Raw genomic sequence first — 55746 nt, 5'->3', positions numbered from 1 at the left:
TTGTTAAGTCTAGTGTACGTGGTATGCTACCTCTGTTTCAAGACTTGACAAGCACTTTTCGAAGTAAATTTCACCACATTATGAGCTATTTATCAAACTGGTTGTGTTTTTATACATTTATACATAGCTCAAAAGTATATGTTGGTACAATTATTTTTTGAAAACTATCTTGTTTGATTTTTTTGGTGTCTTATCATCTCCGGTGTTTGCAAAAGTAATCCAAGATAGCTTTGCTGATCACGAATGGAATAATCTATATAGATTGCTAGACGATCTAGATTTGGGCAACTTAACAGAAGCGGGCTTGGTAAAGATGCTTTCCGAAAGGAGCGGACGTTCGATGGAGGAACTATGGATTGAAGTACGAAAAGCGCCGATAATAAATGTTGAGCTTCTCGAGTTTATTAACGAAAATTTAAATGAGTTTAAGGTTGGCCTGCTAACAAATGCGCCCAGAAGCTTAGTTGAGAGAGTTATCCCCGAACAAATTCATAAATTTAACATTGTTATGATTTCTTCAGATTTAGGGCTAGTGAAACCCGATAAAAAATATTTGAATTAGCGATAGAAAAGTCTAGAAGTAGCCCAGAAGAAATTGTTTTTGTAGATGATAGTGAGAAAAATATCGAGGCAGCGAAAAGCTTAGGTATAAACGGTATTGTGTATACGGATTTCGATGACTTTAAGAGCGAAATTTCAAAATATATTTAGAGTGAAACCTTTTTTGGCGGAAGTCTTGCAGGTGCTTTCGAATCCACCGCACGTCTTCGGCCGACTGAAGAAGCTGGGAGACCTGCCTACTTCTCCTTCGAGACGCCCTTGAACGGCTTGCCGTCGGACTTGACGTCCAGGAAGCGACCGGTCTTGGTGTCACGCTTCACGAAGCCACTGGAACCCTTGGTCTGCGACCGCGACTTCACTGCGCCGAGCCGGAAGCCCTTGCCTGTGTTCTTTGCCATGTTTCTCACCTCCCCCGGACGCGGGTAAGGACCTGAACCGACCTGTGGTGGACGAACCTCTTGCGGGCTCGTCCACCAAACGAGCAGCTACGGGTACGCGTTCGTAGGCATCTCACCAACCAACGCACCGATGCAGTCGCCATGCGCGTTTTGGACACGAGCGCGGTGAGGTATCGGACGGGCTGCGTCGAGTTCTCTTCAAACGAACAAGCCCAGGACCTTGGCGGTCCTGGGCCGATTCGTCTGTGCCGGGTTTGAAAGCGACACGTTTGGCGGAGGGAGAGGGATTTGAACCCTCGATCGGATTGCTCCGAAACTCGCTTTCCAAGCGAGCGCCATAGACCACTAGGCGACCCCTCCAGCTTAAAATATTATACTAGGTTTAGTTTTCGGGCAGACGTTTAAATTAGCTATAACTACAAAGTTTACATTAAAATTAGTTTGTGAAGAGGCTTAGGCTAGTACTGTGGATGCTCAAAGAGCAAATGTCCGTTTCCAGGTTCTTTGTTACTTGGAAAGTATTTTACGCATTTTACGATGCTTTCTCGTCGATAGCTTACGTCTACATTTCGGCGCAGTTAATTAACGCTATTACAAAAGTTGCCCTACAGGGTGCCAGCCCTAGTGGTGTCTACCGCTGGCTACTGGTGTGGCTTGCGTTAGAGATTTTCATTAAATTTATAAGCCTAATCGAAAAACTCATAGAAGAAAAACATAATGCGCTTATGGAGCTACACTTTAATAGCAAACTTATCAGAAAAATGTACGAGCTAAGCCAAGAACAGTTTGAAGATGAAGAGTTTTTGACTAAAATTAGCCGCGCGACTGATGGCTTGTCGAGTGCGCAACGAACTTTATCGGAACTAACTTGGATCGGGTCATCGATTATACGCCTTGTCAGTTCATTTTCTGCCGTTGCGCTAGTTTCCCCAATAGTGGCTGTTGGCATAGTACTTATGAGCTTACCAGGGGTAATCATAAGACTCAAGATGAACAAATACTCCGAAAAGATATATAGAGACACTGCACCAGTAGAGCGTATTACTTATCGCACGCGCTGGGTGCTGGTAGACCCGCAAACTATGCCAGAAATCCGCCTAGCCAATGGGTTTTCTAAGCTGGTTGCGACCTGGAAACAACACAAGCAAAAAATGGACAAAACGTACTTTACTATGAGCAGAAAAAAGGCCCTTTACAGTTTGGGGGCAGACATACTGGACCCTGCCACAGAAATTGGCGCGACTTACGCCTTTTTTAGAGCGCTTGTTGATGGACGAATAGGCTTAGACAGGTTTCTGTTCGTGCGCGGTTTACTGCAACAAATGACCAATGCTGCTTTTTCTATCTCTTATTCAATAGAGAGCCTAGATGCACGGTTTATCGAATTAGAAAATTTCAAAAAAGTCCTTGATGCAAATTCGAAAATAGTAAACGGCAATATAGAAGTTGCACGGCCACTAAGCATCGAATTCAAGAACGTGTCATTCCGCTATCCCAACACCGAAGTTGATACCCTGAAGAACATCTCGTTTATTATTGTGCCCGGAAGCAAGCTTGCTTTGGTAGGAGAAAACGGTGCTGGTAAATCAACCTTACTAAAACTGCTGCTGAGGCTTTACTTGCCAACCGAAGGAGAAATATTAATAAATGGAGTAAATATCGCTGATATTGAAATTGAGAGCTACTATCGAGCAATCAGTAATTTGAGTCAAGATTTTATCATCCTTAGCCATCTGAGCGTCGAGGAAAATGTTGCTCTTGGCATTGAACATTACACAAATGAGCAGTTAAATCACGCTTTACAGTTAGCAGGTGCCGATGAATTCATAAGCAAACTTAAGCACGGGCTAGAAACCAAAATGGATTCTTCATTTAAAGATGGCAAGAACTTCTCTGGAGGACAAACTCAGAGGTTAGCCGTTGCTAGATCGTTACTAAGAAATGGTGACCTCCTAGTGCTTGACGAGCCCACCAGTGCCATAGACGCCAAGGCTGAATACAAAATCTTTAATAATATTTATGCCGAGCACACTGGCAAAACAACACTAATTGTTAGTCACCGGTTTAGCACTGTGCGCAAAGCTGATAAAATCATGGTCATGGAACAGGGCAGGATTACAGAGTATGGCTCTCACGAAGAACTACTTGAATACGGTAAACTATATAAGGAGATGTTTGAAACACAGGCGGAGGGATACCGATGAAGCTTACAAAATATGAACATTCTTGCGTGGTTTTGGAAGAGGACGATCAAAGACTAGTTATTGATCCCGGCGTACTCAGTAAGCTACCAGCTATAGACAAGGTAGTTGCAGTGTTTGTTACTCATACTCACGTCGACCACCTGAGTCCCGAAAATATCGCCAGAATTCATAACCAGAACCCTGATCTAGTAATTCTTGGTAGTGAAGAAGTTTTGAGTGAGCTTAATGAAAGTGGGGCAAAGAAACAGGTAGTAAGAGCTGGCGACAAGTATGACATCGCTGGCTTTAACATAAAAGTTTTTGGTCAGGATCACGCTGTTATTTACCAAAAAGTACCGTGTGCAAACACTGGTCTGATGGTTAATGATAAGTTTTACTATCCAGGTGATTCTCTTGTGCCGCCTGAGGCGAGTGTAGAAGTTCTTGGTGTGCCGACACATGCACCATGGCTCAAAACTGCCGAGGCTATGGAGTTTATTAAGGCTGTTAAAGCAAAAACCGTCGTGCCAATGCACAACGGTCTTTTGAATGATTGGGGTCTTGATTTCACCTATGGCTGGTTAAAGGTAGCTTGCGAAGAAGTCAGCAGCGAAATGGCGGCACTAGCACCAGGCGAAACAGCAGAGTTTTAAAGCGCAGCTAAAACTGCTGAAACTTGTGAGTTTGCTTCATCGCTGGCGGCTGAACCGTCTACATTGAGGTTTTGCATGAAAATTAACTCTGCCTCTGGGGTAACAACCTCAGATTTAATTTGAGCAAAAACGTCGTGTAGGTGCTTGCGTGAAAACGGAGCGCCGCCCCAACCGTAACCAACAAATCCGACTTTTTTGCCTTCCCACTGCTTGTAAACCCAGTCGATCATGTTCTTTAAGGCTGCTGGAGTGCCGTGGTTGTACTCGGGAGTTAGGACTAAAACAGCATCAGCACTGCCAACTTCGCTAGTTAGCTTAACTACTCCTTCGTGCGTTGGTGCGAACTCTGGTTGGCTAGGGCTGAATCCCTCATCAAAAATTGGTAGTTGAAGCTCTTTCTGGTCGGCTACCGATATATCGTGACCCAATTTTACAGCTTCGTTTTTCACAATCTCTAAAACTTTATCGGCCGCTCGCATTTGACGTGCGCTGCCTACTAAGACTAATATTTTGCTCATTTTATCTCCTTGATTTTATTCACGTTAATTCCTATAGAATCCAAAAGTTGGTGGTTTAGCTCGTAAAATTTTTCAATACCCGATTTTTTTTCGAGCAAAATTCCGGCGTCAACGAGCTTTTTGAAGTGATGGCTCATCGCTGGCTGGCTAAGAGAAGAGCAGCTACTAATCGAGCCACAACTGCTAGCGCAGGATTGCTCGGCGATTTTACGAACGATGTCTAGCCTAGTTTCATCGCTGAGTGCTTTGAAAATCTTGATTAAATCCTGGTCGGCCATAAACAGATTATACATTTATATATTTAAATGCGTCAATATAATGCAGAAAGCGTTACAATAATAGAATGAAGGTAGAGAGTTTACTAGATGAGTGACAAGCACGTGATCTTTGATTTTGATGGCACGCTTGCTGACACGATTGGTGTCGCGCTTGATATTTACAATAACGATTTAGCTCCTCGATTCAAAACCAAACCGTTGGACAAAAATGAGATCCCTAGTCTAAGAAAACTTGGCTACAAAAAAGTCATGAAATTTAAAGGCGTATCTGTTTTTACCCTAGCTAGGATGCTGCCGGCTATGCCTAAACTGCTTAAACAGCGTATGGGAGAGGTAGAGCCGTATGATTCTGTCATAGAGTCTTTACTGAGTCTCAAGTCTGAAGGCTACGGCTTGGGAGTGCTAACTTCCAACGACCAGAATCTTGTTACTGCTTTTTTGGAGAGTCACGGTTTTCCTGAATTTGACTTTATAGTCCACGAACGAGCAATATTTGGCAAAGATCGGGCCCTGAACAAGATTGTTAAAAGACACCACCTAGATAAGGCGCAGACAGTTTATGTTGGCGATGAGCCGAGAGACATACAGGCTGCACACAAAGCCGGATTAAAATCCATCGGCGTCAGCTGGGGGGTTGGGGGTAGGGAGAGCTTAGAGCCGGCTGCTCCAACAATTTTGATCGACGACGCCAAAGATTTACTACCAGTAGTTCGTGAAATTCTACCGCAGTAATTTTCATCGCTAGGCTAACAAGGGGCAAAATGCGTCCTATCAATCAGGCATGGCTCTTTAAGCATGGTGATAAGGGTGGCCAGTGCTGATGGCTTGTGCACGGTAGAGCTGCTCAATTAGTACAAGTAAGGCTAGTTGGTGCGGCATTACCAAATCACTTAAGCGTAAAACGTAAGTTGCATTATCGATCAAATTTTTGGACACTCCGTAACTACCTCCGATAACGAAGTTTGTAGTTTTGGGGAGTTTAAATATTAGTTTTGCAAACTCGATCGAGCTAAGACCTAGACCATTTTCGTCTAACACAACCACAGTTTGATCTGGCGGGAGGCGTTTGATAACTTCTTGGGACTCCCTAGTGCGGGCTTCTGGTTCCGGCAACTGTTGTTGGGGTTTGAGTCGAACTAGCTCCAAGCTGTTTTTAAGCCGTTTGGTGTAATTTAGGATTAAATCTTCATATGATTTGTCCAATTTGTTTGAAGTGTAAAATATTTTCATCTGTTATCAGCATAGCAAATGTGATCAGTCTAACAATCATGTCAGTAAGCTAGAGTATAATATGAATACAAGGAGGAGTATATGAGCAGGATCGCAAGGCACATTCAAGACCTTATCGAACAGGTCACTGAGTATCGAGATCAGGGTCAGTGGCAGAAGTTAGAGCAATACTTCACTGAGAAAACTTTTATCGACGATGAAGCACTGACACACGAAGCTCCAAGCATGCGTAGTATTGAGAATATGATGAGCGGCTGGCGAAGGCTGATCCGTGATTTGTACTATGGCGCCAAACATCAATTAGGCGCTATACGCGTTGAGAGAAGTGGCCGCAAAGAAGTCATTGCCGAAAGTGACATGAGTGCGCGCTATTACACAGCCCGCGGCGGCAAACGCTACGTCTTACAGATGAAGGGGGTTTACCACTATACCTTCAAAAAAGTTGCCGGACGTTGGAAAATCGCTCAGATGAAACTGATTGTCAGTTCGCAGAACCTCCAACCACTCGGCGCCTAAGTAAGAGAGCCTATTAACAGTAGTCACTAAGCTGTATACTGTTAGATATGTTTGAGAATTTGAGAAGTAAAGTTGGGGAGTTGGTGTCGGCCCAGTTCGGCTTCGACTTGGAGGTGGTTTTGACGAGGCCAGAGGCTAAGTTTGGTGATTTCTCAACAAACGTTGCTTTGCAGCTAGCTGGCAAATTAGAAAACCCGCCTGCAGGCGGCCCTAGAGCCATCGCTGAGTCAATTTGCGAGCAGCTTGTTGGCGGTGACATTCTAAGCGCCGAAGTAGCGGGGCCAGGATTTATCAATATCAAACTTACCGACGCGGCACTTATCGAACTTACAAAAGCTTCGGCAGTAAAAACCTATAGTGGCCAAAAAGTTCTGGTTGAGTACTCTGACCCCAACCCGTTTAAACCGCTGCATGCCGGGCATCTGTACACAACTTTGGTTGGCGACGTTATTGCCAGAATGGTTGAGTACGCTGGAGCCGAAGTAGTTCGGCTTAACTTCGGTGGTGATGTAGGACTGCACGCAGCCAAGAGTATGTGGGCGATAATGCGGTGGCTTGACGGCCAACCAGCCAAACTTGACGAAGTTGATGGGTCTGAAAGACCAAAATGGCTAGGTGAGCGCTATGTTGAAGGCAACAATGCTTATGAGGACGATGAATCGGCTCGAGTAGCAATCGTCGAAGCCAATAAGGCTATCTACTCAGTTCACGAAACGGGTGATCATGAATCCGATTTCGCTAAGGTCTATTGGCTTTGTCGCGAATGGAGCTACGAGTATTTCAAGGAACTTTACAAGCAGCTAGAAGTTTCAGCATTTGATAGATTTATACCTGAAAGCGAAGTAACTCCGCTCGGGCTAACTACGGTCAAAGAGCAGCTGGCAAAGGGTGTTTATGCGCAAAGTGGCGGTGCGGTGATATTTGAAGGAGAAAAGTTTGGCCTTCACAACCGAGTTTTCATCAACTCAGAAGGTTTGCCAACCTATGAGGCCAAAGACGTTGGTCTAAGCCTGACAAAGTGGCAGGATTACCACTTCGATAAATCGATCATCATAACTGCTAATGAACAAGCACAGTACATGCAGGTTGTCATAAAAAGCATAGAGCAGTTTGCCCCAGAACCGGCCAGCAGAACCCTGCATCTGACTCACGGTGTTGTGAAGCTACAGGGTGGTGTAAAAATGAGTTCAAGAAAAGGCAATATTGTCGGTGCCATCGACATACTTCAGTCGGCTCGACAAGCGAGCCCCGAAGCAGATGAGTCGACAGTCTTGGCGGCCGTTAAGTATGCTTTTTCAAAGAGCCGAATCGGCGGCGATATTGTTTATGACCCGCTAGAGTCGGTGGCGACAGAGGGTAACTCTGGCCCTTATCTCCAATATGCTCACGCTCGGGCGCGCAGCATCCTAAGCAAATCAACTATCAACTATCAACTATCAACTATCAACTCTAAGCTTCAGCCGGGCGAAAGACTATTAGTCAGAAAAATCGGCGAATTTTCTGAGGTAGTTGAGCTGTCAACTCGCGAGCTTATGCCTCATTATATCTGTACTTACCTTTACGAATTAGCGCAAGAATTTAACCGTTTTTACGAGCAAAACCGAGTTATTGGCTCAGATGATCGAGAGGAACTCAGGCTTTGGCTAGTCGGCAGATATGCTGACACCCTAAAAGCTGGGCTAGACCTTTTAGGTATTCACGCTCCCGAAAAAATGTGACACAATTACTACAGAAAGAAGGGTGGTATTAATGAGCAAGGTGCTTTTGATTTATCCGCATCAGTTGTTTGCGGCCGAATATTTACCGAACGACGTCGATAAGGTGCTTTTGATCGAAGATCCATTATTTTTTGGCAATGATGAGCAGTACAAAACCTATTTTCATAAACAAAAATTGATCTTACATCGTGCGAGCATGCGCCGTTATGCTCAGGAAGTTCTGTGGCCGGCAGGGTATCAGGTCGAGTATGTTGAGTGCGGTGGGCTATTACGTAGCGAAGGAGCGCTGGAGCGAGCCGAAGAAGCTGATACCTTGATGGTTTTTGATGTGGTCGACGACGCACTAAGGCGACGAATTAATGCGGGTGCAAACGAGAGGCGCAAAAAAGTTGATTGGCTTCAAACACCTATGTTTTATTTAAGCCTAAGTGAGGTTCAGGCCAAATTTCAGGCAGGTGAAGCCCCGGAGTTTGCTGAATTTTACCAATGGCAACGCGAGCGCTTCAATGTGCTGATGACTAAGGCCTACAAACCAGTTGGCGGCAAATTGATGCACGAGTTCGAAGGCGGCAAGCGTCTACCTGATAATCTTAGTTTGCCAACTTTTTCGGTTTACGGCGACAATGACTACGTGCGGGAGGCGGTTAGTTATGTTAATGATCATTTTGACCGACATTACGGTTCTACCGCAGACTTTGCATGGCCAACAAACCACGAAGAGGCTAGGGGCTGGCTCAAAAGTTTTATTGAAGGCAGACTTGAAGATTATGGCCGCTATGACGAAGCTTTGGAGCCAGAGGCTCCTTGGCTGTTTCATGCTGCACTTTCACCAATGTTAAACGTTGGGCTTTTGACTCCTAATGAGGTTATTAAGGCCGCTATCGATCGTCACGAACAGTCTACGCTACCGCTAGCTAGCTTAGAATTATTTATCCGAGAGATTCTGGGGTGGCGCGAGTACCAGCGTGGTTTGTATGAATCGATGCATACGACTTTGAGGACTAGCAATGTTTTCGAAAATAACCGTGACTTAACTAATGATTGGTATGCGGCTACAACCGGTTTAGCACCCATAGACGATCTAATCAGAAAACTCTATAACAGAGCTTACATTCATGCTGCTGAGCGTCGCGATCTTGCAGGTGTAGCGATGTTAGTAAGCGAAATTGATCCAAGGCGTGTCTATCAGTGGTTTAGTGAAATGCTGATTGACAGCTACGATTGGACGACAGTGCCGACAGTCTATGGTTTTAGCCAGTGTGTCGACGGTGGTCGGCTGGCCAAGCTAATCCCGCTAGTTAGTAGCCCTCAGATTCTGGCGCGCAGTCATTTCGAAGCCGGCGATTGGTGCGACATTTGGGATGGCCTGATCTCAAGATTTATCGACAAACACCAAGAGCAACTGATGCAAAACCCCAATATGCGGGTAGTGGTGCGAGCCAATGAGCGCATGAGCCAGGATAAAAAACGAATAATTGGCTATCGTGCCGATGATTTTCTAGCGTCTAAAACACAACAGTCTGAGCCCAACTAAAGTCGTACAATAACAGCAGAATTAAACGGAGAAATTTGCATGCTGCTTTCCACTCAAAAAATGATTCGTACTGTTGGAGCCAAACTTAGTCTGGCAGAAGAAAAAGTCAATGAGCTACTGGCAGTTTCAAAGGTTCATGAGTTCGAAGTAGGCACCAAAAGCGGCAAAAAGTTTAAGGCCTATAGGGTTCAGCACAATAACAAGCGCGGCCCCTTCAAGGGCGGCATACGTTTTCATCCAGAGGTAAACAAAGAAGAAGTTCAGGCATTAGCAACTTTGATGAGTTTTAAGACAGCAGCCATCGGGCTACCGCTAGGAGGCGGTAAGGGCGGGGTTAGTGTAAACCCGCGAGAATTGAGCGACGAAGAGCTTGAGGATGTTGCCCGAGACTATGCTCGTAAACTCGCACCACACATAGGTCCAGAGGTCGATGTTCCGGCTCCTGACGTCAATACTAACCCAAAAATCATCGATTGGATGGCCGACGAGTATGCGGCGATAACTGGCGACACCTCAAATGCTACATTTACTGGCAAGAGTTTAGCCAAAGGCGGTAGTGAGGGCCGTGATGCAGCAACAGGACGCGGCGGGGTAATAGTTATGGCGGAACTACTTCGGTTGGCTGGTGAGGCGGGCAAACCGCTTACTTTCGCGGTGCAGGGTTTTGGCAATGTTGGCTCGTTTTTTGCCCTTGTTGCTGCGACAGATCACCCTGAATGGAAAATAGTTTCAGCAAGTGATTCTAGTGCTACCTTGAGCGATCCCGATGGCTTAGCAGTAAGTGATTTAGTTGCTTTCAAGCAGGAACGGGGCAGCTTCAGAGATTACTCAATGGCAGAAGTCAGTGACGTAGAAGATGTAATATCGGCTGAAGTCGATGTGCTGGTACTGGCAGCACTGGGTGATGCAGTCGATGAGCATAACTATTCAACGGTTAAAGCAAAGTACATTTTAGAACTTGCTAATGCGCCGGTGAGTGAGGGGGCTTATGAGCTTCTGACCAAGAAAGGTGTAGTTGTTGTTCCGGATATTTTAGCTAACGCTGGTGGCGTAACAGTGAGTTATCTTGAATGGCTACAGAACCTAAGGAGCCAAAAATGGGCCGAGCCCAAAGTCAATAAACAGCTAAAAGACTATATGATAAACGCTACTCAAGAGATTTTTGCCGAAAGCCAATCTCAAAAAGCCTCGCTCAAAGAGGCGGCTTTGATGATCGCTGCCAAAAGACTACTTGCATAATAATTTTTCTAACCATATAATTTTGAGCATAAACATAAGGGAGGTTAGTATATGAGTATGGTAAAAAATTTTGTGCACTTTGTGCGGGAGCAGGGAGTAGTAGGCTTAGCAGTTGGTTTGGCAATCGGTGCTTCAGCTGGCGACGCTGTAAAGTCAATCGTTGACAACTTCATTAGTCCGCTGGTGGGTCTAATCCTAGGCGGAACTGACCTATCAGGCATCTCATCAACCATTACTAGGAGCGGTAAAGAGTTAGTTTTTGGCTGGGGTAACATCTTGAACGCTGTTATTACGCTTTTGGCAACTGCTTTTGTTGTCTACTTTATTGTCGACAAAGCTGGTCTAACCAAAGCCGACAAAAAGTCTGATAAGTAAATTACCGTTACTCTTAAAATCCGTTGCACGGTGAGCCCGTCAGCGGATTTTTAATTTACCAGTTAAGCAGTTTAGAATTAGAGTATGGCAGATCAAATTAATCCGAACTTAAGCGATCATCAGAAGAGAGTATTGTTTGAAGCTGAGACTGAGGCACCCTTCAGCGGTGAGTGGTTAAACAACAAATCATCCGGACAATACACATGTGCGAATTGTGGCAACAAGCTGTTTGATTCGAGTGCAAAATTTGATTCTGGCTGTGGCTGGCCAAGTTTTTATCAGCCACTCGACCCCAAGGCCCTGGGTTTGTCGGAAGATTTAAGTCACGGCATGCAGCGAGTTGAGGTGAAGTGTGGTCGCTGTGGTGCGCATCAAGGCCATGTTTTTAATGATGCACCAGATCAGCCGACCGGCCTAAGGTTTTGTATTAATTCGGCCGGTATCGATTTTGTAAAAAAGGGGAGGGCGGGCTAAGATGTATTTTAATACAACAAATCAAGTACTAACATTGGTGCTTGAAGGGCGTGAGCAAATCGCTGCGTTAAAGGCCAAGGTAGTTGTTCCGAAAAAATCCATCAAAACTGTCGAATTTGTTGAGGAATTTTCGGATTGGCGTAAATGGGAAGTGCGTATGCCTGGTACTTATGCGCCTAGGCTGTTGATGGCTGGCTCATATTGGACAGAACAAGGTTGGGATTTTATCTATGCTAAGAAGCCGCATGGTTTTATTAAGCCGCGCCTAGAGAAAGTCTTGGTTATTGAAACTAGCCTTACTAAGTACAACCGTCTGATAGTCGGTATAAGCAAGAAACAAGCTCAAGCAATCATCGACTGGAAAAGTAATTAATGCCTCAAATTCTATATTGCAAAAAATAACAGATGTCAGGGTCTGACCCTGAATATCTGACTGAATATCAATCAAAAAAATTCGTTGGGTCCAGACCCTGAGCATTAATCGTGAACGTTGAGTTTCTTTTTTTAACTCGTGCTTGAACTATCGTAGACTAGCGCGCCGACTTGAAAAATGACGACATAAAAACCACGATCGTGGTAAACATGTCGTCTTTTTGTGATTTTATAGGAGTGAAAACGGTGGGGTCTTAAGGCGTAAATGGTAATTTGGGAAGTTGCTTACATGTTGGGGGCGCAGTTGAGAACAGAAGTAATGTATAATTCGTACTAATGAGCAAAAAATCTTTTGAACCGACTAAGCTGCTGTGGTTGGATTTGGAAATGACGGGTCTTGATACCGAGCAAGACGTGATTTTGGAAATAGCGGCTGAAGTAACTGACATGAAGCTACAAACCCTAGCTAGTTACGAAGCGATTATCAGACAACCAAAAGCTAAGGTGCTGGATCGGATGAACAAAAACACTTGGTGGCAGGACTACCCCGATAACAGAGACGATTTTATCAAGAATCTAGCCAAAGGCAAGCCTCTTGAGATGGCCGAGCATGAGTTGATTGAGCTGATCGAACACCATTTTGGCAAAGAGCCGGCAGTTCTGGCTGGCAACTCTATCCATAATGATCGAAACTTCATTAAAGTTGGCATGCCAAACTTGGAGCTTAAACTACATTACCGTATGGTTGATGTGAGCAGCTTCAAGATTATGATGCAGAGCCGCTACCGCGTGTACTTTGAGAAACCAGAAGTACACCGCGCTTTTGAAGATGTTCAGGCTTCAATCGCTGAGCTGCAGCACTATATGGACATTATCGACCGCAAGAACGCCTAAGCGGCAATGGCCGCAGGTTCGCCATTTTCTTGGGGCAAGAAGTGTAGTATGACAGCGTCAGCTAGCACGTTTGCGGGAGGAGGAGGTACTTGTTTAGCAAGCACCTTTATTATTCCTTCAACTTCGTTAATTTGTTTGGCTGCCGCAAGACGTATCGGTAGCCCAGAAGTCGTTACCTGACCAGAATGTTTGACGGCTTTAGTAGCAATGACGTCTGCTTTATCAGTTAAAGAACTTGCCATGTCTATAACGAAGCCCGTTGCAATATCATCTTTACCTTGATGGGTAGTTGGGTTTTCTGGATCGCTTGGATTAACCTCGAATCCCAAATACTCTAGTGTATATCTTGCTAGAAAGGCTGCTAAACCCTGTCCATTCAGCCTATTGTAGTTGATGCCTGTCTCTGCAGATGGTTCTAGTGTTGTTGTCATGGTTCCTATTTATTTAGAGTGGAATAGGTTCTATCGTAACAGCAGGGTAAACCAACATTCAACTTTTTTGGCAACAATTTTTTGACACTTTTGTATTATGAAACTATTCAGATGTCATGTTTTTGTCTAAAGCTACTTTTGGCAAAATGCCACTATCGAACTGTAATCGTAGTCGGCTTGTGTTTTCGTACATATCCCGGCCATTTGTTAAATCGTCGTATCTTTCTTCTAGCATCCTTTCGTATTCCTGGATCGGGTCCTTTTCCATCAACGTTACTTTCATTTAAGTTTTGCGAGTAGCATTAAATCAGAATAATATTTACTAAACAATGCTCTATGGCAACAAATGATTGACAAAATTATAGCTAAAGAGTAGGCTATTTATCATGTATCATGACAAAATGAAAACACTAGATTTACTTATCCAAGTTGGTTTGAGCGAACGCGAAGCCACTATATATGAGGCCCTGCTTGATATGGAGTCGGTTTCAATTCGCAAAGTTGCAGACAAAACTGGCATTAACCGCGGCACAACTTATGAGGCGATAAAGTCACTGCAAAGCATCGGTTTGGTGCATGTTCGTAGATCTGGTGAGCGTGAGTATTTTAGCGCCGAGACGCCAGAAAAAATATTGGATATCTTGCGCGACCGTCGTAAGGAACTGCTGCGTACGCAACAGTTAGCTAGTGAATTAATTCCTGAACTTTTGGCCGAAAAAGCCAGGCCAACAGGCCGACCTCTAGTACGATACTTCGAGGATGATGAAGGCGTTGTGGCAATTCTCAAAGACGTGCTTAGCACCTGCTCAAAAATGAAGACACCACTTTACAGAGTTTACTCATCAAAAAACATGCGCAGCTACATCTACCGCAAGTTCCCAAATTTCACCGACCGACGAGTAGAAGAGGGGATTGTTGTTAAAGTCATCGCCATTGGCGAAGGTGGCGATAAAGCACCAGCCAGTGAAAGAAAGTGGTTGCCAGAAGAAGGTACTTCTATCTCCAGCTACACTATAGTCTACGATAATAAAATTGCTCAAATCTCTATCGCCAAAGACTTTACGCCTTACGGTGTTGTAATTGAGGACGAAGGTACTGCAAACATGCAGCGGCAATTATTTGATCAATTATGGTCAAAAATTTAAGCTGTTTTTATCTGGATAACTACAGACTAAATATGTATTCTTAATACAATGGATTACAAAACTGTCGATGAATATCTGTTGAGCTTTGCTGGCGCTCGGCGTGACTACCCCTTTGGCGAAGAGGTGGCAGTTTACAAGGTGCCTGCTCGCGGTAGTAGTGAAGAAAAAATGTTTGCATTAATCCCTGAAGGTAAATCGCCGATTTCTATTAGCCTGAAGTGCGACCCCAAGTTAGCCGAAGTTCTGCGTGAAAAATATGAATCTGTCATGCCGGGCTACCACCTCAACAAAAAACACTGGAATACGATTGTCTTGTCGGGGCAGCTCAGCTGGGATGAAGTCAAAGATTTGATTTTGCATAGTTACCAGTTGGTTATCGCTAAGTAGCTGTACCGGATTAGGTTAGAGGTTAGAGCGGTTAGGGACTAGGGACGAGTTGATAGTTGATAGTTTATGGTTAAAATACAAGAGACAAGAGCTAGGATTAGGTTAGAGGTTAGAGGTTAGAGTGGTTAGGCTCTAGGTGCGAGTTCATACTTGATACAAGATACGTAATACTTGATACTATTTAGAATTTAGAATTTCATGTTTACTACTTAGTACCCCGTACTTCGTACCGCGTACCTCCTACGGACCAGGGTCTAGGGGCTAAGGGCCAGCGACTGGGAACTGGCTTAGAATTTTATCCCCATCTTTCGCCGCTTCTCGTATTTGGCTAAAGTGTAATCACCAATTATCGTCCCTCTATGACCTCGATGTGGTTTAAAGAGTTGTTAATTAGCTTGAGTTTGGTAGTGCTGGGCGAATCACCCCTGGACAACCTAAGCTCTTTCATATAGTCCGTTACGAAGCTATTTACTAGCTCCAGATATCCATTGTCGAAATTGTTGTCGCTAATGGCTTTTTTGAGTTTGGAATCAATATCTTTGTCGGTAGTAGGAACATTTTTTAGGAAATCATTGGGGGCGTTCTTTTTTAAGTAACTTATTAACGCTGCATTATCGTTGATCACAGAAGCTGAAAGAGTTGCCGCTAAGGTACGAGTGTCTAACGAGTCACTAGTACGTGAAGCTGTTTCGCTTGCCTGAATAATCTTATTCTGTAGCTGTACAATTTTAGCGTCGTGGTTAAACTTTTCTTTACCAGCGTTTCGCAAAATTGTCAGCGCTATCATCGCCAGCACCAAAAAAACTCCGCCGATCAATACACTCAAAATTATTCTTTTTTTGGTCGAATCGCCGCCAAAAGTTTTTTTCTTTTTATTTTCCGAATTGAGGATGAAGTCGTACTGATTATTGTTGGGCTGATTTTCCTGCATACTAATAGTATTAACTATCGTTACTCATCTATCAACTGCAAAATGCTTGTGCTGTCGAAGGGGCTGCAATTACTGTAAGCTATAAATATGGCAGATGCACTGGAAGAAGTGAAGGCGCGGCTAAACATTGAGGATATTGTCGGTGAGTATGTTCAGCTCAAGCGGTCCGGGAGGAACTACAAAGGTCTCAGTCCCTTCACTAATGAAAAAACACCAAGTTTTATAGTTAGTCCCGAAAAGCAAATTTGGCACGATTTTAGCTCGGGGCGCGGCGGCAGCATGTTTGACTTTGTGATGGAGCTTGAGGGCTTAGATTTTAAAGGTGCGTTGGAGCTTTTGGCCCGAAAGGCAGGGGTTGAGTTGGAGGATAATAAGCGTAAGGCTGGCGAGTCCGGGCTAAAGAAACGCCTGCTAGATGCTCATGCTTTGGCGGCTAATTTTTATACCCGTGAGCTAACCAAAAACGACGCAGCACTTAATTATGTTCGCGTTGAACGTGGATTCAGCAAGGAAACAATCCTAGAGTTTAAACTGGGTTATAGCCCGACAGATGACAGTCTTACAAGGTACTTACTTAAAAAGGGCTTTAGCGAAAGTGAGCTTAGCCGCGGCGGATTGTCAACGCGCCGAAGTGCTGGACTAACAGACATGTTCCGCGGCCGCATTATGGTTCCACTGATGGATGGGCAGGGGCAGGTAATTGGTTTTACGGCAAGGCAGTTTGGCGGTGATAATATGGGGCCAAAGTATCTTAACACCCCAGCGACACCGCTTTATGATAAAAGTCGCCATGTTTACGGTTTGAGTCAGGCCAAACAGGCAATTCGAAACTGTGGCTATGTCGTGGTAGCAGAAGGTAATTTAGATGTAATCAGCAGCCATCAGGCAGGCGTAAAACAGGTAGTAGCAACCGCAGGAACTGCTATGACTAGTCAGCATTTTTTGCAACTAAAACGCTTTACAGGAGATGTGCGCCTAGCTTTCGATGCCGACAAAGCTGGCCTAGCAGCTACCGAAAGGGCGATACCGCTAGCTCAGGCGGCCGACGTAACTCTTAGTATTATTACAATTGCTGAGGGCAAAGACCCTGATGAGTTAGTGCGAAAAGATGTTAAGCTGTGGCAAAAAGCCATTGACGAAAAAAGCTATGCCATCGACTGGTTGATTGATCATTACCGCGCAAGCCTCGACATTACATCCGCAGTTGGTAAACGAAGATTAACAGACATAGTGCTTGCCACGGTGCGCAAGCTCAACGACCAGGTTGAACAAGAGCACTATGTTAGCATGCTTGCTAGCATAATTGGTGCCAGCGCCGAAGCACTAAAAGGCAAGCTCCAAAACGACAAAGCTGGTGCAAGAGCTCGTAAATCTAACCACCGGCCTGTCAACAAAGGCAGCCTGCCGGAGAATGAAAAGCGTGTGCAACATTTTTTGAGCATTATGCTGCTTTATCCGAGTATGCGTGAGCTGATCTATGATTTACCCAATGACTTGTTTCAAGATGATCAAGCAGCAAAACTATTTAACTATTTGCAAACAGACGAACCAGTGGAGGATTCAAACCTTACCACAGCTGAAAATCGTGCTATCGAAGAAGATAGCGGTGCTGCTAGCTCTGCTAGTAGGCAGGCTATCTGGCATGCGAGTCAGGTTCCTGAAGGGCATGGTTCGGATGAGAGTACGATTCTTAAGCGAGGAACGGAACGAGCTGTACAAGTGTACAGCGAAGCGAGTACCACAGCTGAAAATCGTGCTATCACCGAAGAAGATAGCGGTGCTGCTAGCTCTGCTAGTAGGCAGGCTATCTGGCATGCTCTTCAGGATTATGTTAAAATGTTAGCATTACTAGGTGAAGAAACCTACGGCCGAGCCGAAAAAAGCGAACTGCAAGCCCAGGCAAAAATGCTTCAGTCCAGACTCGTAGCCGATTACGTCAGAACTCAAAAACAAATTTTGGTTGAGCGCCTCAATCAAAATCCTACTGAAGAACTGTTGCACCAAGCAAAAGCGCTAGATGAACTAGTCAAAAGATTCTCATAAATCGCCAATTAACCCACCCCACCAAAGGAGTATAAATGCCTGAAGAAGACAATGCTGCCAAGCTAAATGCCAAAAAAGATGAACTTGTAGCCAAGGCCAAAAAAGACGGTAAGATTGACCAAAAAGACATCTTTGCCGCTATCCCCGACGATCCAGAAAATATTGATCTGCTAGACGCGTTGTACGGTGAACTAAGTGAGGCTAACATAGTCGTTACCGGTGCTGAAGAGCCAACCCCTGAAACTATGAGCACGGAGTGGGTTGCCGAGGATGGTGAAGAAATCTTAATCGACGAAGCTACCTACCTCGATGACATTGCCGATGATTCGGTTCGACTTTACCTCAGGGAGATTGGTAAGATCCCACTGCTCAATGGTGAGCAGGAGCTTGAGTTGGCGCGCAAAGTCGTAGCTGGCGACAAACGCGCCAAAGACAAGATGGCCGAGGCAAACATGCGTCTAGTTGTTTCGATCGCTAAGCGTTATGTCGGACGAGGACTTGATCTGCTTGATTTAATCCAAGAAGGCAATACGGGTCTGCTGCGTGCTGTTGAAAAATTCGATCCAGATAAAGGTTTTAAATTCTCTACTTATGCTACATGGTGGATCCGCCAGGCCATTACACGCGCAATCGCCGATCAGGCAAGGACAATTCGTATCCCAGTACACATGGTAGAAACAATAAATAAGTTGCTCAGAACTCAACGTAGATTGACGCAGGAGCTTAACCGCGAGCCTACCAACGAAGAAATAGCCCGCGAAATGGAGCTAGACGTCGACAAAGTTGAACACATCATGAAGATTAAGCAAGATATTTCTAGCCTCGATGCCAGTGTGCGTGACGACGAAGAGGATTCAGTGCTAGGCGACTTTATCGAAGACGAAGACACCATTACTCCTGAAGAATCTGCTACTAATCAGCTACTCAAAGAACACGTCAAGGATCTGCTGAGCGGTCTAACTGATCGTGAACAAAAAATTATTCGCCTACGCTTCGGTCTTGACGATGGCAAAAGCCACACGCTCGAAGAAGTAGGGCAAGAGTTCGCCGTTACCCGCGAGCGCATCCGTCAGATTGAAGCAAAAGCCCTAGCCAAACTACGCAAACACCGTGACGCCCGCAAGCTGCTGGACTACTTGAAGTAGTTACTTATATGTACGGGACAGATTTTATTAATGCCTCGAGTAAGCCTTGAGTTCTGAGGAGGTCTTCATTTGTCTCAGGGAAGAACCTAGTCGTAGGTTTGCCATCGACCTTTTTGGTTATTGTACCGTTGATCGTAACCTGTCGGGTGCCGTTCTCTACTTGTTTAAGCGTTGTGCCATTAATTACCTCACCTTCTCCTGTAATTGGGTCTTCAGACATCTCTGCTACAGAATCAGGAAAAGCGATAATTATTGATCTCAGCCCCGTTCTACCAACTGTTACACGGGCCTTGCCTAGAATCGTAGGATAGTCATGCATTACGTACCGGTCAACAGTCTCGTACAAGCTATTGAAAACATTGTAAACTTCTGCTTTGTTGCCTTGGAGTAAGTCACTCATACCTAAATAATACTATTAATTTACAAAAAAGCAATAGGCTATTACAATAGTTTACGAAGTTTAGATAAGCCGTAGAGTTAAGCATCTAAACAAATGAATAAAATGATAATGCAGCAAATAGATAAACCAAGCGTTCATACATACGAAACAGCTACTTCAGCTGCCGTTGAATATGTTAATAGGATAAAAAAAGCACAGGGATTTGACAGTGTTGCTACTGCTTTTGGAGTTCAGTTGACTGATAGAGGTGAATGTCTAGAAGACCTACAAAAATTCACCAGTGATTTTTTGGACTTTCGTAAAGGCAGGGAACGCCAAGAAGTTGCACCAGTAAAGTTGACTGAACAGCAAACTGAGGCAATTATGACTTTAGCCCACGAACTAGGCATGGATCGTGCTACAGAACCTACGCGAAACTCCTACGAGTTTGCAACAGTACTTGGCGGTGCGGACCAGTCAAATCTACTGAGAGTTCAGTATTTGAAGGAACAGATTGAAAAACATGAACTCGATATTCCCCATGTAGTTCTTTTGGGCTCAGCAAGAGACTTGTCTGATGCAGAAAAAGCAAACACTACTAACTATGCACCTGGAGCAAAAACGGAGTTTGATTTACTCAATGGAGCTATGGAAACTATATTTGGTGTAGTAGGCCATGCAGAAAGATGGATGGACTTCTCAAATAGAAATACCAATGATCCAAAAAATTTATGGAAGGTAAGGGTTTATTCTCTTAGTGATGACACCCAAGTCTTATCTGTCAGCGCTCCGCAAATTGAAGGAGCAAAAAGAGTTAACACTGCAGATACCTACCACTTCATGAACGAAGTAATTGGCCCCGAATATTTAAATGGAAGCCACGTACTCAATGTAACAACTGATTTGTACGTGCCTTTTCAACATCCCGATGCGCTTCGACTTCTTGGTTTACCGTCTGGTGCGGTGGTTGAAACTATAGGTTTTGGTGGCGTAGATAAGCCAGCATCTATTTATGCACAAGAAATAAATTCTGCCATAAAACAGACTGCACTGCTCAGTAAAGCGATAAAATACTTCGTAAAAACCTAGTTCATTATCTATAATCTAAATATATGATTTTATATGGAGTAGCGGGGACTAACGGCAGCGGCAAAGACACTTTGTGCCAGCTACTGGCCGAACGTAATGAGTTTTTGTTTGTGTCGGTTACCGATATGCTCAGAAATGAAGCAGCCAAGCGCGGTTTGCCGATTGAACGTGAAGTTTTACGTACAATTAGCGCAGAATGGCGGCGGGAGCAAGGCCTAGGAGTTCTCGTAGACAAATCTCTCGATTTCTTTGAGTCCCAAGGAGGATCTAGCAAGTACAATGGTCTCGTTATGGCTAGTATGCGTAACCCAGGAGAGGCCGACAGGGTGCATGGACTAAACGGATTTATGATTTGGACAGATGCTGACCCAGCCATACGATATAAGAGGATTTTTGATCGACAAAGAACTAGCGAAGATAACAAAACTTATGAGCAGTTTTTGGAGGAAGAAAAGGCCGAGATGTCCAGCTCAGGCGATAGCGCTACTTTGAACATGGCGGCTGTTAAAGAAAAGTGCGATATCTTTGTAAATAATTACACTGATGATATAGAAACTTTTTACGCCGAAATAGTAAAGCAACTAGGTTTATGAGCAAATGATCGAGACTCAGCTAAAGCTCTATCAAGATCGTATCAACAAAGAGATAGATGATTTTTGCGACAAGCTAGTTAATGATTTTTCGAAGCAGCATGGTACTTATTCAGAGGAAGTAATCGGAGTCTACTGCGACATGTTGCGCCGGGGAGGTAAGCGGTTACGCGGGCTTTTGACGCTGGTTGCCTACGATATGTGTGGTGGACGCGATAAGCAATTAGCCAATAAGCTGGCGTTGGTTGTCGAAATGATTCACACTTATGTTCTTATCATGGACGATATAGTTGATGAGTCTTTGACCCGGCGTGATGGCCCAACAGCACACCGCGTAATGCAGTCTGTATTTGAGACAAAAAATCTAAAAGGCGAAAAAAAGCATTTTGGAAATTCTCAAGCGCTTCATGCAGGACTAGCTGGAGCTCATTTGGCGCAGCTAGAGCTTAATAATCTGGAAACCGACACCCGGACGATTAATAGTTTATCAAGAGATTTGCAGCAGTCCTTACTTGTTGCTATAAACGGTCAAATCGAAGATGTATTTTTCGAGGCCTTAAGTGGCGAAGTAAGTGTAGATAATGTGCTGGCAATGAACGAGCGAAAAACTGCTTACTACTCCTTTTTGATGCCACTTCGGCTAGGTGCAATTATGGCAGGAGTTGTAGAAGAAGAAAAACTTCATATGCTTCGAGAGTTTTCGCTATTTGCCGGTACAGCTTATCAGGTTGAAGACGATTTAATCGATCTGTTTAGCGATTCGGATGCCAGCGATATTAAAGAAGGGAAGATGACTTATTTAGTAGCTGAGACGCTTAGCCGTCTTACGCCCGAGCAAAAGCAGGACTTTTTGAGTGTCTTAGGAAAACCGAACGTTAGTGAGGCGGAAGCTGAGTGGTTTAGGTCTGTGGTTGTCGATCACGACGTTGACGATTCAGCGCGTGACCTTATTGCTAGTATGACTCAGAAATCTCTAGAAACTGTCGATTCGTTTCCGCCCGAATGGCGAGCATCCCAGGTAGAGTTCTTGCGCGAATTTATCTCGCGGCTTGGTAGCAGGACTAGCTAGCTAGCACCCACTCTTTAACGATTTTTTCCCATTTTCGGTACTCTTCTTCAGTAAACTGCATATTAGCAATGCAAAAGCGGCGATTAGTTAACTGCGAGCAGAACATGCAGTCCGATAAACCATTAGAGTCCTTGATGAAGAGGCAATTTGAAATATTCCCGGACCAAGAAACCTGAAAACTCTTGGATATATTTTTACTATCGTCAACACGTAGAGAGTATACGCAGGTTCCAGATCTTTGGATGGCAGCGGAAAATTCTGAGTCATGCGAACTTTCGCTAAAAAGAATATTTTTGGAGTCGTGAATATCTATCGATCTGTAGATATTTTGTGAACCATAAATTGCATCACTTTTTGCGATGTTGATTGAATTTAGCGTTCTTTCAGTCGCAGTGTAATTGGTTTCTTGCCAATAGCGCATTATATCTTCAACGGAGTTGATTGGTTTTTTTGGCTCTAACTTTTCTTCTTCGTTTTTTAGACTATCAAACGTCAGGTATTTACTATGCTTTGTGTTTTGCGCCCAGGTTGACTCACCTGTTTTTGTTTCAAAAACTTCTCCAGTTAAACGAATATCAAATGCGAATTTTGCAGCGAACTGCTCTAGTGTAAATGGATTTTGGAGTCCGAATATCTGGCCAATTATTTTGTCGGCGATTTCTTGTGCTTTTTGGTCGTTCATCTTTTTACTCCTTTCCATTTTCTTTTGTTGATTGCTCGTTCATGATTGCATCCAAACTGACAGGCCTCTCCTGTGCAGGATTTGGCCGTAAGTCTGGCGGTTTCCTGTCTGGAGGTGGTTCATTTTGTATACTAAGATGACTTGAAGAGCTGCTACTGTCTTTCAGGACAAAAGGCTCTAAGTCGCGTATGATACCAGCATAGTCAGACGAATCTAATTTAGCGCCCTCAATTGCGGCTTCCGCCTTTGCGAAAAAGTTGTCGATTGAAATTACTGGCCCTTCATACATTTGAGGTTTATAGTCCTTTGTAACGCTGGTCTCTATTACGTGCTGCCGCGTATCCAGAGTCTTAGCTTTGAAGCAGGGGAGTAGCATGCCATTACTCGCAATACGGACTATGCATTCTCTTGGGTGTAAATCTGTCAAATGTCGTATCTTTATTGTTTCTTCTTTGATCCCTTTTTCTTTCGCCTCAACTAGAGTTTCATTGGGCAGCTCCATTGGTAAATTACCAACTAGTTGGATGGCATCTTCTTCTGCGACTCTAAAGCAATAGTAGTTTGATACGTTTGCGAATATTGAATCTCGTAGGCTCTTATCGACTTGAGCAAAGTATTGCTGAGTAAGAATTACAAAAAGGTTAAACTTCCTGGCTTCACTCAAGATTGCCGACAGGGCGGGGTTCTGAACTACCGACACTTCGTCGATGAAAAGTAGGACTTTTTCGTTAAAGGCTCTGGACTGTGCAAGTAGGAATATCTGCTGAATTAGTAGGCCCGCAATTGTCTTGACGACCTTTTCGCCCATGCTAACCTTGTTTAACGAAAAAACGGTCAAAAAGCTATCTCTAATGGTGCTTTGTATTGAAAGCCCTCCCTCGGCCATTAGAGCAGGTTGTAGCTCGAGTTCGTCGACGATTGCGATAATCGGAAGAATGCCTTCGTTATAAAATGCGGTGCGGATTTCGTTGTAGTCAGTAGCAAAGAAGTGGCTGATATTATGCGGAACGTGCCCCTGAACATGATCTAGCACTTGCTGTCGTACTTCTACGTCTGTCAAAAAACGCTTCAACATGCTTAATGACATAGATTTTGCAGTAAACAACACGTATAGCGTAAAACGCATTACTCTTTCTACTCTAGGGTTAAAACTATCTCCCATTAGTGACTTCATCAGAGTCGACGTTAGTTCAGTAGCAGCAGTTGTGTCGGCTTCTGCCCCAGCAAAAAGTTCTGTGTTTTCGGCTTTAAAGTCAATGATTTTTGACGAGTCTATATGCTTCAAGTCTTCAGCTAAGTTGGCATGCGGGTCAATAACTACAACACGATAATTGAACCTATTCGGCATTCGACTTAGTCTATCTATAAACAATTCAATGAACTTTGATTTGCCACTTCCCGAAGCTCCAACAATCATTGAATGCTTATCAAATTCGTACGTAGGGAGTGCTAAGTAATATGGCTGAGGAAAATATGGGAACGTGTCTACCTCCAAGATTGCGTTCATATTTTCGGAGTTAATTATATGTAGAGCCTTTTCAATATTAAGATACTTCGGGGTCTCGGTTCGCATAAAGTTATTGGAAACTTCAAAATCCATTGCGAATAAGTGGGCGGGGAATTTGTTGGTTATCTTTTTTGCAAGTGAGTAATCGCCTTTAGCGTTTTTGAAGTAGAGCAGCATTTTTACGTGAGCATACTCAAAATTTACCCTCGTCACCTGGCAAACGAAATGTTCAAGCATCTTGCCTCGTCTTAAGGACATTTTTTCTTTTAACGTTGTCAGTGATCCACTTGTCACAAAATTTACGAACCTCTCTCTGGAGACGTGTTTTGGCAATTCTATTTCTTTTTCTTGGACTTCTCGTAGAACACAAAAGTGCACACTCCCAGATATTGAACTAAGATCTCTATCGCTTTCAACAAAATACCTAAAGTGATTTTCCCGCATTAAAATGTGGAATTTAACGCTCGAGAATGTACCGAGATGAGCTGTAAGAGTATTATATAATTCAAAAAAATCTTCTTTTGTCACCTGTGATTTACTGACAACTAGTTCAAAGACTTTGATCATCTAAGTGATATTGTAAACATTATGCGGTTTAATTGGTAGGGTTTAAGAGTATAATTACACCTAATGGAGAGTAGAAAAAAACTTGCGATTATCGACGGAAAGTCAGTCTTTTACCGTGGCTATTACGCGATGCCGGGGCTTTCGACCGCCGACGGGACGCCAACAGGGGGAGTTTATGGCTTCGCAGCAATGGCGCTGGAGCTGATTAAGCGGCTCAAACCAGATTATGTTTGTGTAGCTTGGGATAAACCAAAAACCAATATCCGAAAACGACTAGCCGTCTACCCAGACTACAAGGCAGGACGAAAGCCGGCACCGCCAGACTTTTATGTACAAATTCCTATTCTTCACGAGCTGCTAAGAGCACTAAATTGGCCGCTATACGAACTCGATGATTACGAGGCAGACGATATTATGTGTGGCCTGGCTAAAAAAGCTGATGCCGCCGGGTTAGAGACAATGCTAATCACCAGTGATCTTGATGCACTGCAGTGCATTAGCGAGAACACCCATGTCTATGCGCTCAAAAAAGGACTAACAAATATCGAGCTTTATCGGCCAGAACAATTTCGTGATAAATACGGCCTCGAGCCTGAGCAATTTCTGGACTTAAAAGCTCTAAAAGGCGATTCGTCGGACAACATTCCCGGTGTTCCTGGCATTGGTGAAAAAACAGCGGTTGAACTACTTAAACAATACAAAACTCTCGATGGTGTTTACGAGAATGTTGCTCTCACCAAGGGCGCAGTACAGAAAAAGCTTGAAGCGGGGCGAGATTCGGCCTACATGAGTAAAGAAATTGCTCGACTTTACGCAGATGCGCCAATCGAGCTGGACCTTGAACAAATGGACATAAATAAGCTAGATACGAATGAGCTGGCAAGCATACTAAAGCGCCTAGAGTTCAGGAGCCTGCTGCGCAACTTGCCACAAGGAATGCGTAGTGATTCGTCCAAAGTAGCAGTTGCAGAATCGACAAATGACCTTTCGTCAAACATAAGTGCGGCAATCCTCGATCTCAAAACCCCGACACCTGTCTACGTTCAGGAGAGCTCCGCAGTGTCATCGCTGCAGCTTGAAGGGGATGTAGTAATTTTTGCTCGCAGCAGTGGTAAGCACGGTCACGAGCCAACTGTTTTGGCGCTATCTGACAAAACAAATTGCTATATTTTTGATTTAAGAAAATCAGTAGCTAATTCCCATCTACCATCTACCATCGACCAACTACTAAACGGCAAAGCCGTTACCGGGCACGATTTAAAGAATATCTTTCAAATTTTACTCGAGCTTGGGATAGAAAACTTGCCGCAGGTAAGCCACGACACACAAGTTGGCGCATTTATTGTTAATTCTCTGAGGCGAGATTTTTCGCTTACGGCGCTTGCGAGCGAGGATCTAAACTACGCTGGTGAGCTCGACAATATTGATGATGATGAAGCGCTAATTAAGCTACCAGAAATCTGCGCTGTGATCCGGGGGCTTGCTGAGCGACAGGGTGAGCAAATGAGCGAGGTTACAAGTTTGATCAAAATGGCCGAGCAAGTGGACTGGCCAGTGATACCAGTCTTAGCTCGAATTGAGCGTACTGGGGTGAAGATTGAGCCAAGCTTTTTCAAGGTTTTATCTGACAAGTTAACAGATCAAATTAGTGACATTGAACAAACAATTTATGGCTATGCCGACCAAGAGTTTAATATCTCAAGTCCTAGCCAGCTGAGTGATATTTTGTTTGTGAAGCTAAACTTGCCTACAATCGCAAGCAAGAAAGGGAAGGCTGGCCACTTCAGCACAGCCAGTAACGTACTCGCTAAACTAAAAGACCTTCACCCGATCATCAACGATATCGAGAAATATCGTGAGTACACAAAGCTCAAAAGTACCTACGTAGATACGCTGCCAGAGCAGGTAGATGAGAACAATCGTATACATACAACACTGGCGCTGACGGTCGCAGCAACTGGCCGGCTTAGTAGCAACGATCCCAACTTGCAGAACATTCCTATCCGCACCGAAATTGGTCGAGAGATCAGAACTGGCTTTATCGCCGAGCCTGGCAATGTATTGGTGAGTGCCGACTACAGTCAGTTTGAGCTTCGCATTGCCGCGGCACTGAGCGGTGATCAAGCAATGATTGAGTCGTTTAACTCTGATCGAGACATTCATATCGAGACGGCCGCTTTGGTTCAAGGTGTCAAGCCCGAAGAAGTCAGCAAAGAGATGCGCTACGCGGCCAAAGCTGTTAATTTCGGTATTTTGTATGGGCAAGGTGTTCACGGACTCAGTGAAGGAACGGGCATGAGCTACGCCGATTCCAAAAAGTTTATCGATAAATACTTCGAGGTGCGCCCCAAACTGAAGGCAATGATGGAGCGTTTTCGTGACCAAGCCAAAAACAAAGGTTTTGTGGAGACGCCGCTCGGACGTCGCCGCCCAACGCCGGATGCTCGGAGCAGCAATTTTGTCGTACGTGAGGCAGCTTTGCGGGCCGCAATCAATATGCCAATTCAGGGAGGCGCTGCTGATATAACCAAGATGGCAATGTCTAAATTAGAAAGCCAATTTAGACACTGGAACGAGGAACGAGGAACGAGGAACGAGGAAGAGCCGAGACAGATATTGCAGATACATGACAGTATTTTGGTTGAATGTGCCGAAGCTGATGCTGAGCGGGTTGGCAAAATGATGAAGCAGACTATGGAAAATATTTATCCAGAGCTGGGCGTAAAACTGCGTGTAGACATATCCACCGGTAAAACATGGGGGGAGCTATGATTAACCACGAGTTTTACAGGTATTTCATTTTACGGTATAGTTGGCAAGGGATATGGATAATTTTGAGTTTGCTTGTCGAGATCTAGAAAAGAACCACAGGCCTATTACGCAAAGAGTTCAGCTCTTCGATAAAAATGTTTATCTTGGGCTTTTAGCATTGGGTGGCTATTATCTTTTGATTGTCATGTTTTTGATACATGGCAGTTTGGTGGGTATTTAAAGATGAGTTACCACCATTTCTCCATTATTTTATTGAGGTTTATTCTAATAGCTCGGCTATTTGTAAGTTGATAGGCTTGGATAACCAAAGGCAATTTTAGGGTACGAGCGTTAATTAACCACTGGTCTCGATTATGTCCTATTTTGCTTTCAACGTGGAATATTTTTCGTGGATTTGAACCAGACTATTTACGGCAAAACTTAACATAGGGTGTGATCAATGAAAATTTGATGGGTTGATGTCTTATCTCTTATAGTTTTGCTCTAGTATAACTGGGGCCTACGGCCAAGCCAAAAATATTGGAGAAAATAAAGTTTCTTATGTTGCACTGTCTATTACTTTGATTTCAAGGGCTTTACTGGTGAGAGTTTACGTAGTTTAATGATGGCATCGATAACAAAATGAAAATTATAGCAGGCAATAAAGTTATCGCCACAGATGGAGACAAAGACACGTATTTTGTTGCTGTAAAGGCATGAGTTCGTAAGGGTTGTGGGATTGCTTATGGTAAAAGATAAGTTCGGTGGTGGGGATCTTCCTGGCGGCAGAATAAAAAAATGACTGTTTAATGCCAAAGCTTGAAGGACTGTTTTGCTAAGAAAATTAAAGAAGAACTTGGGTCAAAGATTCAATACAGTATCGGCGAGCCCAAAGCCTTTTATAGAGTAGAAAGAATAGAAGCCTTAACAAACCAGCTAGTGCATATTTTTGGGTTTAGGCTCGTTAATCTTGCAAGACAGTGAAGTGTCGGAAGTTTGGTATATTTTGAAGAGATCAGTGGGTTAATATAAAATGCTGCGAGCCGACAAAACTCAAAACAACGGCTGGATGCGAGGCTTAAGTCAATACCTTAGGAGGAATACGTTGAAAGTTTATATAGCTGGTAAGGTATCAAAAAAATCATTTTTTGAAACTGACCATTGGAGAGATGATTTTTGCGCAGAAATTTCAGATTTGGCGGAATTCTTAGAAAATCTTGATCCTACAAAAGAATTCAAGAGTTTTATGAGTTATTTTCAGGATTTTTTCAAAAGACTGCAAATTAATATACAAAGCCGATTTCATAATTGTCTATTTATCTGACGATATTAGTGTGGGTGGCTCACAAGAGATCTTGATAGCAAAGTATCTGGGCAAGCCTGTGATTGGTTTTGCACCGTACGGCGGTAAGTTTAACGGTTGTGAAAAAGAAATGGACGGTAAGATAATCCAAAACTACAAAGACCCGTTTGTTTTTAGTACCTGCGACGTGGTTTGCGGCACGATTGAAGAAGTTGCACAGGCCGTCAAAGGTATAGATAAACTTGTTCCCAAGACACTATCCATAATCGATAAGGCGCTAGAATTGCGCTGAACGAGGAAGTGCAGAGACAAGCAGAGACAACTGGTCAAGCAGCTCAAGCTTTTGAACGCGTAAGTGTGGTTTTTCTTTCCAAGGACTATCCTTGGAAAGGTTGGGAAGAAAAAATGATAGCATGCAGGGTGTGGATAAGTCGTTGTTACTTATGGTTATATATGATATTGTTCGGGTATAAATTAAAACACAAAAACAATAAAAAAGAGAGTTAAGATGACAAAACGTCGAAATTCAACTACAAATCAATTTATGAACTCGGCAGCTGGCTCGGCTGCAATTATGCTTAGTGCTAAAAGCGGTCTCAAGCTAACAAAGCCTATGGACAATAAACCAGCCCCAAGTGGTGACACGCACATTAGCGGTACGGGACTTAAATCGGCAGATAGTTGGAACCTTCGCCAGCCGAACCGCGAACTGAAGTTTGCACCAGGTCAGCATCCGGGAGGTCACAGTAAAGAGCAGATCGCTCAGTTCAACAAAGACACTAAGTACTGGGGTGATGCAGAGTGGGAAGCCTTCCAAAAAATGAGTCGTATTGCCGCCGACAGCTCTTGGGCGATGGCTCATCACAATCAGCCCAGCCAGAGGTGGAAAGACTTCGAAGCCATGGCCAAAAACGGTGGTCAAGTACCTCCCAAAGACGACAAAATCACGGTTAACAGTCAGACTTTGAACAAAAGTGACGTAGCCAAGTTTGCCGCAACGCTCAACAAGCTAACACCCGAACAAAGAGATAAATGGATAGAAGCAAACAAAAGTGGCGGATCTGGGTCAACTACAATTGGACAGGGCCAACACCCCGGAGCGCCGGGCGCTAATAAAACAATTATTATTAAAGACGCTAATGGCAAAGACAAGAAAATTACTGGAAATGACTTAGATAAATTTGCTAATGCCTATGGCAAGTTAACGCCAGATCAGCAAAAAGCCTGGAACAAGATGATGGTCGAGAACCATTCGGCGCTGACTCAGCGCGGCTCTGAAAGCCAAAGCATGAAGAACTTCAAATCTTCTACATTGTCAGCTGCGCAAGCACAAAAACTCAAAGAAATTAGCGCGGATCCAGCCAAAAAGAAGGCCTTTGAAACATGGGTAAAAGGTGCGACTAACAATGAAAACAAACTCAAAGAAATCAACGCGGACCCAGTGAAAAAGAAAGCCTTTGAACAATGGGTCACTAAGGCTGCCGCCTACGACAAACATTCTAAAAATGCAATTTTTGGCAAAAACGACTCGCCGCTACCTGTTAGCCCAGTACGTAGAAATGTGGTGAGGTAATAAAAATGAAACACAAAGTAAAGCACAAAAGTAACAAAACAAACAAAGGAGCCAAAGTGGACGACCCAACAGTATTGAGAATTAACCAAACTGCTAGATTAGCAGCCCAAAAGGCTAGAAGTGTTGTAGGAACTGGCAAACATAGTCAAGACAGTGATAGCTCCGGAGAACCTCCTATTTTCCGAACAGTTGATCCAGAAGGCTTAGGGAAAAAGCCCACCACTATGTCCTATGTTGATGATCCAAACAAAGGTAGAAATAGTGCGCCAGTCGCAAAACCTGGCTCTCTCAGTGGCGAAGCAGCTCGTAATGGAGCAACAGACATTAAGCCGACCTCACCCGTAACTGGTAGACACGGTGCCACAGGCTATGAGGCCGCAAAGAATTTATATGTTGTAGGAACTGGCAAACATAGTCAAGACAGTGATAGCGGTTTGAACAGTTGATCCAGAAGGCTTAGAGAAGCCCACCCTTTCCTTCATGATGCAAACAAAGAAAGCCGCAACCGGCCCCAGCCCCCGGGCATTCTTCAAGATGCAAGTTGCAAATGACGCTTCGCTTGCCCAAAGAGGCCAGCAGACCAAAGCCAAGCAAAATTTCGACTCAATGCTCAAGCGACAAGCAGCTGCCTCAGTTCAGGCTAAAGCTGACCGAGAAGATAATGATTGGGCGAGAAGTACTTTGATGAAAAAACCGTCATTGTCTACCAAAAAGCCTAGTAAGCCACCTGTAGCAACCGGTGGTTATAGTAGAGGAAACTCCAATGGCTATGATGAGGTATACAAGCCCAAGTCCGTTGTGTACCCACCGCCAAAAACCTATCGGCCTGGGGTTAATACTCCCAGAGCAATTTAGAAAAAAGCTTTAGTGTAACTTAACCTCAATCTCCTGACTCTCTTCCGGCTCAGGAGGTTGTTGGTTTTCTATAACCTGTTCTTGCTGGGGCAAAGCTTGCTGGTATGAACGCTGTTCGTTGTTTATCATGTTTTGCGACTCAACATATTCAGCTTGCTGGGGTTCGTTTGTCTGCTGTTGGGCAACATAATGCTGTTCAGTTTCGCCAGAAATGACTGCTTGATCAGCCGTAGGCTGGCCAACGTATTCTATTATTTGCGGTGCTTCGGCAAGTTGCTCTGGCTGTTCGATTACATCATTACGTTGTTCGGCTGCCTGCAGAGCCAAAAATTTGTCCAGGATAGCTGGGTCTATATAAGCCTGTTCGTCTTGTATCTCAGCTTCAACATTCTTTTGGTCTAGACCTTCCAAAACACTTAGGTAGTAATCAAGGCCGCCAAGTTCATTCACATTGGTAAGCGTGCCGCTATCAAGAACGTAAATTGTGTCCATCAGGGCGAGCAGAGCCTTGCGGTGGGTTACCATAAGTACGGTTTTGCCTTGCACCATTTGCATAAGCGAGTCTCGGATATAGTTTTCACTTTTGGCGTCCAGAGCGGCTGTTGGCTCGTCGAGGCACACAATGGGGGCGTCTTTGATTAAAGCTCTAGCTATAGCGACACGTTGACGCTGACCGCCGGACAGCGAAGAGCCATTTTCACCAGCTGGCGAGTTAATACCCAGTGGCAGGCGTACAGCAAACTCGGCCACGTTACTAACAATTATCGCATCTTTAACTCTCTCGTCTGATATTTCATGGTATGCGTCTCCGTCGTAGAGGTTGTCTAGTATCGTACCTGTGAAAAGCTGAGGACTTTGACTTACCCAGGCGATTTTTTGCCTTAGTTCATGCAGCGAGACTGATTGCGTGTCGATACCGTCAATAAAAATTTTGCCCTGATTTGGCTCAATGAAAAGGGGCATTAGTTTTAGAATAGTGCTTTTCCCAGAACCCGAAGGACCGATGACGCCGACTTTCTCGCCTTCTTTGATATGCAAGTTGAGATTGTTGAAAATGGTCTGACTACCGTATGTGTAAGATACATCTCTGAAGTCTATAACTCCTTTGATATTTGGAGGTACGTGGGCATCTCGCCTAAGGTCTTCTATGCCTTGGTGATCGCTTATAACTTCGTAAACACGGCCTACGTCGATTAGTTTTTGGTTGCGACTGGTGATTTCCTGTACCAAGCCTTCTATTGGCCCCAGTAAGTAGCCCATGTAAGTCATGAAAATGAGTAGCTCACCAAAAGTCAGCTGGCCGTTGAGCGCAGCCGTGCCTCCAAAATACATCACAATCGATGTTGCGATAATCACCAGAAAGGAATTGGCGTCCTGGAGTAAGTTGCCCCACATCATTGTTTTTTTAGTTAGGTAGTAGCTTCTCATCCAAAGACGGTCGATTTTGTTTATTTGCTTATCCTCAAGTGTGAAGGCCTGAACCGTTTCGGCGTTGTCTACTGACTCGTTTATGCTGGCTGCTGTATCGCTGGCTACCTCCGTAAGCTGTTGGTTATAAAAGCCCAACTTGGGGCCAAAAATACGCATAGTTAGGTACAAAAGCGGCATTAAGACAACCGATACTAGTGTCAGTTTAGGATTAAAACTTATCATGATGGCCAACACACCAATGATCATGATGATAGAACCGATTATGGCCGAAGTAGTGCCTAGAACCAGATCCGAAAGGCTGTTGGTAACGACGTTTTGACGATAAACATAGTCGCCCTTTGCTAAACGCTCCTGATGAAAAAGCGGTAAATGCAAAATGTGACGTAAAGACTCTTGCTTGATAGAGCGGTTCAGCCAAAAACCAATTTTAAGCAGAATAAAGTCGCTGAAAAAATCAAAGGCAGCTCCCAAGACAAAAAGAGCGATACTCATTAGTGCGGTGATAAGTATAAGAGTTGGAGTGTGAGTGTATGGCTCAAGCGGGCCCCAAGCTGGGATATCACCGAAGGCTGAGTCGGCTAGGATTTTGGTTGGCCAAGGTTTGAGCAGGGCAATGCCTGCCTGAACCATACCTATCAAAACTACTACAACTACTGCTGGTCTTGCTTTTTTGTGATATTTTTCTAGCCAAACCCTAAAGCCAGAACGCTGCGACTCCTCATGGTGGGTTTGCAGCCATTGTTCGACAGTCTCATTAACAATCTCGGCAGGCCAACCCTGGCTGGTAAGCACGTCACCAAGCATAGATGTCGGAACGCCACTTGCCACAGCCATATCTATGGCTTCTAGCAACTTCTGTTTCATACCAATATCATCCCCACTCATCGCTTATGCTTATTATAAATGAATTCGTGCTTTACGGAGCTATTGCAATAGAGATAAAACTGTTATATAATACGACCATTATGGTTAGGAAATTGGGACTAACGATCGGCTTTACTGTATTTTTGGGAGTACTGTTGATACTAAGTGTTTGGGGTGTTTTTGCAATCGGCAAGAGAGTCTTTAGGCCTTCAGGATCAAAAGTTGCCGGTATAACGACCATTACTGCATCTGATAATTATGAAAAATTCATTACTAACGGCAATGGGGCACAGCTGGAAGTCCAAGGACCAGTTAAGGGAAATGAAGATTTCAAATCATACAAAATCACTATTACGCCAAGTGAGCGTAGGGTACAGCTTATTCGCGGTTACGATGGTGTCGTTACAAAAGAACAATCATCTGCCAACAGCCAACAAGCCTACGAAGTATTTATGCGGTCTATCGGTAAGTTGAACTTTGACAGTAAAACAAGTGGAGTTACTGAAGACGAAAGAGGCTTTTGCCCAATGGGCCGACGTTATATTTATTCAATTTTAGATGAGTCTGACATGCCTCTGGTGCGAACCTGGGCTACTAGCTGCGGCAATAGTGGTAATTCAAAGGCATCAGGCGCAGTTAGGCTATTATTCAACGAACAAATACCGGAATACGCTAAGTTTTTTGGCGATTTCGGCCTGTTGTAGAGACAGCCACGTCTGGCCTAAATATTATTGAGACTGTAAACTAGTTGTAGATGATCAAGGCAATTATTTTTGACTGTTTTGGTGTGCTTTTGAACGACTCAATGGATGCGGCGGTTGGCACTCTGAGCGTTAGCGGTCGGCAGCGACAAGATTTACGCGATATAATGAATGCTGCAAACTTGGGGCTTTTGACAGCCAAAGAAGCGCGCGAACAACACGCGCAAGTCTTAGGAATTAGCGCAGAAGAGTGGACTCAGTTGGTCGCAAGCCATGAAGGTCGTGACACAAGACTTTTTGCTTACATCTTGGAGTTGAAAAAGCGGTATAAAACAGCGATTTTGAGTAATGTTTCGGAAGGTGGAATTAGTCGAAGGTTTTCCGCAGAAGAACTTGCTCAGTATTTTGACGTGGTGGTTGAGAGCGGTGCCATTGGAGTCGGTAAACCAGATGCGGAAATCTATGAGCATACACTAAAAAAACTTGCTATCATGCCTAACGAAGCTATTTTTACAGATGATCGTGACGAATATTGTGCTGCTGCCGTTGAAGCTGGGCTCAGCGCTATCTTGTTTACGGGCTTTGATAAATTTAAATCTGATCTAGAGGAACTTCTAGTCGCCGATTCTAATTCGTAGAGGTTTGTCGAGACCGCAAGCCTTTGCTATTTTGATGCGTTCCATCTGGAGCGTGCTGGCCAGACTGGCACTGGCTACGGCTAAGACGTAATTTCTCTGGGAAACCGAGACGCTGCAATATGAATCGTAATGCTCGCCGATATAGCGCTTAATATCTTCTAAAAACTGTTTTTCATCTGGCACTCGTCTGCCGATTATGTTGCTTACTGAGTCCATATAGCTATTATATTCTTGTTTATCTAGATATGGCCATAATCAAAAACTAGGAGTATTATCCAGATAGGCACTAATAAAGAGAAAAACATGTTAAGTAGCCCAGAATTCAAACCCGGTAGATGGAACGAAAGACGCGACCCAAACTTTGGGCGTTGTGGTTTTCATCTAAACTTCTTCCCGGCCAAAGACCCTGAAGACTCACCGTTGATAGTGCTGAAGGGTGGGCTGGGCGATGATGGCTCTCACTCACTAGGAGAGATTACAGAAGCCATGATTGATATAGGAAGTGGCGAAGTTTCGGTAGCAACAGTTGGCACAGTTAGACCGTATGACCTTAGAAAAGCATTTAAAGCTGCCTTCGTAGCTGAGGATACAAGCTATTCCAGGTACTTAAGGCTAAAAGCTTTTAACAAGGGTGCGGAAGAGACCGAACGCACATTAAGGCCAAGTGCTGTGCTGTATGGAGGTCAATCTCAAGGAGGTGTAACAGCAATTGATGTTGCCCTAGATCGTCGTGATAAGCAGCGTGAAAGCCGTAAAAGTGGCTTACCTTACGGTGTAGTCACTATAAACGCACCAGGTGTATATGACGCAATGGACTATGAGGGTATTGATCTTGTCAGTGGTCTTTTCAGACTAGTAAAACATGTTTCTGAGGGCGTTTTGTCACTTGAGCGGAAGCAGTTATGTCAGCTAGTCGAAAAAAATTTAAGAAACCCGCTGCTACTACTCGAGTGGGGCTACATGATAGGAGAACTGAGGTACTTGAAGAGCGTTGGTCTCGCCGAGCCGATACAAGATCTTCGACGGTCTCATGTTCCGGTTGGGCACATTTTTCACGACCAAGATATTATTGAAGGAGCTGCTAAAGCTTTGAAAGATTCTAGGGCTTTGGTATTATCTGGCACTCATACTACATTTATGAAAGAGCCAGAGCCGATTGCGCGTGCCCTAGTCAGTGCTGCTAAAGACTTGGTTGAAGCACCCAAAAAACAATTCGAAATGAAGAAGTATACGCCTTTTGCGGTTGATTTGGGGCGTCTGGCTTTGGCGGCTTGATACAATGTCTTTATGCCAGAGCTGCCTGAAGTTGAAACCGTCCGACTCGGACTAGTTAGTTTGATTGTTGGTAAGTCGATCACAAAAATTACTCACGACTGGGCAAAAAGCTTCCCAAACCCAGAAACAGAGGTAAGTAAGTTTGCAATCGGCGCCAAAATTATTGATGTGCGTCGCCGAGCTAAAGTTTTGATGATCGATTTGTCGACTGGCTACACTTTTGTTATTCATCTTAAAATGACAGGGCAACTAGTCTTTGTCGGACAAAGAAAAACCCTAAAATCTAAATCCGAAATTCTAAAAAATAATAAAAACAAAAAAGAAAAAAATTTAGGATATGGTCCTCATGATTTAGAATTTTCCGAGACAGAGACTCGGTTTGGGGCTGGGCATCCAAACAATTCGCTAGTAGGTAACCTGCCCGATAAATCGACAAGGGTAGATTTCTTTCTTGGGGATAGCGAGCACCTATACTTCAATGACCAGCGTAAGTTTGGCTGGGTAAGGTTAATGCCGACGATTGCTGTCGCCGAAATTGATTTTATGAAAAAGGTTGGGCCTGAACCGCTAGAAGAAGATTTTATGCCCAAAGTCTTAATCAAAAGACTGCAAAAGCGCAAAAATAGCAGCATTAAGGCGGCGCTTTTGGATCAAACAGTTCTGGCAGGAGTGGGCAATATCTACGCTGACGAATCGCTTTGGGGGTCTAGTATTCATCCGGCAAGCTTGGTCCGGGATCTCTCAAATGCCAGACTGACTAAGCTGCACTCTGAAATTATTTATGTACTCAAGTTGTCGATCGAAAAAGGCGGCAGCACCGACCGTAACTATGTCAACGCTGAAGGCAAGCGGGGAAGTTACATAGATTTCGCTAGAGTCTTCCGCAAAGAAGGTGCCCCGTGCCCACGCTGCCAAACCACCATCATTAAAACAAGAGTTGCTGGGCGAGGCACACATCTGTGCCCGAGCTGCCAGCAACTCTAGCAGAGCTGTAAGCACTGCCTTTAGGGGGAGGGCGAAAAACTGAATTTACTTCAGTTTTGAAGCGGAGGGGTGTGCCCCTCCTAGAACAAACCCTGCTGGGCGAGGCACACATCTGTGCCCGAGCTGCCAGGAGAAGCTCTAGCACTTTTATGTGCTGCGTTTTAGCTATAACCTATATGTATGGTTACTATACTTTGCGGGGAGAATGGTTGGGCAATCAAACAAGCGGCCGACAAGGTTTGTGCTAGGTTTTTGGAAAAGTTTGGTGACCTTTCACTAGAACGTTTCGAGGGGGAAGATACCACTGTCAATGATGTGATAGGAGCTCTCAATAGCTTGCCGTTTTTGGCTAGCAAGAAACTAGTAGTATTGCGCCGCGGAAGCGAAAACAAAGAAATAGCAGATAACGTTGAGCAGGTTCTACATGCTGCAGAAGGTGGTAATGACCTTTTGCTGGTCGAAGGTAAGTTGGACAAACGTTCGGTTTACTATAAGACTTTGAAAAAACGGCCTGAGTTCCGCGAGCATGGGGCCGCACAAAGTGCCAACATAGCGAGCTGGTGTGTAGAAGAAGCCCGTGAGCGCAAAGCCAGCCTGAGTCCTGCCGATGCGCAATATTTGATTGAAAGGGTTGGTGGTGATCAGAGCTTGCTAGCGCAAGAGATAGACAAGCTGGCGACTTATTCGACTGATATTAACCGGGAGTCAATTCATCTTTTGACTGACCCAACGCCTGAGAGCAGCATTTTTGATCTTTTGAGTGCGGCTTTTTCGGGCCAGCACAAGAAGGCCCTGGAGCTTTATGAGCAGCAGCGTGCGCAAAAGGTTGAACCTTTTGCGATTTTGAGTATGATAGGCTGGCAACTTCATCAAATTGCTCTTGCCAAAACTAGCGGCGAAAGTTCGGCAAGTAATCTGGCGCGCAAAGCCCGACTAAGCCCTTATTCAGCTGAGAAGGCACTAAGTTTGAGTAGAAACATGACACTTAAAGATATAAAAGCGGTTGCTGCCGATCTTGTAGATATTGAATACCGCGCTAAAACATCTAGTTATGACATTGATGAGGCACTAAGAACCCTAATCGTTGGCTTCTAAAAGCTGCCCATGTTTGAGCGGCTTTTTATTTATTCTGCTAGAAACTATTTTTTCTTTGCAGAAACTTTTTTGGCAGCTGGTTTTTTGGCTGTAGATTTCTTTGGAGCGGCTTTCTTGACGCTAGCTTTTTTGAGCTGAGTTTTCTTTGGGGCAGAGCGCTTCTCAACTTTGGCACCGCTAGCTTTGGCGGATTTGCTCAGCTGGCTTTTTTTACGTGCTGCACGCTTTTTGCTCATTACACCTTTTTTGACTGCCTTGTCGATGGCACTTTGGGCCTTGCTGCGGCTAGATGAAACGGCTTTTTTGCCAGACACTGCGCTGGCAAAAGCCTTTAGTGCACCTCGTACGCTTTTCTTGGTTTTAGCGTTTCTGACAGTAGCTTTACGGGCAACTTTGACGCGCTTCTTGGCTGATTTGATAATTGGCATTTACTGTTTCTCCTTTAATTTTTCGCTTTCTTAAATACATTATAACTGAACATACAAAAATACAACAATCGATCCAATACTATTATATTGTCATAAGCATTTTCATATGGTATTGTGAGCTTGTATCAGCAAAAAATAAAAAACAAATAAAATGGATCCACAAGTACTCCAACAGATAGTTGAACGCCTTAAACAGGCAAATACTATTATGATTACGGTTAGCCGGAACCCGTCGTTAGACCAATTAGCGGCCTGTATTGGTATGACCCTGTTTATTAATAAGCTTAATAAGCATGGAGCAGCGGTCTTTAGCGGTCAAATCCCACCAGTACTTGATTTCTTGAATCCTGAAGAGACCATAGAAGGCAATACAGATTCACTTCGTGATTTTATTATTTCACTTGATAAGGCCAAGGCTGACAAACTCCGTTACAAGGTAGAAGGAGATGTCGTTAAGATATTCATAACGCCTTACCGAACTAGTCTCGCAGCCAATGATTTTGATTTTAGTCAGGGCGATTTCAACGTGGAGGCTGTTGTGGCTCTTGGTGTCATGACGAGAGAAGATCTTGATGAAGCTATACTGGCTCACGGCCGAATATTACACGATGCAACAGTGATAGGTGTGTCGGTTGGTGATGTGGCAACGGATATCGGTTCTATCAACTTGCATGATGATCGTGCGTCTGGACTCTCAGAAATGGCAGCACGTATCTGTGCTCAGCTTGATCCAGACGGTCTTGACGATCAGATTGCAACTTCGCTTTTGACGGGCTTGGTGGCACAAACAGACCGCTTCCGAAATCAAAACACTAGTCCGAGAGTTATGCAGTTGGCCGCCCAGCTCATGGCGGCAGGAGCTAATCAACAGCTGGTGGCTGATGAGCTGGAAAAACCAGAACCACCAGCTGCTCAATTTGAAGAAGCGGTGCTGCCCGAAGCAGATTTTAACGGGACGGAGCCAGCAGAGGAAATCGGCGAGCAAGACGATATAGTAGTAAACGACGATGGCAGCATGTCTATTGCTCATGATAAATCTTCAGAGTTCAATGAAGAAGTAAACAGTAGCGAACCAGCCTTTGATGTGCCAGTAGAAAAGCAAGAAGTTTACGAACAAGAGTTACCTGTTGCAGAGGACGAGCCAGTTGTGGAGGCTCAAGAACCAGTCGTGATCGAAGAAACACAAGTGGCAGGTGAGGTTCAGGAGGCAGAGCAGCCAACCAATGAACAAGTTACTCGAGAGAGAATTGAACAGCAACCTAAAAATACAGGCCAACTTACAGCTAACACAGAGCCAGAGCGAGTTGTGAACGAACCGTCAACTGATGCAATGAGCTTTAATTTACCGCCTAAGCCAGGACCAATTATGACGCGCGGTAAAACCCTGCGGCCTCTAGCTGAAGATGGAGAAGGGGTCGGAGAGACACAGCTGCCGGAACCGGTTGAGCCAATTATGCAACCAGAAAGTTTGCCGAGTGAGCCTGCAGCCCAGCCAACAGTAGTAGAAGAAGTGGCTATTCCACCCGCACCTTCGCAGGCTGAAGCTGTAGCACCTTCTGTATCTGTTCCTGCTCCAGTTAAAGCGCAACCTAATTCTAGCGATACCTTGGCCGACATTGAGAAGTTAATTGGCAGTGCTCACGCTATGACCGCGCCGAAAGTTGACCAGGAGGCTGCTCGAGCTACTATCAAGCAAGAAGCCGAAACCGCAAAAGCACTAGCCGAGCCAACGATGAAGCCAATCGAAGCGCTTAACGCAATACCTGCGTTGGAAAACCTAAATTCTGGTGCAGAAGCAGCACAGCCTGAAGCACCAAAACCAGAGGTAAAAGATCCAAACTCACCTCCAGAAGTTCCGCCGCCAATAGTGATGACGCCCCAGTTCTTTGACCCAAGCGGCCAGGCCGAAGCGAAATAGTACCACTGAAACCAACCAAATCGCTCCCCGCTCCTCTGTATAAGGTCCGTCCTTATACAGGGGAGGGAAATGTGAATTTTGAATTTTGTATCTGTTGATTTGAGGGCTGTATTGTGTGAATTTTTGTGGAATATTTGCTGGATTATCTGGCTTAGGGGAGTGGATTTTGGGCTTGAGTTTAGGAATCCGTGGCTGCAGAGAACTTTAGTTGCGCCATTGAAGTGGCTTTGATTTGCGACGCTTTTTAGTTTTGCAATACTTTATGGTTGATTGCGGCTAAAGTATTTGTCAGAATACGGGTAATATGTATGAGAGGTTAAGGAGGCAGTTGCCCCCTACAAATTTTGGAGTTGATAGAAATATTGAATATGGGTATTTTGGTCACGGTGACATCCTTATCGCCGCTTGGAGCGGCGATATAAAACAGAGGCCTGAGCATGATGATCCTAGATTAAAACTATTCAACATGTCTTACGGTAGCGATACGACCCTAATTGCTTGCATAGCTGGCTATTTAAGACGGGCTGGGGTTACTGATGATAAAGTCAAAGAGATAATTATTAATAGCGGCTCGGAGATTATCGCTGAAAAAGGCGAGCAAGCTTCGAAAGGTAGCCGACATTACAGCTGGCGATCAAGAGTCGTAAAAGGCGAAGCTTTTCCGACTTTTGACATAGTCAACGAAGGCCTAGAAGCGCTACTGCCACCCGTACCCAACCAACCTGGCGTAGTCAGTGAGGTAGGGGGTACGGGCGTTTACACTAGACGTAATCTCTTTAGAGTCAGTTTTGTACTGGCCGGTGTTACAGACACTCGTAGTATCGAAAGTAGCAGAGTTGCTGAATTTTGCGTTGAAGATATATCAACCATGGCAACTTTAGTGTGTCGTAATGCCTTAGGCGAATACCGTACGGAAATTGGGGAATTGATTCAGCAGGAGTTTTTGGATGGATCAAGTAATTCTGATAGATAAACCATCGGGGTGGACTAGTTTTGATGTGGTGGCCAAAATCCGCTCTGATTTACGAAAAAATAGTCCTCAGTCCTCAGTAAACGGTAAACAGAAACTAAAAGTAGGCCACAGTGGCACGCTCGATCCTTTTGCTACGGGGCTGCTGATAATCCTGATTGGCAGTGCCACGAAGCGTCAGGACGAGTTTATGAAGCAAGATAAGGTCTATGAGGCGACTTTTCGACTTGGGGCTGTCTCGACGACCGGTGATCCGGAAGGGGAAATCACAGAACGAGGGATGCTGAACGATGAACGAAGAGAAGCCACTCCAACTACTAACTACCATCTACCATCTACTGAAGAGGTACAAAAGGCGCTAGCTAAGTTTGTTGGTGAGATCACGCAGGTGCCGCCGCAGTATTCGGCTATCAAGGTTAACGGCAAAAAGGCTTATGAGCTTGCTAGGGCGGGCAAAAAAGTCGAACTGAAACCACGCCAAGTAACGATTTATAGCCTGGAGCTGCTTGAGTACGTCTGGCCAGAAATAAAAGTACGTGCCCATGTCTCCAGCGGCACATACATTCGTACCCTTGCGGAAGATATTGGCAAAGAACTTGGTACGGGTGCTTACTGTCTTGAGCTTCGACGTACGAAAATCGGAGGCTATGAAGTAAAAGATGCTAAAACTATTGAAGATATCTAGGCGCTGTTGTAGTATTGATTCGAAATAAGGAGCAGAAATGACGGAAATTGAAGGTAGTTTTTATGGTGAGTTGTCGGAACTTAAAGAGCCTACAGCAGACGAGCTAGGCCAACCCATAACTGGCTGGAATGGCGTAGTTGATAAAGACATGTTGGCTTTAACTGGTGATAATGGTTTGCGAAAACTGGGTGAAGGGCGTAGTGTTTTAGTCGTTGGTGGTATGGCGACCAGGGCTCTCATTGACTAGAAAAGCTAGATTCAAAGTTGCATCTGACTAACAGATGTGCTACAGTAGTAACTAATATATGATGACTCTAGAGAAAAAACAGGCAATTGTGGCTGATTTGGGCGTGAGCAAAACTGATACTGGTTCGGCTTCTACTCAAGTTGGTTTGCTGACAGCTCGTATCAACGAACTGACTGACCACATGAAGATCAACAAAAAAGATTTTGCAGCCCGACGCGGTCTACTCCAAATGGTTGGACAGCGCAAAAAACTGCTCAAATACATTGCTGATCGTGACAGTGCAAAATACCTAAGCCTTATTAAGAAGCTCGGCCTACGCCGCTAAATTTGTGCTTTGCTAGTTCGCTAATAAATAAAGCGGACAATGGAATGCATAAACTAACCATCAGAATTTTGGTTGCAAAGAAATAGATATACGGCTCATAGCATTTCGTCGTATAGCTGAACTTTGCGCCCAAACTTCGAAAAGGAAAAGGAAAAAATGACAATAAATCCCCAGGGTAAAGAAATAATAAGTGTTAGCACCGAGCTTTGCGGCCGAGAGCTAAAGTTAGAAATCAACCGCGTTGGTTTTAGGAGTACCTCAAGTGTTCTCGTAAGCTACGGCGACACGGTTGTGCTAGGGACCGCCATGGTTGGCAATCGACCTATCAGCGGCATGGACTATTTCCCGCTAAGCATCGACTACGAAGAAAAATTTTACGCTACAGGCAAAATCAGCGGTAGTCGCTTTATTAAGCGCGAAGGTCGCCCAAGTGAAGAGGCGATTTTGATCGGACGGCTGATTGATCGACCAATCCGACCTCTTTGGCCCAAGGGCTACCGACAAGAAGTACAAGGTGTCGCTAGTGTTTTGAGCAGCGACCCAAGCTTTAGGCCAGACATGGTGGCAATGATCGCCATGAGTACAGCATTTATGCTCACAGGTGCACCGTTCGACGGCCCAGTTGCCGGACTTCGAGTCGGCCTAGATGACAGTGGCCAGTTCAAGGCATTTATGAGCTATGCAGAGATGAAAGCTAGCGAGCTGGATCTAGTAGTTGCGGCCCGCGAAGGCGGCATTATGATGGTAGAAGCGGGCGCTAATGAAGTCAGCGAAGAAAAAGTCTTAGAGGCCATGCAGTGGGCTCTAAACGAAATGGCTCCAGCCTTTAAGATTCAAAAAGAACTAGTCGCCAAAGTTGGTGTAGAGCCGCTGGAGTACGAGCTAGTCAAGCCAAATGACGAGATCCAGGGCGCAGTTGATGCATGGGTAGAAGGAAAGCTGGGCGAAAAACTCCACCGTCCTTACCCTGAACGCAACGAAATGATCAACGAGCTTCGCTGGGATTTTCACGGGCAAATGGCTGAAAAAGTCGGCGAGAACTACGCTGATCTGCGGGATGAATACGATGAAGCCTTTACTATGGCGCTTCACAAAGACGTACGTGATGGTATTGTAAAAAGCCAAACTCGCCCTGACGGCCGTAAGCTAACTGAGATTAGGCAGCTGTCGAGCGAAGTTGGTATCTTGCCAAGAGCGCACGGTTCGAGCTTGTTTACTCGAGGCGTGACTCAAGGTATGAACATCGTAACGCTCGCACCGCTTAGCTACGCCCAAATCGTCGACACAATGGAAGTAAGTGACGGTGAACGCCGTTATATGCACCACTATAACGCTCCAGGATACACTGTTGGCGAAGTCCGCCGACTTGGTAGTCCGGGACGTCGTGAAATTGGTCATGGCTACCTCGCTGAAAGAGCCTTAACTGCAGTTCTACCAGGCGAAGAAGACTTTCCGTACGCTATTCGATCGGTTACAGAAATTATGAGCCAAAACGGTAGTACCAGCATGGCTGCGACTTGTTCCAGCTGTCTGGCGCTTATGGATGCAGGTGTGCCCCTCAAAGCTCCAGTGTCTGGTATTGCGATGGGGCTGATGATGGACGGCGACAATGCCTACGTCATGAGTGATATTGCTGACGCTGAAGATTTCGCAGGTGACATGGACTTCAAAACGGCAGGCACCAACAAGGGTATCACAGCTCTGCAGATGGATATGAAAGTTCACGGCTTGCCTGTTGAGGTTCTGCGAAAAGCTTTAGAGCAGGGCAAGGAAGGCCGTGCTGAGATTTTACGGCACATGTTAAGCACCCTAGGCAGACCTCGGGCTAGTCTAAGCCCACACGCTCCAAGGATTGAGAAAATTATGATCAACCCAGAGAAAATCGGTGCTGTTATTGGTAAGGGTGGTGAAACAATCAACGCAATCACCAAAGAAACAGGCGCTGAGATCGACATCAAAGACACTGGTTTGATTACAGTCGCTGCAGTTAATACTGAGGCGATCGAAAAAGCGCTTGAGTGGATCAAAAGCCTTACAGCCGAGCCAGAAGTTGGCAAAGTTTACCGTGGAGCGCGTGTTGTTAGCGTCTTAGATTTCGGCGCATTCGTAGAATTTATGAAGGGTCAAGAGGGTTTAGTACATGTCAGCGAGATGAAAAACGAGCGTGTCGAGAAACCGAGCGATGTTGTCAAAGTTGGCGACATTGTAGATGTTAAACTAGTCGGTATCGACGACAAAGGCCGAAGCAAATTGTCAATGAAAGCTGTAGAGAAGTAATGTATTTAAGGGGAAAGAGTAGCCAGAGCAAAAAATCACATTTTTTTGCACTGCGCGTTGAGGAAAACCGTAGGTTGTCCTCAAAAGCCGAAGGCGACAAAGGCCGCAGCAAATTGTCAATGAAAGCTGTAGAAAAGTAATTTTATAGAGTATAGAAGGGGCGTACAGATGGCAAAAGTAGAAGTAGTTAATCAGGCTAATACCAAGAAAACACTAGTTAGGGTTTTGGTCTATGCTGCACTAACCTACTTGTTCGCCAGCATCGCGATTGACCGCGGCCTAATCTGGTACGTACCGTTCTTTTTGTTCGCATACCTTACGCTAAAAAATCTTTACAGTTTGGTCAGTAGAAAGTAAGCAATTTAACAGAAAACAGATGACAGAAAACAGAGATTTAGCAGATGACAGAGAACAGACTAGGCATCAGTTGCTTGAAAGGCGAATGCTTGAGTTTGCTGTTAGAGTGATTAGACAGCTTAGAGAGCAGGCAGGCATCCCCAAGTCAGTAGCAGATCAGCTCACTCTTATGTTATCTGCAAAATGGAGAATTTAAGAAGTGATGAGTAACCAGGAACAATTAGACGCTCTGCAGGCCAAGATACTGGCTGACAATCCGACGCCAGAGCTAGCTGAACAGGCGACTCAGCTAGTTTTTGGTGATGGCAACCCAGAGGCAGAGTTGCTGTTTGTCGGCGAAGCCCCGGGTAAAAACGAAGATATTAAAGGCTTGCCATTTGTCGGAGCAGCGGGCAAGTTTCTAGATGAGATGTTAAGCAGTATCGGGCTGAAAAGGCGAGACATCTACATTACCAACATTGTGAAGTATCGTCCGCCGAACAATCGAGACCCACTCCCAGAAGAAAAACTAGCTTTTTTGCCTTACCTGAAAAAGCAAATTGCTATCATCAAGCCTAAAATCATAGTTACGTTAGGCCGACACAGTGGCTTAGCCTTCCTGCCAGATCTGTTTATCAGCCGAGAACACGGGCAAGCTAAAAGAATAAAGGTTATGCTGGAGCATACAGAGTCAAAATTAGTTATTTTGCCTTTGTACCACCCAGCCGCAGCACTATATAACGGCGGCTTGAGGGCTACGCTTTTAGAAGATTTTGCAGTAATTCCAAGTCTTCTGAAGCAAATTAATAACAATGAAACTAAATAATTTCTCTAATAAATAGAAAGGGAAAAGAAAAATGAATAACAATTTTAAACAAAACCGTTCTGGTGGCGGTAATCGCCCGAGAAACTCAGCACCAAAACAGGGGCAGAACGCGCCTGCTAAGGCTAGACCTCGGACGACGCCTCAGGCTCGTGCGGCAAGCCGCGGCGAAGCTATCAGAGCCCAAAAACGTGCTCACGAAGATGCTGACCGAATCGCAAAGTTGTACGACACACCGGCCCAAAATGGCAACCAGCCACGCCGAGCAAATTTCATAGATGACAGTCCTAGACTGAAGGTAATCGGCTTGGGTGGTATGGACGGTGGTGGCTCCAAAAACATGATGCTTGTTGAGTACCAAAACGATGCGGTTATCATTGACGCGGGTAACGACCTTGGGGTTGACCTGCCTGGTATCAACTATGGCATCTGCGATACAAGCTATCTAGATACTATCAAGCACAAGATAAAAGGCTACGTTATAACTCACGGGCACCTTGATCACATTGGGGCTTTGCCGCACATCATTCCTAAGTATCCAGCGCCAGTTTATGGTAGCCGATTTACTTGTGGGCGCGTGCAGGAAATTTTCGAGAACTTTGGCCTGCCTATGCCAGAAGGCTTCAAGCTCGAAGTAGTACCCATGAACGAGAACACCCACGAAAAACTAAAAGTTGGAGTCTTTTTTGTCGAGTTAGTGCGTATCACTCACTCTATTCCAGGCAGTACTGTAGTAGTGCTAGATACTCCGGTTGGACGTGTGATAAACACCGGCGACTTCCGTTTTGACCCAAATCCGCTCGATCACGAACGCTCTGACATGGAAAGGCTAACCGAGCTTGGCCGCGAAGGTGTACTGCTACTTATGAGCGAGAGTACAACAACTGAGCGATTGGGCCGCACCCCTAGCGAATCGACAATCGAGCAGAGCTTCATCGACATTATGGAGAATGCGCCAGGACGCTGTTTCATGTCGATGTTTTCTACCAATATCAACCGTATTCAAATGATCATCAACGCTGCGATTCACCACAACAAAAAGATCGCACTTGATGGTCGCAGTCTAATTAGCACACTTGAAATGGCGATTCGTCACGGTTTTGTCAGGATTCAGAAAGGCACAATCGTGCCGATCAGTGCCGTCCCAACCATGAAAGATCACGAAGTAGTAGTGGTTTGTACGGGTAGTCAAGGCGAACCAAATTCGGCGCTGCAGCGTATGGCTAGCGGCGCTCACAAGCATATTAAGCTTAAAGAGCAAGACACGGTTGTGCTTTCAAGTACGCCAATCCCAGAGACCGGAAACGACGCACTTATCGGCGGTATGGTCGACAACATGGTGCGTATGGGTGTTCACGTTTTTCAGCACATGACTCATGAGTTAGATAAGGTTGGACCGCTACATGTTTCGGGTCATGCAAGTCGAGACGAGTACGCCGAGATGATCCAGATGCTTCGTCCTAAGTTTTTCTTGCCAATCTACGGTTCAATCCGCAGCAAGAAAAGCCATATTGATCTTGCAGTCGAGCTAGGTGTACCGAGAAGCAACTGTCTCAATGCCGAAAATGGTCAAGTTGTAGCAATCAACGGAGACAAGATGGAGGTAATCGGAGAAGTGCCAGTTGGTACAGTTTTGGTTGATCAAACAGGTGCAATCGTAAACAGTGTGGTGGTCAAAGATCGCCTAGTATTGAGCGAGGAAGGACTTGTAGCGGTCATCTTAACAATTGATAAGAAAACGGGGCAGCTGCTTACTAGCCCAGATATTATTAGCCGCGGCTTCATCTACATGCGCGGCCAGGAAGAGTTGATGAATTTGTTTAGAATAGAACTTCGCCGGGCGGTTCAGCAGCGCTACAAGAGAGTTGATCTAGATCGTTTCAAAGCCGAGCTCAAGGATTACGTTACACATTTTCTGTACGAGCAGACTCAGCGCAGCCCGATCGTCATACCGGTAGTCAACGTGGTTGGCAACAGTAGCGTCAAGAACGCAAATGGCACGGTCGGTGCAGGGCAACTAGTAGCAGAAAATGCGGTAGGCGAGTCAAAGCCGGAACCAAAAACGCCTGAACAAATTGCCGCCGAACAGCAGGAGCGCTTCGCCAAAATGCGGGCCAGCCTGCTAGGCCAAGACGCCCGAGTAGACTGATCAATCAGTTGACAAAGCATAAGAATTTTGTTATTATTACAACATTCGGTATATCTGAAATTTAAGATAAGCGGTATACTGTAACAGTATTAAAAAAGGAAAAGAGTAGCCCGAGCAAAAACGACGCTTTTTGCCCGGAGCGACCAGAGGAAAACGTAGTTGTCCTCTGAAGCGTAAGTGAAGTACTATGGCAAAAAGAAAAAAACGAACAAGCAAGAAACAAGCTCCAAAAGAGCCAAGTATGTTTTGGCGTGTTATGCGCGGCGTTTTTTTGGTAGTTTTGGGGCTCCTTCTGCTACTAGGAGGCTTTGGTACTGGCGGGTCATTGCCGGTTAAACTTTTTGGTTGGGTTTACGATGCTTTTGGCCTAGCGGGCTACTTTGCTCCCTTAGCGTGTTTTTACTGGGCGGTGCACAAGTTCAAACATGAAGAAAAAGTTGTACCTTTCAGAAACATTGCTAGCATGGCAAGTTTTGTAATCGTTGCCAGCGCATGGTTGCACACAGGGTTTGCTACCCGTGACTCGTCTGAACTGCCTTGGGCGGGTGGCTACGGCGGGGCTGTCGGTAGAACTATAGGCAACGCACTATTGGCACTCTTAGACAAGGTACCTACGAGCATTGTGTTTTTTGTCCTAACGTTTCTAGCATTTTGTTGGACTTTTGATGTTTCGGTCCGTGGATTGTTCGATAAATTACTTAGCCTACGTCGTCAAGAAGGTGACACAGATTTAGATGAGCTAAAAACACGCGAGCCTCACTTCAAATTAAACGAAGGTGTGCCTGTAGAGCATCATAGCCAAGCTGAGCGAAATTCAGTTTCAAAAAATCCGGTCAAGAATGCCGCTGCTGCACTAACCCCGCAAGAAGACCACGAAGCTCTAACAGAGAAAAGCGATCCAAACTGGCAATTCCCAAGCTTGAATCTACTTAATCAAAAGCAGGACAAGGCCGACGCTGGTGACTATGAGACTAACGCCGAAATTATCAAGAGCACACTTAGTAACTTTAGTATTGATGTAGAAATGGAGGAAGTGAATGTTGGTCCACGTGTAACACAGTTTACGCTCAAACCACCTCAAGGTATTAAGCTGTCAAAGATTACTGCGCTTGATGATAACCTAGCTCTTGATTTGGCGGCACGCAGCATTCGTATGGAAGCACCTATTCCTGGCAAGCGAGCTGTTGGCATAGAAGTGCCAAACGTCAAACCAGCGACAGTTCGTCTGGCTGGCGTAATCGATAGCGACGCTTGGAAAAGTAACCAACAGCCGCTCGGTTTAGCGGTTGGCAAGGATATTGCAGGGGTACCTATTGTTGGTTCTCTCGATCGCATGCCTCATCTTTTGATAGCTGGTCAGACTGGTTCTGGTAAGTCGGTCATGATTAATACTCTTCTGGTTAGTTTGCTGTATCGTAATTCTCCGTCTGATCTCAAACTTATTCTGGTCGATCCAAAACAGGTTGAGCTAACATCCTATAACGACATTCCACACCTTTTAACACCTGTAATTACTGAGCCCGAGAAGTGTATTAGCGCTCTCAAGTGGGCAGTTGCGGAGATGGAGAGGCGTCTTCGTCAGTTTAAAGAGCACGGCGCGCGCTCAATTGCTGAGTACAATGATAGGCAGGCCGAAGCTGGTATGCCTTACATCGTGATCGTTGTAGACGAAATGGCTGATCTCATGATGCTTGCTGGCCGTGAAGTTGAGGCTTTAATTGTCCGAATTGCCCAAAAAGCACGCGCTGCTGGTATTCACTTAGTTTTGGCAACACAGAGTCCGCGTGTAGATGTTATAACTGGACTAATTAAAGCTAACGTACCGGCTCGCATTGCCTTTACAGTTGCCGGGCAGGTTGAAAGTAGAATAATACTCGACCAAGTTGGGGCTGAAAAACTTTTGGGTACTGGTGATATGCTTTATGTAACAGCTGACATGCCCAAACCAATCCGCGTTCAGGGTGCTTTGATCATGGGTGATGAAATCAACAAAGTGACAGATTTTCTGCGTATGCAGCGACCACCTCAGTATGATGACGAAGTGGTGAGTATGCCAGTTGTTCTTAATGGTAAAGGCGGCATAGTTCCTGAGCCAGCCGGCGGTGGCAACAGTGATAGTGATGATGATATGTTCCGCGATGCCGTGCGAGTAGTCATAGAAAATCGTAAGGCATCAACCTCACTCCTACAGCGTAGACTGCGTATAGGCTATGGTCGTGCCTCGAGGCTAATCGATGAGATGGAAGAAGCTGGCATTGTTGGCCATGCCGATGGCAGTAAGCCGCGCGAAGTGTTGGTTAGCTCGCTCGATGATGTTTTTGGCGGGGCAACTACTGACGGCGATGAGTCTGCCGTGGTTTCACCTGAAGATGAGCCGCTAACTGACTTTGAACGCGAAATCTAACGCATTTGTTAGCACTTAGCACTTGATACTTTATTCATAATACTTTATACTATATTTAATATTAATTAACTTCTTGGTTGGGGCCTCTGGTGCGCCTAACCTAGAAACCGAAAGAAGTTACAGGTCGGTAGAAGGTAGAAGGTAGATGGTAGATGGTAGCTCATGAGGCTACTAACTACCAACTACCAACTACTAACTACTAACTCGTTTCTTCGCAGAAGAAAGGAGTGACGAATGTCACAATACGAATTAGCGGTGTTAATTCACCCTGATCTTGAGGCAGATCTCGACAAAGCTACCGGCAAAATCGAGAAACTAGTCAAAAGTGTTAAGGGTGAAATCAAGGCTACCGATAACTGGGGTAAGCGTAAGATGGCTTACACTATCAAAGGCGTTAACCATGCCGTCTACGTGTTCTACACGCTAGAGCTTCCGGCAGAAGGCGTAAAGGCTATTAACGATCAGCTTAACATTACAGAAGAAGTTATAAGATTTCTTTTGACCAAGCCTGACCTAAAGGCGATTGCAAAAGCAGAAGCTTTGAAAGCCGAAAAAGCCGAAAAAGCTGCCAAGCGCACCTCGGCTGACGACGAAGAAGACGACAAGGACGAAGAGTAATGAACTGTCTACCTGAAGTATGCCCTAGATGCACCAGAAACGGCAGGGATGAAGGGTGGAGCGACGACGTCTACAAAGCAGCTGCAGGTAAACTGCTTGAAGCTGCTGCTGAGGTTTCTATTGCAGATGAACTTGAGGCAATACGCATCGGCGGCATTACTCCCGAAGTAAGGGGTTTAATATACGAATCCATAGGCGAACAGAGAATTTTTTTTGGCGCAGTCCTTATTTGTGGCCGTAGAATAGGTAAAGGTACATGTGCTGAATGGAAGTTTGATGCCAAGGCAGAGAAGATAGTGTCAGTACGCAACAGCTAGTTCAGAAAGTTGCTCTTTCTAAGGGTAGTAAAAATAACACTTGCACGGATGGCTTGCAAGAGAGTACATTGAAAATACAATAAATAACTAGGACTTAGTTCCTGCAAGGAGGTTTTTATGGCAAGGTCATTCAACCAAGTCATTCTCATGGGCAACTTAACGCGTGATCCAGAGCTTAGGAGCACGCCTAGCGGTCAAAGCGTTTGTAGCTTTAGCCTAGCTTTGAACCGCAGTTACAAAAGTAGCAACGGCGAGTGGCAGGAAGCTACAGATTTCATCGATATCGTAGCTTGGGGTCCACTCGGGGAGCGTGTGGCTCAATACCTGACAAAGGGCAGGCCAGCACTCGTAAACGGCCGGCTGCAAAGCCGTTCTTGGGAGCAAGATGGTCAAAAGCGCAGTAAAGTCGAGGTTGTGGCACAAGATGTAACATTCCTTGGCGGTGGACAAGGTAGTAGCGGTAGCAACGATCATGGCTCAAGCAGTAGCTCTGCAAGTTCAGACGCCCCTAGCGGTAAACCATCCAAGAAAAAAGAAGCCGAGATCGAAGATGTAGACGACGAGCCAATCAATCTCGATGATATACCTTTCTAGGCCTTAGTTGATTAAAGATTAACGATTAAGGATTTACGAAGAATGAGTACGACGATAAAGTCCTTTAAAGACTTAAGGGTTTGGCAGATTTCGGAGTCTATTTGTCTGAGTGTCTACCAAGTTACTTCGGCTTTTCCTAAAGAAGAAGTTTTTGGCTTGATTTCGCAAATGAGACGAGCTGCTGTATCTTTGCCATCTAATATCGCAGAAGGCTTTGGCAGAAGAAGTGCCAGAGAGAAAGAGCAGTTTTATCGACATGCACTCGGCTCATTATTTGAACTAGAAGCTCAGATAGGAATATCAAAAAAACAAACTACCTTTCTAGCGTTTTGGAAGCAGAGTTAATATCAAAAGTAGAAGAACTAAAAGCGGCTTTAATAAAACTCATAAAGGTTAACGGTGAAAAGATTCTTTAATCGTTAATCATCAAACATTAATCTAAAAATCAGGAGGATTTTTACAGTGGCGAAAATTTTTAAACACAGAACAGACGTAGCATTTTTTGATTACAAAGATTTTAAAACATTGCAGCGCTATGTTAATCAATACGGTGCTATTGAAACTCGTAAAAAGACAGGCTTGACCGAAAGTCAGCAGCGTCATTTGAGCGCAGCTGTTAAGCGTGCACGACATTTGGCACTACTGCCATTTGTTTCGGCAAACTAGTTAAATAGTAGCTATGGATATTGATAACCTAAAAGCGGCGATTGACCGGCTGCTTTCGCAAGTTGGTGGCTTTCAAGAGCTGAATGTTGAAGGCCTGAAAAACACCATGTTCCCAGATCATGTGATTTTTGCTTTGCATAATCATCTGGGGAACATACGCCAGCTCATTTATGAGAGTGGTGGGGCCTTCAACGCAACAGATCAAGTTTTGGCTTTTAAGGGCGCGGAACGTGAGATGGGCGAGATTACTGAAAACTTGCTTGTTTTGCATCAAGCAGGAATTATGAAAGACGCAAGTTATCAATATCTAAGCCAAGCAACCCACGAAGTAGCTGAGCTTTTACATAAAGCAAGTGACCCAGATTACAACTAAAAAGGATTTAAAATGGCATTATCAATTACAGAACTAAAAAAAGGTACTATCTTCATGTACGAAGGCGTGCCGCAACAAGTACTAGACTACTCACAAAAAGTCATGGGACGCGGTGGTTCCATTGTTAATGTGCGCATCAAAAGTCTTCTGGACGGTCGTGTGTTAGAAAAAACTTTTAAAGGCAACGAACAACTAGACAGAGCAGATCTAGCGTACAAAAATGTTCAGTATCTTTATAACGACGGCGCTAAATGGTATTTTATGGACGGCGAAACTTACGAACAGTTTGAACTGTCCAAAGAATCCGTTGAGGATCAAGTCGGCTACCTAAAAGAAGGCGACAATGTAAAGGTGATGCTGCTCGACGGCAATGCCGTCAGCATCGAGCTTGCCAAAAATGTCTGGCTAAAAGTAACTTATACCGAAGATGTCGTACGTGGTGACACAAGCAGCGCACTCACTAAGCCAGCAACACTAGAAACCGGTGTTGAAACTCGTGTGCCAGCTTTTATCAAAGTGGGCGACACGATAAGTGTCAGCACAGAAGACGGTTCCTACCGCGAACGAAAGAAGTAGAAAGGTAAATTATGAAACCCTACAACGGGATTGAATTTGTGTGGGGTGGTACATGGTTAAGGTCGCATAGAAAATATATGCAACCCATCATTAAGACGGTTTTAGGTTTGACAGAGGACATAACTGGAGATCTTGGGGTTGAACCACGAACCTCAAAGCGGGCTGCGATTTATCAGTGCAGTCGGACATGGCCTACTTCCGGGGAATCATACGATCAAACAAAATTTGATCTTAACTATCCAGCAGATAGGATAGCTCGCAGGAAAATTGCTCGTAGTGATTTGGAAATAATAGATAGTGTGCAGTATGCCTTTCACGAACTCTTGCATTGTGTACGTTTTGAAACGCACCAAGTAGACAGTCTGCTCGAATATGCGGCCAGTGAAGGAATTTCTTACCTGGGTGCTACGTTGGCTGCGTCAATACTAGATGGTGAAAGGGTTTTTGATGCCTTTGGTATTGCGGCAAACTTCACACAAAGTTTCCGCAATTCATTACTAGACAAGTTACTAATTGATGAGCAATCTAACAATGGTGATGATAAACCGGGCACTGGTCCAAAGTTCGAGGAGTGGTTTGAGGTAAGCGACAAAAAGCAAGAACTGCCTCTAGGGCCGATACTAGGAATGCTAAGCGTGGTCGATTTGTACTATCAGGGTATGGCATTTGGTGAAATAATTACACTTCCAGCAGAACGAATAATGTTCGCTGGTATACGGTTGGGAAATGAAGCGGCGGCTTGATCAAGTTTTATTTTTGTCAGGCAAGACTCAGTCGCGGTCTAGGGCCGAGGATTTGATTAAGCGCGGCACGGTGCGAGTTAACGGTAATGTTATTACAAAACCGGCTTTCGAGGTTTCAGCTAGTGACAAAATTGTAGTTTCAGCTACAGCAGGAAAGTACGTATCACGAGCAGGCGAGAAGCTGGCTTCTGTAGCGAGAGAGCTAGGGCTAGATTTTACAAATAAAGTCGTTTTGGACGTGGGCAGTAGCACGGGAGGCTTCACGGATTTTGCACTGCAAAATGGTGCTAGTAAAGTTGTTGCAGTTGATGTTGGCACGGATCAACTTCACCCAACACTGTTAGGAAATCCCAAAATTGAACTGCACGAAAAGACTGATATTCGTGAGATTTGGCTACAAAGTAGCCAAATAGAACGAGGAACGAAGAACGAGGAACGAAGAGTAGTACTCTCCGAAGTACCAGACATAGTAGTGATTGACGTGAGCTTTATTTCGATGCGAAAAATACTACCTCACATCTCTTTATTCGTTAATAACAAAACATTAATCATAGCTATGCTCAAGCCTCAGTTTGAAGCAGGCAAGGAGCAAATTAACAGGGGTGTAATCAAAAATAGCAAAGTTCGTCGCGAAATTATTCACGACTTCGAAAGCTGGGTACAAAATTTGTTCAAAATAGTTGACAAAGCTGATTCTGGACTTGCCGGTAGCAAAGGAAACGTCGAGCGATTTTATATGCTAAAAAGCTTGCGTTAATAGAAGGACTTGAGCTAAACTATGCTCAGTTCAATAAAGAACAAAAATTATTAAACAAAAGCTAAAAAATTCTTACTTGGTTCGTTAGGGTTTTTTGGTTAAAAAAGAGACAAAAACTTTAAAATGAGCGTTATTCCGTTTACGTCGGGCCTGCGAAAGTTG

64 protein-coding genes, 1 tRNA gene and 1 pseudogene (2 of these 66 running past the window's edge) are annotated in these 55746 nt (G+C 44.7%); 51 read left to right on the top strand and 15 right to left on the bottom strand.

The window, feature by feature from the left end; translation table 11 throughout:
* On the bottom strand, position 1 holds a 1-nt sliver of the coding sequence (locus tag IPO96_01700; protein ID QQS65250.1) for an ABC transporter ATP-binding protein. It extends 869 nt beyond the left edge of the window; just 1 of its 870 coding nucleotides falls inside the window; the start codon is cut by the window's left edge — 1 of its three bases falls inside, at position 1; the stop codon falls past the left edge of the window.
* A gap of 156 nt (positions 2 to 157) precedes the next feature.
* Here IPO96_01700 and IPO96_01695 point away from each other — a divergent pair, with 156 nt between their 5' ends.
* Positions 158 to 562, top strand: coding sequence for a hypothetical protein (locus tag IPO96_01695; protein QQS65249.1), 405 nt, complete (start codon positions 158 to 160; stop codon positions 560 to 562).
* A complete protein-coding gene (locus IPO96_01690) occupies positions 550 to 711 on the top strand; it encodes an HAD-IA family hydrolase (GenBank protein QQS65404.1) in 162 nt (53 codons plus the stop codon). The genes IPO96_01695 and IPO96_01690 overlap by 13 nt, the downstream gene beginning before the upstream one ends.
* A gap of 86 nt (positions 712 to 797) precedes the next feature.
* On the opposite strand, the gene IPO96_01685 is transcribed toward IPO96_01690, so the two are convergent.
* On the bottom strand, positions 798 to 959 hold the full coding sequence (locus tag IPO96_01685; protein ID QQS65248.1) for a hypothetical protein: 162 nt from the start codon (positions 957 to 959) through the stop codon (positions 798 to 800).
* 270 nt (positions 960 to 1229) lie between these two features.
* Positions 1230 to 1319 (bottom strand) — tRNA-Ser (locus tag IPO96_01680).
* An 83-nt stretch (positions 1320 to 1402) separates the two neighbouring features.
* Here IPO96_01680 and IPO96_01675 point away from each other — a divergent pair.
* Positions 1403 to 3163, top strand: coding sequence for an ABC transporter ATP-binding protein (locus IPO96_01675; GenBank protein QQS65247.1), 1761 nt, complete (start codon positions 1403 to 1405; stop codon positions 3161 to 3163).
* A complete protein-coding gene (locus tag IPO96_01670; protein QQS65246.1) occupies positions 3160 to 3795 on the top strand; it encodes an MBL fold metallo-hydrolase in 636 nt (211 codons plus the stop codon). Before IPO96_01675 ends, IPO96_01670 begins: the two co-directional genes overlap by 4 nt.
* Here the strand turns inward: IPO96_01670 and IPO96_01665 are convergent.
* On the bottom strand, positions 3792 to 4313 hold the full coding sequence (locus tag IPO96_01665; GenBank protein QQS65245.1) for an NAD(P)H-dependent oxidoreductase: 522 nt from the start codon (positions 4311 to 4313) through the stop codon (positions 3792 to 3794). The two genes, IPO96_01670 and IPO96_01665, sit on opposite strands and share 4 nt — an antisense overlap.
* Entirely contained in the window at positions 4310 to 4591 is a 282-nt protein-coding gene (locus IPO96_01660) for a winged helix-turn-helix transcriptional regulator (GenBank protein QQS65244.1), read from the bottom strand. Before IPO96_01660 ends, IPO96_01665 begins: the two co-directional genes overlap by 4 nt.
* 87 nt (positions 4592 to 4678) lie before the next feature.
* Here IPO96_01660 and IPO96_01655 point away from each other — a divergent pair, with 87 nt between their 5' ends.
* Complete coding sequence (locus IPO96_01655; GenBank protein ID QQS65243.1) at positions 4679 to 5323, top strand: HAD hydrolase-like protein; 645 nt, start codon at positions 4679 to 4681, stop codon at positions 5321 to 5323.
* 57 nt (positions 5324 to 5380) lie between these two features.
* Here IPO96_01655 and IPO96_01650 read toward each other — a convergent pair whose 3' ends face one another.
* The gene (locus IPO96_01650; protein ID QQS65242.1) at positions 5381 to 5821 is read right to left on the bottom strand and encodes a 23S rRNA (pseudouridine(1915)-N(3))-methyltransferase RlmH; all 441 of its coding nucleotides are present in this window, start codon (positions 5819 to 5821) and stop codon (positions 5381 to 5383) included.
* Positions 5822 to 5902: 81 nt separating this feature from the next.
* Here IPO96_01650 and IPO96_01645 point away from each other — a divergent pair, with 81 nt between their 5' ends.
* The 8 genes from IPO96_01645 (at position 5903) to orn (ending at position 12943) form a co-directional block, all read left to right on the top strand.
* Positions 5903 to 6337, top strand: coding sequence for a nuclear transport factor 2 family protein (locus IPO96_01645; GenBank protein QQS65241.1), 435 nt, complete (start codon positions 5903 to 5905; stop codon positions 6335 to 6337).
* Between the two features lie 47 nt (positions 6338 to 6384).
* Complete coding sequence (argS, locus tag IPO96_01640) at positions 6385 to 8055, top strand: arginine--tRNA ligase (protein ID QQS65240.1); 1671 nt, start codon at positions 6385 to 6387, stop codon at positions 8053 to 8055.
* Between the two features lie 31 nt (positions 8056 to 8086).
* Entirely contained in the window at positions 8087 to 9589 is a 1503-nt protein-coding gene (locus IPO96_01635; GenBank protein ID QQS65239.1) for a cryptochrome/photolyase family protein, read from the top strand.
* Positions 9590 to 9628: 39 nt separating this feature from the next.
* The gene (locus tag IPO96_01630; protein QQS65238.1) at positions 9629 to 10828 is read left to right on the top strand and encodes a Glu/Leu/Phe/Val dehydrogenase; all 1200 of its coding nucleotides are present in this window, start codon (positions 9629 to 9631) and stop codon (positions 10826 to 10828) included.
* A gap of 51 nt (positions 10829 to 10879) precedes the next feature.
* Positions 10880 to 11203, top strand: a complete 324-nt coding sequence (locus tag IPO96_01625; protein QQS65237.1) for an MscL family protein — start codon at positions 10880 to 10882, stop codon at positions 11201 to 11203.
* 84 nt (positions 11204 to 11287) lie between these two features.
* Complete coding sequence (msrB, locus tag IPO96_01620; GenBank protein ID QQS65236.1) at positions 11288 to 11677, top strand: peptide-methionine (R)-S-oxide reductase MsrB; 390 nt, start codon at positions 11288 to 11290, stop codon at positions 11675 to 11677.
* Position 11678: 1 nt separating this feature from the next.
* Positions 11679 to 12050: a hypothetical protein gene (locus IPO96_01615; GenBank protein QQS65235.1), complete on the top strand. Its 372-nt coding sequence runs from the start codon at positions 11679 to 11681 to the stop codon at positions 12048 to 12050.
* A gap of 335 nt (positions 12051 to 12385) precedes the next feature.
* Positions 12386 to 12943 carry an oligoribonuclease gene (gene orn, locus IPO96_01610; protein ID QQS65234.1) on the top strand — a complete coding sequence of 186 codons (558 nt, stop codon included), beginning with the start codon at positions 12386 to 12388 and terminating at the stop codon, positions 12941 to 12943.
* Here orn and IPO96_01605 read toward each other — a convergent pair.
* Positions 12940 to 13374: a hypothetical protein gene (locus IPO96_01605; GenBank protein QQS65233.1), complete on the bottom strand. Its 435-nt coding sequence runs from the start codon at positions 13372 to 13374 to the stop codon at positions 12940 to 12942. The genes orn and IPO96_01605 overlap by 4 nt on opposite strands.
* 103 nt (positions 13375 to 13477) lie before the next feature.
* A complete protein-coding gene (locus IPO96_01600; GenBank protein QQS65232.1) occupies positions 13478 to 13642 on the bottom strand; it encodes a hypothetical protein in 165 nt (54 codons plus the stop codon).
* Positions 13643 to 13775: 133 nt separating this feature from the next.
* On the opposite strand from IPO96_01600, the gene IPO96_01595 reads away from it, so the two are divergent.
* A complete protein-coding gene (locus tag IPO96_01595) occupies positions 13776 to 14519 on the top strand; it encodes a TrmB family transcriptional regulator (protein QQS65231.1) in 744 nt (247 codons plus the stop codon).
* 48 nt (positions 14520 to 14567) lie between these two features.
* Positions 14568 to 14906 carry an MmcQ/YjbR family DNA-binding protein gene (locus IPO96_01590; GenBank protein ID QQS65230.1) on the top strand — a complete coding sequence of 113 codons (339 nt, stop codon included), beginning with the start codon at positions 14568 to 14570 and terminating at the stop codon, positions 14904 to 14906.
* A gap of 346 nt (positions 14907 to 15252) precedes the next feature.
* On the opposite strand, the gene IPO96_01585 is transcribed toward IPO96_01590, so the two are convergent.
* Positions 15253 to 15837, bottom strand: a complete 585-nt coding sequence (locus IPO96_01585) for a hypothetical protein (protein ID QQS65229.1) — start codon at positions 15835 to 15837, stop codon at positions 15253 to 15255.
* Positions 15838 to 15924: 87 nt separating this feature from the next.
* On the opposite strand from IPO96_01585, the gene IPO96_01580 reads away from it, so the two are divergent.
* Both IPO96_01580 and rpoD read left to right on the top strand, forming a co-directional pair.
* Complete coding sequence (locus IPO96_01580) at positions 15925 to 17880, top strand: DNA primase (GenBank protein QQS65228.1); 1956 nt, start codon at positions 15925 to 15927, stop codon at positions 17878 to 17880.
* 35 nt (positions 17881 to 17915) lie between these two features.
* A complete protein-coding gene (rpoD, locus tag IPO96_01575; GenBank protein ID QQS65227.1) occupies positions 17916 to 19025 on the top strand; it encodes an RNA polymerase sigma factor RpoD in 1110 nt (369 codons plus the stop codon).
* A 4-nt stretch (positions 19026 to 19029) separates the two neighbouring features.
* Here the strand turns inward: rpoD and IPO96_01570 are convergent, their stop codons facing one another.
* Entirely contained in the window at positions 19030 to 19425 is a 396-nt protein-coding gene (locus tag IPO96_01570) for a hypothetical protein (GenBank protein ID QQS65226.1), read from the bottom strand.
* 93 nt (positions 19426 to 19518) lie between these two features.
* Between IPO96_01570 and IPO96_01565 the strand changes: the two genes are divergently transcribed.
* Genes IPO96_01565 through IPO96_01555 form a run of 3 tightly spaced genes read left to right on the top strand, consistent with a single transcriptional unit; the run spans position 19519 to position 22152 of the window.
* Positions 19519 to 20493, top strand: coding sequence for a hypothetical protein (locus IPO96_01565; protein ID QQS65225.1), 975 nt, complete (start codon positions 19519 to 19521; stop codon positions 20491 to 20493).
* Positions 20494 to 20516: 23 nt separating this feature from the next.
* Positions 20517 to 21086: an AAA family ATPase gene (locus IPO96_01560; protein ID QQS65224.1), complete on the top strand. Its 570-nt coding sequence runs from the start codon at positions 20517 to 20519 to the stop codon at positions 21084 to 21086.
* Positions 21087 to 21090: 4 nt separating this feature from the next.
* Positions 21091 to 22152, top strand: coding sequence for a polyprenyl synthetase family protein (locus tag IPO96_01555; GenBank protein ID QQS65223.1), 1062 nt, complete (start codon positions 21091 to 21093; stop codon positions 22150 to 22152).
* On the opposite strand, the gene IPO96_01550 is transcribed toward IPO96_01555, so the two are convergent.
* A complete protein-coding gene (locus IPO96_01550) occupies positions 22145 to 22834 on the bottom strand; it encodes a hypothetical protein (GenBank protein ID QQS65222.1) in 690 nt (229 codons plus the stop codon). The genes IPO96_01555 and IPO96_01550 overlap by 8 nt on opposite strands.
* A 4-nt stretch (positions 22835 to 22838) precedes the next feature.
* A complete protein-coding gene (locus IPO96_01545; protein ID QQS65221.1) occupies positions 22839 to 24908 on the bottom strand; it encodes a type IV secretion system DNA-binding domain-containing protein in 2070 nt (689 codons plus the stop codon).
* Positions 24909 to 24971: 63 nt separating this feature from the next.
* Between IPO96_01545 and polA the strand changes: the two genes are divergently transcribed.
* The 5 genes from polA to IPO96_01520 all read left to right on the top strand — a co-directional run bounded on the left by polA (position 24972) and on the right by IPO96_01520 (position 31390).
* Positions 24972 to 27680, top strand: coding sequence for a DNA polymerase I (gene polA, locus IPO96_01540; protein QQS65220.1), 2709 nt, complete (start codon positions 24972 to 24974; stop codon positions 27678 to 27680).
* 1313 nt (positions 27681 to 28993) lie between these two features.
* Positions 28994 to 29254, top strand: coding sequence for a hypothetical protein (locus tag IPO96_01535; GenBank protein ID QQS65219.1), 261 nt, complete (start codon positions 28994 to 28996; stop codon positions 29252 to 29254).
* A gap of 216 nt (positions 29255 to 29470) precedes the next feature.
* Positions 29471 to 30535, top strand: a complete 1065-nt coding sequence (locus IPO96_01530; protein QQS65218.1) for a hypothetical protein — start codon at positions 29471 to 29473, stop codon at positions 30533 to 30535.
* Positions 30536 to 30540: 5 nt separating this feature from the next.
* The gene (locus tag IPO96_01525) at positions 30541 to 30981 is read left to right on the top strand and encodes a hypothetical protein (GenBank protein QQS65217.1); all 441 of its coding nucleotides are present in this window, start codon (positions 30541 to 30543) and stop codon (positions 30979 to 30981) included.
* A 34-nt stretch (positions 30982 to 31015) separates the two neighbouring features.
* Complete coding sequence (locus tag IPO96_01520; protein QQS65216.1) at positions 31016 to 31390, top strand: hypothetical protein; 375 nt, start codon at positions 31016 to 31018, stop codon at positions 31388 to 31390.
* 9 nt (positions 31391 to 31399) lie between these two features.
* Here the strand turns inward: IPO96_01520 and IPO96_01515 are convergent, their stop codons facing one another.
* Positions 31400 to 33685 (bottom strand): ABC transporter ATP-binding protein, encoded by a 2286-nt coding sequence (locus tag IPO96_01515; protein QQS65215.1) that lies wholly within the window; start codon positions 33683 to 33685, stop codon positions 31400 to 31402.
* Positions 33686 to 33786: 101 nt separating this feature from the next.
* Here IPO96_01515 and IPO96_01510 point away from each other — a divergent pair, with 101 nt between their 5' ends.
* Together IPO96_01510 and IPO96_01505 are read left to right on the top strand one after the other, a co-directional pair.
* Positions 33787 to 34389, top strand: a complete 603-nt coding sequence (locus IPO96_01510; GenBank protein QQS65214.1) for a hypothetical protein — start codon at positions 33787 to 33789, stop codon at positions 34387 to 34389.
* 50 nt (positions 34390 to 34439) lie between these two features.
* Positions 34440 to 35024, top strand: coding sequence for an HAD family phosphatase (locus tag IPO96_01505; protein ID QQS65213.1), 585 nt, complete (start codon positions 34440 to 34442; stop codon positions 35022 to 35024).
* Here IPO96_01505 and IPO96_01500 read toward each other — a convergent pair.
* Positions 35001 to 35240 carry a hypothetical protein gene (locus IPO96_01500; GenBank protein QQS65212.1) on the bottom strand — a complete coding sequence of 80 codons (240 nt, stop codon included), beginning with the start codon at positions 35238 to 35240 and terminating at the stop codon, positions 35001 to 35003. The two genes, IPO96_01505 and IPO96_01500, sit on opposite strands and share 24 nt — an antisense overlap.
* Positions 35241 to 35327: 87 nt before the next feature.
* Between IPO96_01500 and IPO96_01495 the strand changes: the two genes are divergently transcribed.
* The 3 genes from IPO96_01495 to holA all read left to right on the top strand — a co-directional run bounded on the left by IPO96_01495 (position 35328) and on the right by holA (position 38378).
* Positions 35328 to 36299 (top strand): hypothetical protein, encoded by a 972-nt coding sequence (locus tag IPO96_01495; GenBank protein QQS65211.1) that lies wholly within the window; start codon positions 35328 to 35330, stop codon positions 36297 to 36299.
* Positions 36300 to 36311: 12 nt separating this feature from the next.
* Positions 36312 to 37283: a bifunctional DNA-formamidopyrimidine glycosylase/DNA-(apurinic or apyrimidinic site) lyase gene (gene mutM / locus IPO96_01490; protein QQS65210.1), complete on the top strand. Its 972-nt coding sequence runs from the start codon at positions 36312 to 36314 to the stop codon at positions 37281 to 37283.
* A gap of 180 nt (positions 37284 to 37463) precedes the next feature.
* The gene (gene holA, locus IPO96_01485) at positions 37464 to 38378 is read left to right on the top strand and encodes a DNA polymerase III subunit delta (protein ID QQS65209.1); all 915 of its coding nucleotides are present in this window, start codon (positions 37464 to 37466) and stop codon (positions 38376 to 38378) included.
* A 44-nt stretch (positions 38379 to 38422) separates the two neighbouring features.
* Here the strand turns inward: holA and IPO96_01480 are convergent, their stop codons facing one another.
* Positions 38423 to 38806, bottom strand: coding sequence for a 30S ribosomal protein S20 (locus tag IPO96_01480; protein QQS65208.1), 384 nt, complete (start codon positions 38804 to 38806; stop codon positions 38423 to 38425).
* A gap of 151 nt (positions 38807 to 38957) precedes the next feature.
* Between IPO96_01480 and IPO96_01475 the strand changes: the two genes are divergently transcribed.
* From IPO96_01475 to IPO96_01375, 21 genes and pseudogenes are all read left to right on the top strand, one after another.
* Positions 38958 to 40724: a hypothetical protein gene (locus IPO96_01475; protein ID QQS65207.1), complete on the top strand. Its 1767-nt coding sequence runs from the start codon at positions 38958 to 38960 to the stop codon at positions 40722 to 40724.
* Positions 40725 to 41052: 328 nt separating this feature from the next.
* Positions 41053 to 41697 (top strand): hypothetical protein, encoded by a 645-nt coding sequence (locus IPO96_01470; GenBank protein ID QQS65206.1) that lies wholly within the window; start codon positions 41053 to 41055, stop codon positions 41695 to 41697.
* Positions 41672 to 42379, top strand: coding sequence for a tRNA pseudouridine(55) synthase TruB (gene truB / locus IPO96_01465; GenBank protein QQS65205.1), 708 nt, complete (start codon positions 41672 to 41674; stop codon positions 42377 to 42379). The genes IPO96_01470 and truB overlap by 26 nt, the downstream gene beginning before the upstream one ends.
* A 37-nt stretch (positions 42380 to 42416) precedes the next feature.
* Positions 42417 to 42626: a hypothetical protein gene (locus tag IPO96_01460; GenBank protein ID QQS65204.1), complete on the top strand. Its 210-nt coding sequence runs from the start codon at positions 42417 to 42419 to the stop codon at positions 42624 to 42626.
* A 58-nt stretch (positions 42627 to 42684) separates the two neighbouring features.
* A complete protein-coding gene (rpsO, locus tag IPO96_01455) occupies positions 42685 to 42951 on the top strand; it encodes a 30S ribosomal protein S15 (GenBank protein QQS65203.1) in 267 nt (88 codons plus the stop codon).
* A 156-nt stretch (positions 42952 to 43107) separates the two neighbouring features.
* Positions 43108 to 45228 carry a polyribonucleotide nucleotidyltransferase gene (gene pnp, locus IPO96_01450; GenBank protein ID QQS65202.1) on the top strand — a complete coding sequence of 707 codons (2121 nt, stop codon included), beginning with the start codon at positions 43108 to 43110 and terminating at the stop codon, positions 45226 to 45228.
* Positions 45229 to 45396: 168 nt separating this feature from the next.
* Positions 45397 to 45585 carry a hypothetical protein gene (locus IPO96_01445; GenBank protein QQS65201.1) on the top strand — a complete coding sequence of 63 codons (189 nt, stop codon included), beginning with the start codon at positions 45397 to 45399 and terminating at the stop codon, positions 45583 to 45585.
* A gap of 19 nt (positions 45586 to 45604) precedes the next feature.
* Complete coding sequence (locus tag IPO96_01440) at positions 45605 to 45781, top strand: hypothetical protein (GenBank protein ID QQS65200.1); 177 nt, start codon at positions 45605 to 45607, stop codon at positions 45779 to 45781.
* A gap of 6 nt (positions 45782 to 45787) precedes the next feature.
* Entirely contained in the window at positions 45788 to 46390 is a 603-nt protein-coding gene (locus tag IPO96_01435; protein QQS65199.1) for a uracil-DNA glycosylase, read from the top strand.
* A gap of 31 nt (positions 46391 to 46421) precedes the next feature.
* Positions 46422 to 48536, top strand: a complete 2115-nt coding sequence (locus IPO96_01430) for a ribonuclease J (protein ID QQS65198.1) — start codon at positions 46422 to 46424, stop codon at positions 48534 to 48536.
* 187 nt (positions 48537 to 48723) lie between these two features.
* Positions 48724 to 50940: a DNA translocase FtsK 4TM domain-containing protein gene (locus IPO96_01425; GenBank protein ID QQS65197.1), complete on the top strand. Its 2217-nt coding sequence runs from the start codon at positions 48724 to 48726 to the stop codon at positions 50938 to 50940.
* Between the two features lie 234 nt (positions 50941 to 51174).
* Positions 51175 to 51558 (top strand): 30S ribosomal protein S6, encoded by a 384-nt coding sequence (rpsF, locus tag IPO96_01420; protein ID QQS65196.1) that lies wholly within the window; start codon positions 51175 to 51177, stop codon positions 51556 to 51558.
* A complete protein-coding gene (locus IPO96_01415; protein ID QQS65195.1) occupies positions 51558 to 51875 on the top strand; it encodes a hypothetical protein in 318 nt (105 codons plus the stop codon). Before rpsF ends, IPO96_01415 begins: the two co-directional genes overlap by 1 nt.
* A gap of 117 nt (positions 51876 to 51992) precedes the next feature.
* Positions 51993 to 52469, top strand: a complete 477-nt coding sequence (locus tag IPO96_01410; protein ID QQS65194.1) for a single-stranded DNA-binding protein — start codon at positions 51993 to 51995, stop codon at positions 52467 to 52469.
* Between the two features lie 42 nt (positions 52470 to 52511).
* Positions 52512 to 52885, top strand: a pseudogene (locus IPO96_01405) (four helix bundle protein).
* A 46-nt stretch (positions 52886 to 52931) separates the two neighbouring features.
* Positions 52932 to 53135: a 30S ribosomal protein S18 gene (gene rpsR, locus IPO96_01400; protein ID QQS65193.1), complete on the top strand. Its 204-nt coding sequence runs from the start codon at positions 52932 to 52934 to the stop codon at positions 53133 to 53135.
* Positions 53136 to 53148: 13 nt separating this feature from the next.
* Positions 53149 to 53508, top strand: coding sequence for a hypothetical protein (locus IPO96_01395; protein ID QQS65192.1), 360 nt, complete (start codon positions 53149 to 53151; stop codon positions 53506 to 53508).
* A gap of 12 nt (positions 53509 to 53520) precedes the next feature.
* Entirely contained in the window at positions 53521 to 54084 is a 564-nt protein-coding gene (gene efp, locus IPO96_01390; GenBank protein QQS65191.1) for an elongation factor P, read from the top strand.
* A 77-nt stretch (positions 54085 to 54161) separates the two neighbouring features.
* Entirely contained in the window at positions 54162 to 54827 is a 666-nt protein-coding gene (locus tag IPO96_01385; protein ID QQS65190.1) for a hypothetical protein, read from the top strand.
* On the top strand, positions 54811 to 55584 hold the full coding sequence (locus IPO96_01380) for a TlyA family RNA methyltransferase (protein ID QQS65189.1): 774 nt from the start codon (positions 54811 to 54813) through the stop codon (positions 55582 to 55584). Before IPO96_01385 ends, IPO96_01380 begins: the two co-directional genes overlap by 17 nt.
* Before the next feature lie 123 nt (positions 55585 to 55707).
* Positions 55708 to 55746, top strand: partial view of a serine hydrolase gene (locus IPO96_01375; protein ID QQS65188.1) — the 5' end (the start) only. Its footprint extends 915 nt past the window's final position; only the first 39 of its 954 coding nucleotides appear in the window; it begins with the start codon at positions 55708 to 55710; the stop codon falls past the right edge of the window.

The organism is Candidatus Saccharibacteria bacterium, from assembly GCA_016700315.1.
Taxonomy (GTDB): Bacteria; Patescibacteriota; Saccharimonadia; order Saccharimonadales; family SZUA-47.
This window is presented reverse-complemented; position numbering and strand designations above follow the sequence as displayed.

Excerpts from the sequence above, each read along its gene's own strand:
- IPO96_01580 (QQS65228.1), top strand. The coding sequence starts at position 15,925 with ATGGCAGATGCACTGGAAGAAGTGAAGGCGCGGCTAAACATTGAGGAT.
- IPO96_01625 (QQS65237.1), top strand. The coding sequence starts at position 10,880 with ATGAGTATGGTAAAAAATTTTGTGCACTTTGTGCGGGAGCAGGGAGTA.
- efp (QQS65191.1), top strand. The coding sequence starts at position 53,521 with ATGGCATTATCAATTACAGAACTAAAAAAAGGTACTATCTTCATGTAC.
- IPO96_01555 (QQS65223.1), top strand. The coding sequence starts at position 21,091 with ATGATCGAGACTCAGCTAAAGCTCTATCAAGATCGTATCAACAAAGAG.
- holA (QQS65209.1), top strand. The coding sequence starts at position 37,464 with ATGGTTACTATACTTTGCGGGGAGAATGGTTGGGCAATCAAACAAGCG.
- IPO96_01550 (QQS65222.1), bottom strand. The coding sequence starts at position 22,834 with ATGAACGACCAAAAAGCACAAGAAATCGCCGACAAAATAATTGGCCAG.
- IPO96_01525 (QQS65217.1), top strand. The coding sequence starts at position 30,541 with ATGAAACACAAAGTAAAGCACAAAAGTAACAAAACAAACAAAGGAGCC.
- IPO96_01425 (QQS65197.1), top strand. The coding sequence starts at position 48,724 with ATGGCAAAAAGAAAAAAACGAACAAGCAAGAAACAAGCTCCAAAAGAG.
- IPO96_01505 (QQS65213.1), top strand. The coding sequence starts at position 34,440 with ATGATCAAGGCAATTATTTTTGACTGTTTTGGTGTGCTTTTGAACGAC.
- pnp (QQS65202.1), top strand. The coding sequence starts at position 43,108 with ATGACAATAAATCCCCAGGGTAAAGAAATAATAAGTGTTAGCACCGAG.
- mutM (QQS65210.1), top strand. The coding sequence starts at position 36,312 with ATGCCAGAGCTGCCTGAAGTTGAAACCGTCCGACTCGGACTAGTTAGT.
- IPO96_01410 (QQS65194.1), top strand. The coding sequence starts at position 51,993 with ATGGCAAGGTCATTCAACCAAGTCATTCTCATGGGCAACTTAACGCGT.
- IPO96_01650 (QQS65242.1), bottom strand. The coding sequence starts at position 5,821 with ATGAAAATATTTTACACTTCAAACAAATTGGACAAATCATATGAAGAT.
- IPO96_01585 (QQS65229.1), bottom strand. The coding sequence starts at position 15,837 with ATGCAGGAAAATCAGCCCAACAATAATCAGTACGACTTCATCCTCAAT.
- rpsF (QQS65196.1), top strand. The coding sequence starts at position 51,175 with ATGTCACAATACGAATTAGCGGTGTTAATTCACCCTGATCTTGAGGCA.
- IPO96_01495 (QQS65211.1), top strand. The coding sequence starts at position 35,328 with ATGTTAAGTAGCCCAGAATTCAAACCCGGTAGATGGAACGAAAGACGC.
- IPO96_01480 (QQS65208.1), bottom strand. The coding sequence starts at position 38,806 with ATGCCAATTATCAAATCAGCCAAGAAGCGCGTCAAAGTTGCCCGTAAA.
- IPO96_01475 (QQS65207.1), top strand. The coding sequence starts at position 38,958 with ATGGATCCACAAGTACTCCAACAGATAGTTGAACGCCTTAAACAGGCA.
- IPO96_01380 (QQS65189.1), top strand. The coding sequence starts at position 54,811 with ATGAAGCGGCGGCTTGATCAAGTTTTATTTTTGTCAGGCAAGACTCAG.
- IPO96_01655 (QQS65243.1), top strand. The coding sequence starts at position 4,679 with ATGAGTGACAAGCACGTGATCTTTGATTTTGATGGCACGCTTGCTGAC.
- IPO96_01565 (QQS65225.1), top strand. The coding sequence starts at position 19,519 with ATGAATAAAATGATAATGCAGCAAATAGATAAACCAAGCGTTCATACA.
- IPO96_01385 (QQS65190.1), top strand. The coding sequence starts at position 54,162 with ATGCAACCCATCATTAAGACGGTTTTAGGTTTGACAGAGGACATAACT.
- IPO96_01635 (QQS65239.1), top strand. The coding sequence starts at position 8,087 with ATGAGCAAGGTGCTTTTGATTTATCCGCATCAGTTGTTTGCGGCCGAA.
- IPO96_01595 (QQS65231.1), top strand. The coding sequence starts at position 13,776 with ATGAAAACACTAGATTTACTTATCCAAGTTGGTTTGAGCGAACGCGAA.
- IPO96_01615 (QQS65235.1), top strand. The coding sequence starts at position 11,679 with ATGTATTTTAATACAACAAATCAAGTACTAACATTGGTGCTTGAAGGG.
- IPO96_01630 (QQS65238.1), top strand. The coding sequence starts at position 9,629 with ATGCTGCTTTCCACTCAAAAAATGATTCGTACTGTTGGAGCCAAACTT.
- rpsO (QQS65203.1), top strand. The coding sequence starts at position 42,685 with ATGATGACTCTAGAGAAAAAACAGGCAATTGTGGCTGATTTGGGCGTG.
- IPO96_01545 (QQS65221.1), bottom strand. The coding sequence starts at position 24,908 with ATGATCAAAGTCTTTGAACTAGTTGTCAGTAAATCACAGGTGACAAAA.
- IPO96_01600 (QQS65232.1), bottom strand. The coding sequence starts at position 13,642 with ATGGAAAAGGACCCGATCCAGGAATACGAAAGGATGCTAGAAGAAAGA.
- IPO96_01510 (QQS65214.1), top strand. The coding sequence starts at position 33,787 with ATGGTTAGGAAATTGGGACTAACGATCGGCTTTACTGTATTTTTGGGA.
- IPO96_01520 (QQS65216.1), top strand. The coding sequence starts at position 31,016 with ATGATGCAAACAAAGAAAGCCGCAACCGGCCCCAGCCCCCGGGCATTC.
- polA (QQS65220.1), top strand. The coding sequence starts at position 24,972 with ATGGAGAGTAGAAAAAAACTTGCGATTATCGACGGAAAGTCAGTCTTT.
- IPO96_01530 (QQS65218.1), top strand. The coding sequence starts at position 29,471 with ATGACAAAACGTCGAAATTCAACTACAAATCAATTTATGAACTCGGCA.
- IPO96_01430 (QQS65198.1), top strand. The coding sequence starts at position 46,422 with ATGAATAACAATTTTAAACAAAACCGTTCTGGTGGCGGTAATCGCCCG.
- argS (QQS65240.1), top strand. The coding sequence starts at position 6,385 with ATGTTTGAGAATTTGAGAAGTAAAGTTGGGGAGTTGGTGTCGGCCCAG.
- truB (QQS65205.1), top strand. The coding sequence starts at position 41,672 with ATGGATCAAGTAATTCTGATAGATAAACCATCGGGGTGGACTAGTTTT.
- IPO96_01445 (QQS65201.1), top strand. The coding sequence starts at position 45,397 with ATGGCAAAAGTAGAAGTAGTTAATCAGGCTAATACCAAGAAAACACTA.
- IPO96_01605 (QQS65233.1), bottom strand. The coding sequence starts at position 13,374 with ATGACAACAACACTAGAACCATCTGCAGAGACAGGCATCAACTACAAT.
- IPO96_01415 (QQS65195.1), top strand. The coding sequence starts at position 51,558 with ATGAACTGTCTACCTGAAGTATGCCCTAGATGCACCAGAAACGGCAGG.
- IPO96_01570 (QQS65226.1), bottom strand. The coding sequence starts at position 19,425 with ATGAGTGACTTACTCCAAGGCAACAAAGCAGAAGTTTACAATGTTTTC.
- IPO96_01560 (QQS65224.1), top strand. The coding sequence starts at position 20,517 with ATGATTTTATATGGAGTAGCGGGGACTAACGGCAGCGGCAAAGACACT.
- IPO96_01685 (QQS65248.1), bottom strand. The coding sequence starts at position 959 with ATGGCAAAGAACACAGGCAAGGGCTTCCGGCTCGGCGCAGTGAAGTCG.
- IPO96_01500 (QQS65212.1), bottom strand. The coding sequence starts at position 35,240 with ATGGACTCAGTAAGCAACATAATCGGCAGACGAGTGCCAGATGAAAAA.
- IPO96_01460 (QQS65204.1), top strand. The coding sequence starts at position 42,417 with ATGACGGAAATTGAAGGTAGTTTTTATGGTGAGTTGTCGGAACTTAAA.
- msrB (QQS65236.1), top strand. The coding sequence starts at position 11,288 with ATGGCAGATCAAATTAATCCGAACTTAAGCGATCATCAGAAGAGAGTA.
- IPO96_01395 (QQS65192.1), top strand. The coding sequence starts at position 53,149 with ATGGATATTGATAACCTAAAAGCGGCGATTGACCGGCTGCTTTCGCAA.
- rpoD (QQS65227.1), top strand. The coding sequence starts at position 17,916 with ATGCCTGAAGAAGACAATGCTGCCAAGCTAAATGCCAAAAAAGATGAA.
- IPO96_01665 (QQS65245.1), bottom strand. The coding sequence starts at position 4,313 with ATGAGCAAAATATTAGTCTTAGTAGGCAGCGCACGTCAAATGCGAGCG.
- orn (QQS65234.1), top strand. The coding sequence starts at position 12,386 with ATGAGCAAAAAATCTTTTGAACCGACTAAGCTGCTGTGGTTGGATTTG.
- IPO96_01590 (QQS65230.1), top strand. The coding sequence starts at position 14,568 with ATGGATTACAAAACTGTCGATGAATATCTGTTGAGCTTTGCTGGCGCT.
- IPO96_01645 (QQS65241.1), top strand. The coding sequence starts at position 5,903 with ATGAGCAGGATCGCAAGGCACATTCAAGACCTTATCGAACAGGTCACT.
- IPO96_01435 (QQS65199.1), top strand. The coding sequence starts at position 45,788 with ATGAGTAACCAGGAACAATTAGACGCTCTGCAGGCCAAGATACTGGCT.
- IPO96_01670 (QQS65246.1), top strand. The coding sequence starts at position 3,160 with ATGAAGCTTACAAAATATGAACATTCTTGCGTGGTTTTGGAAGAGGAC.
- IPO96_01440 (QQS65200.1), top strand. The coding sequence starts at position 45,605 with ATGACAGAAAACAGAGATTTAGCAGATGACAGAGAACAGACTAGGCAT.
- IPO96_01660 (QQS65244.1), bottom strand. The coding sequence starts at position 4,591 with ATGGCCGACCAGGATTTAATCAAGATTTTCAAAGCACTCAGCGATGAA.
- IPO96_01515 (QQS65215.1), bottom strand. The coding sequence starts at position 33,685 with ATGAAACAGAAGTTGCTAGAAGCCATAGATATGGCTGTGGCAAGTGGC.